A 57,671-nucleotide genomic window follows, 5' to 3' on the forward strand; every position below is an offset into this window, starting at 1 on the left:
CGAGGATATGGAACTGCTGGCGCCGCCCGCGCCCGTCGAGGCTGCGATCTTGTTGCGCGTGGCCGATCTGTACGAGAACCGCGAAGCCGTCACGGATCGCAGTCTGCACGACAACCCGACGTTTGCCCGCCTGCTGGCACCTACCGGAGTCTGTCGGTATGAGGGCCGGCACGCTCGATCAATGGGTGACGCTGGAACAGCTTTCCGAGGGGCAGGACGAGGCTGGCCAGCCCTTCACCGACTGGATGCCGGTGTTTGATGCCTGGGCCGCAGTGGAGCCGCTGCAAGGCCGGGAATACATGGCCGCCATGGCCGTGGTGGCTGAAGTGACGGTGCGCATCCGCCTGCGCTACGTGCCCGGCGTCGATTCCACCATGCGCGTGAAGCACGGCGCCGACACCTACGGCATTCAGTCGGTGATTCACGTCAAGAGCGCCCAACGGGAATTGCAGTTGATGTGCAGGCGGGTGCAGTAGGGGCACCCACGCGCGCGCGGGAGGGTGCCAGACCGCACGCCGCAATGGGATGTAATTGGGGGTGTGGAATGAAAAACGGCCCGAAAGCCGCATGAAATAAGGCTTGCTGGCGGAGAGGGCGGGATTCGAACCCGCGGTGGGCTATTAACCCACACACGCTTTCCAGGCGTGCGACTTAAACCACTCATCCACCTCTCCGTGGAACCCGGCATTGTAGCAGCGCTCAGCGAAAGCCAGGCGGTGCGATGGATGCGTGGCCGTGGCTGCGCTGGGGCGGTGGCGGCCTTGGTGCAGGCCCGTGCCTGGCGTGCACTTGGGGTGCTGGCGTGGCGGGCAGAGGCGCCTCAATGGCAGGCGTTCGGCAAGCGTATTTTGGGAGTATATGCCTTTTGCGCCCGCCAGTCGGGCGCTGGCGGATAGGGTTATGGGGAGTATATGTAGCGCTCCCGCCCTCGCGCGTCAGCGCACGGGCGGCGTGTCGGTGCCGTTCTGGCCGGCCTGCACCATCTTCATGGCCGAAGTGATGAGGGCCGAGACTTCGGTCATGTTGCTGGGCACGACCAGGGTGGTGCGGGCTTGGGCGGCCAGCTGGCTGTAGGCGTCGACGGCGCGTTCGGCCACCTTGAGCTGCACCGCCTGTTCGCCGCCGGGCTGGCGGATGGCGGTGCCGATGCGGGCCAGGGCGACGGCGGTGGCGGTGGCCACTTCGGTGATGGCGGCGGCTTCGCCCTGGGCGTTGTTGATGGCGGCCTGCTTCTCGCCCTCGGACTTGGCGATGGCGGCCTGCTTTTCGCCGTCGGCCAGGTTGATCTGTTCCTGCCGCTTGCCTTCGGAAGTGGCGATGACGGCGCGCTTTTCGCGCTCGGCGGTGATTTGCGCCTGCATGGCGCGCAGGATTTCGGCCGGCGGCGTCAGGTCCTTGATTTCGTAGCGCAGCACCTTCACGCCCCAGTTCAGCGCGGCTTCGTCGATGGCCTCGACCACCTTGGCGTTGATCATGTCGCGCTCTTCGAAGGTCTTGTCCAGCTCCAGCCGGCCGATGACGCTGCGCAGCGTGGTCTGCGCCAGCTGTGAGATGGCCATGACGTAGTTGCTGGAGCCGTAGCTGGCGCGCATCGGGTCGGTGACCTGGTAGTACAGGATGCCGTCGACCTGCAGCTGCGTGTTGTCGCGCGTGATGCAGATCTGGCTGGGCACGTCGAGCGGGATTTCCTTCAGGCTGTGGCGGTAGGCCACGCGGTCGATGAAGGGCACGAGGAAGTTCAGGCCCGGTGCCAGCGTGGCGTGGTACTTGCCCAGGCGCTCGATGACCCAGGCGTTCTGCTGCGGCACCACCTTGACCGAGCGGGTGATGAAGATGACGGCGATGACGAGGAGGATGAGGGCGAGTTCCAAGGCGATGCTTTCTGAAGTTCGTGGGCTTGCGGGATGATGCCTGCGCGGGGTGGCACCGGTGTGTCAAAGGGTGCGCGGGGCGCTACAGCGGGTCGACCAGCAGGCGGCTGCCGACCAGTTCGGCCACGCGGTGGGGGCCGGGGCGCGGCTCGGTGCCGGGGCGGGCCAGCACGGTCCACTGCGTGCCACGGTAGCGGATTTGCGCCGTGCCGTCGGCGTTCCAGCCGTCGATCTGCACGGTTTCGCCCACGTCCAGGTTCACGCTGCGCTCGGAGCGCGGCGAAGGATCGCCCGGCCGGCGGCGGCGCACCAGGTAGCAGGCCACCACGGCCGCGCCGCCCACCACGGCGGCGATCACGATCTGGCTGCTGGGCGATGCGCCGGCATGCGCCGCCAGCGCGCCCGCCACGCCGCCGATGGCCAGCATCAAGAGATAAAAGGTGCCGCTGACCAGCTCCAGCGCCACCAGCACGCCGGTGGCGATCCACCACCAGGTTGAAAGGGCCATGTTCACCTCCTGCCGTTGTGATGTTGTAGGACGATTGACTTGCATTTTGGTTCAATCGCTCGCATGTAGCGGTGCTGACGCACCAATTCCGTACACTTCGCCGCTGCGTTGCCGCATCCCGGCTGGAGCCCGCCCCCATGAAATTCCGCTTTCCCATCGTCATCATCGACGAAGACTACCGCGCCGAGAACACCTCGGGCTTCGGCATCCGTGCGCTGGCCGAGGCCATCGAGGCCGAGGGCTTCGAGGTGCTGGGCGCCACCAGCTATGGTGACTTGAGCCAGTTCGCGCAGCAGCAAAGCCGCGCCAGCGCCTTCATCCTGTCGATCGACGACGAGGAACTGGGCAGCGACCCCGAGGCCGACCCCGCCGTGCAGGATTTGCGCAACTTCATCCAGGAGGTGCGGCGCAAGAACAGCGACGTGCCGATCTACCTGCACGGCGAGACCAAGACCAGCCAGCACCTGCCCAACGACGTGCTGCGCGAGCTGCACGGCTTCATCCACATGTTCGAGGACACGCCCGATTTCGTGGCCAAGCACATCGTGCGCGAGGCCAAGAGCTACCTGGAGGGCATCCAGCCACCGTTCTTCAAGGCGCTGCTCGACTACGCCGAGGACGGGTCGTACTCGTGGCACTGCCCGGGCCATTCGGGCGGCGTGGCGTTCTTGAAGTCGCCCATCGGCCAGATGTACCACCAGTTCTATGGCGAGAACATGCTGCGCGCCGACGTGTGCAACGCGGTGGAAGAACTCGGCCAGCTGCTGGACCACAACGGCGCCATCGGCGAATCCGAGCGCAACGCGGCGCGCATCTTCAATGCCGACCACTGCTTCTTCGTCACCAACGGCACCAGCACGTCGAACAAGATCGTGTGGCACCACACCGTGGCGCCGGGCGACGTGGTGGTGGTCGACCGCAACTGCCACAAGAGCAACCTGCACGCCATCATCATGACGGGGGCGATTCCGGTCTTCCTGAAGCCCACGCGCAACCACTTCGGCATCATCGGGCCGATCCCGAAGAGCGAGTTCGAGCCCGAGGCGATCAAGGCCAAGATCCGCGCCAACCCGCTCTTGAAGCACGTGGACGCCGACAAGGTGAAGCCGCGCATCATGTCGCTGACGCAGTCCACCTACGACGGCGTGCTGTACGACACCGAGGCCATCAAGAGCATGCTGGACGGCTACGTCGACAACCTGCACTTCGACGAGGCCTGGCTGCCGCACGCGGCCTTCCACCCGTTCTATGGGTCATACCACGCCATGGGCAAGAAGCGCGCGCGGCCCAAGCAATCGGTGGTGTATTCCACGCAGTCGATCCACAAGCTGCTGGCCGGCATCAGCCAGGCCAGCCACGTGCTGGTGCAGGATTCGCAGAACGTGCAGCTGGACCGCTACCTGTTCAACGAGGCGTACCTGATGCACACCTCGACCAGCCCGCAGTACAGCATCATCGCCAGCTGCGACGTGGCCGCCGCCATGATGGAGCCGCCCGGCGGCACCGCGATGGTGGAGGAGAGCATCGCCGAGGCGCTGGACTTCCGCCGCGCCATGCGCAAGGTCGAGGCCGACTTCGGCAAGGGCGACTGGTGGTTCAAGGTGTGGGGCCCGGACGAGATCGCCGAACAGGGCGTCGGCCGCGCCAGCGACTGGATCATCCGCAACGGCCGCAGCAAGGCCAACAGCTGGCACGGCTTCGGCAAGCTGGCGCCGGGCTTCAACATGCTGGACCCGATCAAGGCCACCATCGTCACGCCAGGGCTGAACCTGGACGGCAAGTTCGACAAGACCGGCATTCCGGCCAGCATCGTCACCAAGTTCCTGGCCGAGCACGGCGTGGTGGTGGAGAAGACGGGCCTGTACAGCTTCTTCATCATGTTCACCATCGGCATCACCAAGGGCCGCTGGAACACGCTGCTGACGGCGCTGCAGCAGTTCAAGGACGACTACGACCGCAACCAGCCGCTGTGGCGCATCATGCCGGAGTTCTGCCAGCAGCACCGCCGCTACGAGCGCATGGGCCTGCGCGATCTGTGCCAGCACGTGCACCAGCTGTACGCCAAGCACGACATCGCGCGGCTGACCACCGAGATGTACCTGAGCGAGCTGACACCCGCCATGAACCCGGCCGAGGCCTATGCCTGCATCGCCCGCCGCAAGGTGGAGCGCGTGGAGATCGACGACCTGGAAGGGCGGATCACCACCGCGCTGGTCACGCCGTATCCGCCGGGCATTCCGCTGCTGATTCCGGGCGAGGTGTTCAACAAGAAGATCGTGGATTACCTCAAGTTCTCGCGCGAGTTCTCGCTGCTGTGCCCCGGCTTCGAGACCGACATCCACGGCCTGGTGGAAGTGGAGGACGACAACGGCGACGTGCGCTACTTCGCCGACTGCGTGGCCGAGGACGGCGGCAAGCGCAAGGTCAGCCCCAAGACCGACATCCAGGACATGATCGAAACCCGCAAGAAGACGCCTTATGCACGCTCTCAATGAGATGGGGCAGGCTATGATTTGCTCCATTGAAAGGAGAAACGATGTTCCCTGAGTACCGCGACCTGATCACCCGCCTGAAAGGCGAAGGCACCAACAACCGCTTTCTGAGCCTGTTCGAGAAACACAACGATCTGGACCACCAGATCAAGGCGCTGGAAAGCCACGATGCCGGTGGCACGCACCTGGAGATCGAGACGCTGAAGAAGGAAAAGCTGCACATCAAGGACGAGCTGTACACCATCCTGAAGGCAGAGGCCGACGCCGGCGCGAAGTAAGTTGCCTGGCGTCTGATGAAGAAGCCCGCTGATGCGGGCTTTTTTCGCCTTTTTCGGGCTGCAGCCCTGGTGGGTCGGGCGCGAGAAGCGGTCAGGGAAATACTGGCACCGCTGTTGTGCCGGCGTGGGCCGTAGGCAATGCGCTATTGAATAAATAGTGGCATGCGCTGGACAGATCACGATTTCAGGAGAAATACCTCTGAAATCAAGGAAAGGCGAGCGCAAGCAGCTATGCTTTTTGATGTTATGTCTTGCTGTGGGAGCGGGCTTGCCCGCGATGGGCGCTTCATCCCCACATCCGCCGAATCGCGGGCCAGCCCGCTCCCACACAGGCTGCCGACGATCAACGCCCCGGCCTGAACCGCGCCTCGTCCGCCCGCACCCGCATGAAGCTGGCAAAGCGCGGCAGGCCGCTTTTCTGGTGCAGGCCGCGGTAGCGGTAGGTCACCCAGCTGCCCACGGGTGGCGGATCGGCGCGCTGCGCGTCGGTGAAGCCGGTGCCCAGCGCAAAGCGCTGGCCTTCGGGCGTTTCCACCAGCAGCGCGCCCAGGCGGCCGGCGTGCTTGCCCTTGCCGGGCAGGTGCGCCACCACGCGCGCCTCGGCGTCGTCGTGGGATTTGAACTTCAGCAGGTCATCGCCGCGGCCGGCCCGGTGCAGCGATGCACCGCGGCGCAGCATCAGCCCTTCGCCGCCGCCACGTTCCACGTCGCGCAGCAGGGCCTGCAGTTCGGCGTGGCTGGCCACCTTGCGCTGCGGTACGGCCAGCACCCAGGGCTGGTCGATGCGCGCCACCAGCCCGGCCAGCGCGCGCAGGCGTTCGTCGAAGGTGCCGGGGTGCGCCGGCACGTCGAACACCATGTAGCGCAGCGCACGCCAGGCGGCATCGTCCGGCTGCTGGCGCGCCGCGGCCGACTGCGCCTGCTCGAAGCGGCCGCGCCCGGCCCACAACTCGCCATCCATCGGCTCGGCCGGCCAGCCGGCGGTGAACCAGGCGGGCGCGTTGATGCGTTCGCCACCGCGCGTGCGCAGCTGCTGGCCATCCCAGTGCGCACGCACGCCGTCGTACTTCTCGCTGACCCACCAGCCGCGCAGGTCCATGCCGGGGCGGTAATGGCCGGCCAGCTGCAGCGCGGGGGCGTCGCTGCGCTGCGCCCAGGCCAGTGGCGCGCGCAGGGTAGCGCAGGCCAGCAGGGGCGTGAGCAGCAGGAGGCGGCGGCGGTTCATGCTATGAATAGAGAAGCTGTCGGCGCTTGCTGGGTAAGCGCTGGAGGTCGATTTGGCTTGTGGTGGGTGACGCGGAATCTTGTGGGAGCGGCCTTGGCCGCGATGAGGCGCTTGACCTTCGCACGGCGCTGTATCGCGGCCAAGGCCGCTCCCACAATCAGAGTAAAAGCGGCGCCGCGGGTCAGCCCACCATGTCCGCGCTCAAGCCCGCCGTCTGGCTGAAGCCGCCATCGACGTAGGTGATCTCGGCCGTCACGCCGCTGGCCAGATCGCTCAGCAGGAAGGCGGCCACATTGCCCACGTCGTCGATCGTCACGTTGCGCCGCAGCGGCGCGGCGCTGGCCACGTAGCCCAGCAGCTTGCCGAAATCCTTGATGCCGCTGGCCGCCAGCGTCTTGATCGGCCCGGCGCTGATGCCGTTGACGCGGATGCCCTTGCCGCCCAGCGCCTCGGCCATGTAGCGCACGCTGGCCTCTAGGCTGGCCTTGGCCAGGCCCATGGTGTTGTAGTTGGGGATGCTGCGCAACGCGCCCAGGTAGCTCAGCGTCAGCAGCGCCGCCTTGTCGTTCAGGTAGGGCAGGGCGGCCTTGGCCATGCCGGGAAAGCTGTAGGCGCTGATGTCGTGCGCGATGCGATAGTTCTCGCGGCTCAGGCCGTCGAAAAAGTTGCCCGCGATCGCCTCGCGCGGCGCAAAGCCGATGGCGTGCACGAAGCCGTCGAACTTGGGCCAAGTGGCGCTCAGGTTTTTGAACATCGCCTCGATCTGCTCGTCGCTGCCCACGTCGCAGTCGAACACCAGCTGGCTGTCGAACTCGGCCGCGAACTCGGTGATGCGGTCCTTGAAGCGCTCGCCCACGTAGCTGAAGGCCAGCTCGGCGCCCTGCGCGTGGCAGGCCTTGGCGATGCCGTAGGCGATGGATCGGTTGGACAGCACGCCGGTGATCAGCAGCTTCTTGCCCGCCAGAAAGCCGGTGGGTTTGGTCATGGGTCTAGCTCCTCGAAAAATAGCGGCAGAATTGTCGCATGCGTGCATTGCTTGTGGCCTTCGGCCTGCTGTTCAGCCCCCGGCGTGGGCTGCCCACGGCTATGCGCTGTGGGGCGACATGAAATACCCGCCGGGCTTCGCCCACTTCGACTACGTGAACCCCGCCGCGCCCAAGGGCGGCGAGCTGCGCCTGGTCAGCAACCTGCGCCTGTCCACCTTCGACAAGTACAACCCCTTCACCATCCGCGGCGGCGCGCCGGCTTATCTGAGCCAGCTGATGTTTGACACCCTGCTCACCGGCTCGCTGGACGAGGAGGGCGCCGGCTACGGCCTGCTGGCCGAGGACGTGACGGTGGCGCCCGATGGCCTGTCGGCCACCTTCCGCCTGCGCAGGGAAGCGCGCTTTCACAATGGCGACGCTGTGCTGGCCGCGGACGTGAAGCACAGCTACGACACCCTGGTCGGCCCGCACACCTCGCCCGCGTACAAGACCATGCTGATCGACGTGGACGGCGTCGACGTGGTGGACGAACGCACCGTGCGCTACCGCTTCAAGCGCGCCAACCGCGAGCTGCCGCTCACCGTGGGCGGCCTGCCCGTGTTCAGCCGCCAATGGGGCGAGGGCAAGCCCTTCAACGAGGTGGTGATGGAGCCGCCCATTGGCAGCGGGCCGTACAAGATCGGGCCCGTCAAGTTCGGCAAGGACATCACCTACGTGCGCGACCCCGACTACTGGGCGCGCGAGCTGAACGTGCGCCGCGGCACGGCCAACTTCGACCGCATCCTGGTCAAGATCTATCGCGACAACACCGCCCGGCTGGAGGCGCTGAAGGCGGGCGAGTTCGACCTCATGGCCTTTTATTCGGCCGGCGACTGGGCGCGGCGCGTGAACGGCAAGCGCTTTGACGCCGGCGAACTGGTCAAGGGCGAGTTTCAGCACAAGCTGCCCACCGGCTTTCAGAGCTACGTGCTCAACACGCGCCGCCCGCTGCTGCAGGACGTGCGCGTGCGCGAGGCGCTGGGCCTGGCGGTGGACTACGAGTGGATGAACCGCCAGATGTTCTACAACTCGTACACGCGCGTCAGCGGCCTGTTCGGCAACACCAGCTGCGCGGCCAGCGGCCTGCCGTCAGCGGAAGAACTGGCACTGATGGATCCCTTGCGCGGCCAGATCCCCGCCGCCGCTTTCGGCATTGCCTACACGCCCCCGCGCACCGATCAGCCCCAGGACCCGGCCGTCGGCGGCCTGCGCGAGAACCTGCGCCGCGCGCAGCAGCTGCTGGCCGAGGCGGGCTGGACCGTGCAAAGCGGCACCCTGCGCAACGCCCAAGGCCAGGCCTTCGTGCTCGAATACCTCGACAGCAACGAAGGCGGCGCCCGCGTCGTCACGCCGTGGATGCGCAACCTGGAAAAACTCGGCATCACGCTGCGCTTTCGCCCGGTCGATTTCGCGCTGTACCAGCAGCGCCTGCAGAAATTCGACTTCGACATCACCACCATCGCCTACGCCGGCACCGCCAACCCCGGCCAGGAATACGCCGACCTGTTCGGCAGCCAGGCGGCGGATACCGAGGATTCGGGCAATCTGGCGGGCGTGAAGAGCGCGGCGGTGGACAGCATCATCAGCTTGATGGTCAGCGCGAAGACTGAAGCACAGTACCGCGCCGCCTGCCGCACGCTGGACCGCGTCATCAGCCACAGCCACGTCCTGCTGCCGCAGTGGTTTGCCGGCACCCACCGCATGGCCTACAACGCCTGGCGGCTGGAGCGACCGAAGGTGACCCCGCCGTATTTCAGGGGGAGACGTGGGCGATTGATACGTGGTGGGCAAGGAATCCACCGGGCACGCGCTAAAGGCAGGCGTCGCATTGATGACAAAAGGCACACGATTGCCTAAACTTGCGCCATGAAGCCGTTTCGGTGGTCTGTCGAGAAGAACGCGCTGCTCCAGCAGGAGCGGGGTTTGTCGTTCGAACAGATCACCGTCGCAGTCGAATCCGGGGGCTGCTGGATATCGTCGCGCACCCGAACGCCGAGCGTTACCCGCGTCAGCGCATCATGGTGGTGGTGATCGACGACTACGCGTATTTGGTGCCCTACGTCGAGGAAGAGGATCACCTGTTCCTCAAGACCATCATCCCCAGCCGAAAGGCCACGCGCGACTTCATTGCCGCGAAAGGAGAATGACATGCCACGTCTCGATCCCGACGAACTGCAACTGCTGGAAGACTACGAGTCCGGCCAGCTGATCTCCGTTGCCACCAAGGCCGAACTGCAACGCCTGCGCGATGCTGCGCGCGCCACGGCGGTCAAGGACAAGCGCGTCAACATCCGCCTGTCGTCCGCCGACCTGATGGACATCCAGGCGCGCGCTCTGGCCGAGGGCATGCCCTACCAGACACTGATCGCCAGCGTGCTGCACAAGTATGTGTCGGGGCAACTGACGGAGAAGAAACCCGCTTGAGTCCGCAGCGGTGCGCCCCGCGGGCGACGATAGCCTGTGCTCCAGGCGAGCGAACGCGGTTTTGCGACCGCAGCCTGATGCACATACCATGCGCATATGAGTACGCCACACACCGTCTCGCCCCGCAAGCGCCCCGTCAACCTGACCCTGAGCGAAGACTTGGTGCAGGAGGCCGAGGCGCACAGTGGCAACCTGTCGGCCACGGTCGAAGCCATGTTGACCGAGTACGTAGCGCGGGAGCGCGATGCGCGCGCCGCCCGTCTGCGCGAGGCAGAGCAGTGTTGCGACGACTGGAACGCCGTGCTCGATGCGTGGGGCGGCTCTTTTGCTGACGACCATTCGCCCCTGTAGCCACGCGGGCGCGCTTGATGCCTCGATTCGATGTTCACATCAACCCCGGCCCGAGGCGTGACCAGGTGCCTTATCTGGTTTCAGTCCAATCCGCCTCGTCCGACCGCTATCGGCGCCGTCTGGTGGTGCCCTTGGCGCGCATCAGCGCGCTACCTCCCGGCAATCAGCGTCTTGGCATGTGCTGGATTTATTCGATTGGCCCACGTCCCAACGGAGAACTTGAAATGCAAGCGGTATTCAAGGATCGCAGGCGCACCATGGTTCCGAGCGATTGGTCGCAATGGACGCTGGTGGAAGCCTGAATCAGAAGAGCCATGTTCGCCTACATCCTCAAACGCCTCCTGTTGATGCTGCCCACGCTGCTGGGCGTGCTGCTGCTGACCTTCGCCGTCATACAGTTCGTGCCCGGCGGCCCGGTGGAGCAGTACCTGGCCGAGGCCCGCGCCGGGGCAGGCGGGGCGTCGGCCGAGGGCGGGGGCATGGCCTATCGCGGCGCGCAGGGCGTGGATGGGCAGCGGCTGGAGGAAATCAAGAGGCTCTACGGCTTCGACAAGCCGGCGCACCAGCGCTTCTTCCAGATGCTGGGGCAGTTCGCGCGCTTCGATCTGGGGCGCAGCTTCTTCCAGAACAAGGACGTGTGGCAGCTCATCAAGGAGAAGCTGCCGGTGTCGATCAGCCTGGGGCTGTGGACGTTTTTCATCAGCTACGGCATCAGCGTGCCGCTGGGTGTGGCCAAGGCGGTGCGGGCGGGCAGCCGGTTCGACCTGGTGACGACGCTGATCGTGCTGGTGGGCTACGCCATTCCGGGCTTCGTGCTGGGCGTGGCGCTGCTGGTGATCTTTGGCGGGCAGTTGCAGTGGTTTCCGCTGCGCGGGCTGACCTCGGCCAACTGGGACGAACTGAGCTGGGGCGCGAAGATCGTCGATTACCTGTGGCACATCACGCTGCCGGTGACGGCGATGGTGCTGGGCAGCTTTGCGGTGACGGCGATGCTGACCAAGAACTCGTTCCTGGAGGAAATCCGCAAGCAGTACGTGCTGACGGCGCGCGCCAAGGGCCTGACGGAGCGGCAGGTGCTGTGGAAGCACGTGTTCCGCAACGCGCTGATCCCCATCGTGACGGGCTTTCCGGCGGCCTTCATCGGCGCCTTCTTCACCGGCGCGCTGCTGATCGAGACGCTGTTCTCGCTCGACGGGCTGGGTCTGCTGAGCTACGAAAGCGTGATCCGCCGCGACTATCCGGTGGTGTTGGGCACGCTGTTCCTGTTCACGCTGATCGGGCTCATCACCAAGCTGATCAGCGATCTGACCTACGTGTGGGTCGATCCGCGGGTGAAGTTCGACTGAGCCTGTTGATCATTGCGTCATGCATGACACGCTGGCGGCCCTCACCCCAGTCCCTCTCCCAGAGGGAGAGGGGGTTTTCCTTGGCGCGGCACGCGCTGTCATGCTTTTGGAATACGTCAATAGAAACGGCAGTTGACCGTTCGTCATCTTCGGTCAACCCCATGTACGTTGACTTTCACGGCTTCGATCACGCTCACCTGTCAGGTGAGCGCGTTGTGCACCGGATTTCACCGCTTTCGGTCCGCGCCATGCGGCGTTGCTCGTCCTTGCAGGCAAAACCTGGCACGCCTCATGGCACGCTCGGGCGCATCCAACTGCCGTTTCCAGGTTGAACGCAGAGGTCGCGAAGGTTTCGCAAAAGACGCAGAAAGCATCATGGGCTTGTCGCCAACGAGTGAGGCATCTATCACTGGCGAAGCCTGCAAATGCACCAGGCTCCAAACATCGTTTTTTTGCGACTTTTGCGAAACCTCCGCGACCTCTGCGTTCAAAGGGCGGCGTATCCTCCAGTGCATGGACTTCCCATAAAAACTGAAAGCCGGCGCCGCGTCTGCGCTGACTGCTATAAATTACACAGCGTCCGGTCGCTTCAATCGTCCCGTGCGGACCGCAGCTCCCGCACCAGCGCCGCGCGTTCGGCGGCCCGGCGCGCGCTGGCCTGCGGGCCATGGCGCCCGGCCGCGCCCGATGTGCGTCGCGCGGCCAGTGCGGCCGCCACCGGGTTGCGCGGCGCAGGCGCGGCCACGCGCACGGCACGGTTGGCAGTGCGCGGCGGGCGGGTGGCGGTGGGGCGCTTCATGGTGGTCAATGCGGTGCGTCGGCGGGTGGTCCGGCGTCGACGCGGTTGGAGCCGCCTGGCGCGCCGTGGTTCCGTGCCCACTTTGGCCAACGCCATGTCACCCGCGTTACGCGCGGCGCGGCGCCGTTTTGCACAATGGCGGCTTCACCCGCAACCCCATTCGACACGGAGAGAAGCTTCATGCGCACCCGCATCACCGACATGCTCGGCATCCAATACCCCATCGTGCAGGGCGGCATGCACTTCGTCGGCCTGGCCGAGTTGGCCTCGGCCGTGTCCAACGCGGGCGGCCTGGGCATTCTGACGGCGCTCACGCAGCCGTCGCCCGCCGCGCTGGCCGAGGAGATCGCGCGCTGCCGCGGCATGACCGACAAGCCCTTCGGCGTGAACCTGACCTTTCTGCCCGCGCGCACGCCGCCCGACTACCCCGGCTACGTGCGCAGCATCGTCGACGGTGGCATCAAGGTGGTCGAGACGGCGGGCAACAACCCGCAGAAGTGGATGCCCATGCTGAAGGAAGCGGGTATCACCGTGATCCACAAATGCACCTCGGTGCGCCACGCGCTGAAGGCCGAGGCGATTGGCTGCGACGCGGTGAGCGTGGACGGCTTCGAATGCGGCGGCCACCCGGGCGAGGACGACGTGCCCAACTTCATCCTGCTGCCGCGCGCGGCCGAGACGCTGAAGATTCCCTTCATCGCCTCGGGCGGCATGGCCGACGGCCGCAGCCTCGTGGCGGCGATGGCCATGGGCGCCGAGGGCATGAATATGGGCACGCGCTTCATCGCCACGAAGGAGGCGCCGGTGCACGAGAAGGTCAAACAGGCCATCGTGGCCGCCAGCGAACTGGACACGCGCCTGGTGATGCGCCCGCTGCGCAACACCGAGCGTGTGCTGAACAACGCCGGCGTCGAGCGCCTGCTGGCCAAGGAGCGCGAACTGGGCGACAGGATCACCTTCGACGACATCGTGGCTGAGGTGGGCGGCGTGTACCCCAAGGTGATGCGCGATGGTGACCTGGACGCCGGCGCCTGGTCGTGCGGCATGGTGGCCGGGCTGATCCACGACATCCCGACGGTGAAGGAACTGATCGACCGCATCGTGGCCGAGGCGCAGCAGATCGTGCGGCAGCGGCTGGCGGGGATGGTGTGATCAGCGTGGCACAGCAGGTTTTCAAGCCATTTTGGCCTTCAGCGCCCGTCCTGCAAGCGCAAGCAGCTATTATTTAAATAGCGAATCACCGGGTTGAGCTGCGGCGGATCGCCCTCATGTAGGGCAGGTCCCGCCACCCGCTGCACCGCAGGGCCGGCGGGGATAATGCCGCACCCCATGACCGACCCGAGCCGCCGTTCCGCCCCCGCACCGCCCCGCCAGCCGCTGCCTGAGCGCGCGGGCCGTTCTGAAGTTGCAGCGGCCAACCAGCCCAAGCTGATCGACTTCCCCGAGTCGCTGCCCGTGAGCAGCCGGCGCGCCGAGATCGAGGCCGCGCTGCGCGCGCACCAGGTCGTCATCGTCTGCGGCGAAACGGGTTCGGGCAAGACCACGCAGTTGCCCAAGATCGCGCTGGCCATGGGCCGCGGGCGCTGCAACGCACCGGCCGGCCAGCGCGGCAAGCTGATCGGCCACACGCAGCCGCGCCGCATCGCCGCCACCAGCGTGGCCAAGCGCATTGCCGACGAGCTGCAGACGCCGCTGGGCGAGGTGGTGGGCTACAAGGTGCGCTTCAACGACCGGCTGTCGCCCGGCGCCAGCGTGAAGCTGATGACCGACGGCATCCTGTTGGCCGAAACGCAGACCGACCCGCTGCTGCGCGCCTACGACACGCTCATCATCGACGAGGCGCACGAGCGCAGCCTGAACATCGACTTCCTGCTCGGGTATCTGAAGCAGATCTTGCCGAAGCGGCCCGATCTGAAGCTGATCGTCACCTCGGCCACCATCGACGCGGATCGTTTTGCCAAGCACTTTGCCGATGCCAAGGACCAGCCCGCGCCGGTGCTGCTGGTGTCGGGGCGCACCTATCCGGTGGAGCAGCGCTATCGGCCCTTCGAGGAAAGCCGCGACCACGATTTGAACGATGCGATTGCCGAAGCGGTCGATGAAGTCTGGACGGGCAGTCCAGCGGGGACATATTGGTCTTCATGCCCGGCGAACGCGAAATCCGCGACGCTGCCGAGCATCTGCGCAAGCACCTGTCGCACAGCCCGCTGACGCGCAACGCCGAGGTGCTGCCGCTGTTCGCGCGCCTCAGCCAGGCCGAGCAGGACCGCGTGTTCGACACGCACGGCGCGCCGCGCATCGTCATTGCCACCAACGTGGCCGAGACCTCGCTCACGGTGCCGGGCATCAAGTACGTCATCGACCCCGGCACGGCCCGCGTCAAGCGCTACAGCTACCGTAGCAAGGTGGAGCAGTTGCTGATCGAGCCGGTGAGCCAGGCCGCCGCCAACCAGCGCGCCGGCCGCTGCGGGCGCGTGAGCGACGGGGTGTGCATCCGGCTGTACGACGAGAAGGACTTTGCCAGCCGCCCGCGCTTTACCGACCCGGAAATCCTGCGCTCGTCGCTGGCGGCCGTGATCCTGCGCATGAAGAGCCTGCACCTGGGCGGCGAGGGTGGGCGGGTGGAGGATTTTTCGTTTCTCGATGCGCCCTCGGGCCGCGCGATTGCCGATGGCATCCAGCTCTTGCAGGAACTGGGCGCGATGGATGAGGCGCAGGAACTGACCGAACTGGGCCTGGAGCTGTCGCGCCTGCCGTTGGACCCGCGCGTGGGCCGCATGATTCTGGAAGGGCGCGAGCGCGGGGCGCTGCGCGAGGTGCTCATCATCGCCGCCGCCCTGAGCGTGCAGGACGTGCGCGACCGGCCGCTGGAGCAACAGGCGCAGGCGGACCAGGCGCATGCGAAGTTCGACGACGAGAAAAGCGAGTTCAGCGGCTATCTGAGGCTGTGGAAGTGGTTGCACGATGCGCGGGGCGGCCACGTGGTGAAGACGCGCGGCGAGATGGCCGCCGCCGAAGGGCGGGGCGCGGCAAAGCGGCCCGCCAACCTGGCGGCGCTGCCGGCGGCGCAGCGCGCGGCGTTGGCGATGGAGGCGGCGCGCAGGGCGTTGGGGGAATCGCCCTCACCCCGCCCTCTCCCGCCAGCGGGAGAGGGGCAGCAGCCGTCACGCTGTCACCGATGCAACCAGCACCAAGAAACTCCCTCTCCCGCGCGCGGGAGAGGGCGGGGTGAGGGCCAGCATCCCACCCACAAACTCAGCAACCGCCAGTGGGAAAACCTGCTGCGCCAGAACTTCATCAACATCCGCCGCGTGCGCGAGTGGCGCGACATCCACACGCAGCTGCACACCGTCGTTGCCGAGCACAAGTGGCGCGAGAACACGCAGCCCGCGGGCTACGAGGCGCTGCACAAGTCGCTGCTCGCCGGGCTGCTGGGCAACGTCGGGCAGAAGATCGAAAGCGACGATGCGGGCGGGCAGGGCAGCGCGGGCGAATACCTGGGCGCGCGCGGCATCAAGTTCCACCGCCATCCCGGCGCGCACCTCAGCAAGAAGCCGGGCAGGTGGATCGTTGCCGCCGAACTGGTGGAGACCACGCGCCTGTTCGGCCGCGGCATCGCCACCATCGAGCCGCAATGGCTGGAAGAGGTCGGCGGCCATCTGCTCAAGAAACAGCTGCTGGAGCCGCACTGGGAGAAGAAGGCGCAGGACGTGATCGCCTTCGAGCGTGCCACGTTGTACGGGCTGGTCGTGTACTCCGGCCGGCGCAAGAGCTATGGCCAGGTCGATCCGCACGCCGCGCGCGAGATCTTCATCCGCGAGGCGCTGGTGAACGGCGAATGGCCCGACGACTGGGCGCGCCGCCTGCCGTTCCTGAATGCCAACGCCAGGACCATCGCCAAGGTGGAAGAGCTGGAGCACAAGAGCCGCCGCCAGGACGTGCTGGTCGATGACGAGCTGATCGTCGCCTTCTACGACAGCCAGATTCCGCAAGGCATCAGCAACGGGCGCGACTTCGAGCGCTGGTGGCGCGAAGCCAGCCAGGCCAACCCGAAGCTGCTGCACCTGACGCGCGACGAGCTGATGCGCCACGAGGCGGCGGGCATCACCACCGCCGCCTTCCCCAAGATGATTCGCTTAGGGGAGTGGACTGCGCCGCCACCTATCTGCACCAGCCGGGCGACGCCAAGGACGGCCTCACCGTCACCGTGCCGCTGTTCGTGCTGAACCAGGTGAGCGAGGCGCGCTGCGAATGGCTGGTGCCCGGCATGTTGAAGGACAAGATCCAGGCGCTGCTGAAAAGCCTGCCGCAGAAGCCGCGCAGCCGCTTCGTGCCGCTGCCCGAGCGCGGCGCGGCTGAACGATATCCTGGGCGCACCGGAGGCGTTCGGCATCGGCAGCCTGACCGACGCGCTGCTCAAGCTGGTGCGCGAGGCGACCAGCCTGGATGTGAAGCGCACCGACTTCAAGCTCGACATGCTGCCCGCGCACCTGTTCATGAACTTCCGCGTGGTCGACGAGCATGGCCGTCAGCGCGGGCAGGGGCGCAACCTGGCGGCGCTGAAGGCCGAACTGGGCGGCGAGGCGCGCGGTGCGTTCCAGGCGCTGGCCGGGCTGAAGTCGTCTTTGCCCTCTCCCTCCGGTAGAAGGCCGGGTGAGGGCCACGCCGCCGAATCCAAGCCAAATCGGCCTTCAGACCAGACGGGACAAGCGCGAGCAGCTACAAAATCAGAAGCAATCACGCCCACTCGCCGACTCCCGCCACACCGCGTGGGACTTCGGCGAGCTGCCCGAGTTGATGGAAATCCGCCGCAAGGGCCAGGTGCTGGTGGGCTTTCCAGCGCTGATCGACGCCGGCGATGCCGTGACCATCGAGGTGTTCGACGAACCCGAAGTGGCAGCGGCCAAGCACCGCGCCGGCCTGCGCCGCCTGTTCGCCTTGCAGCTCAGGGACGCGCTGAAGTACCTCGAAAAGAACGTGCCCGATCTGCAAAAAATGGCCGTGGCCTACATGCCGCTCGGCACGGCGGAGGAACTGCGCCAGCAGATCATCGACGTGGCGCTGGAGCGCGCCTTCCTCGTCGATCCGCTGCCCGCGACCGAAGCCGACTTCAAGCGCCGCGTGGACGAAGGGCGCGCGCGCCTGACCCTAATCGCCAACGAGATCGCGCGGCTGGCGGGTGTAATCCTGACCGAATACGCCGCCGCCGCGCGCAAGATCAAGGACGCGAAAAACGCGCCCGAGGCCACGAAAGACGCCGCCGAGCAGCTGCAACGCCTGGTGCCCAAGCACTTCCTGGCCACCACACCCTGGGCGGCGCTGCAGCACTTTCCGCGTTACCTGAAAGCCATCACCCTGCGGCTCGACAAGCTGCGCGCCGACCCCGCGCGCGACACCCAGCGCATGGCCGAGGTGCGCGCCCAGGACCAGCGCTTCTGGCGCCTGGTGGCCGAGCGAAAGGGCGCCATCGACACGCGCCTGCAGGAGCTGCGCTGGCTTCTGGAGGAGCTGCGCGTGAGCTTCTTCGCGCAGGAGCTGCGCACGCCGCAGCCGGTGAGCGTCAAGCGGCTGGAAAAGGTCTGGGCGCAGGTGCAGGCCTGATTCCGTTTCCAGTTCAATGCGTCCATCGCCGTCATCCCGGCGAGGGCCGGGATCCATGTTTCTCGCACACGCCGTCTGGATTCCGGCTTGCGCCGGAATGACGAGATATGGCAGCCTTGATCTGGAATGGGAATGACGCGTCGCCATAATCGACTGGCGCCCGGTGGCGGCCCATCAACGACGAGGAGATGCCCATGAGCACCAACACCAAGCTGAGCGACCAGGCTCCCAAGGTCGAGAACCTGAAAACGCTGCTCAGCTACCAGGAGCAGGCCATCGTGAGCCGCATGCTGGTGAAGAACACCGGCGGCAACGTGACCCTGTTCGCCTTCGACGGCGGCGAAGGCCTGAGCGAGCACGCCGCGCCCTATGACGCGCTGATCGTCGGCGTGGACGGCGAGGCCGACATCATGCTGGGCGGCCAGCACCACGACGTGGGCGAAGGCCAGACGCTGCTGATGCCCGCCAATGTGCCGCACGCCGTGCACCCCAAGGGCCAGTTCAAGATGCTGCTGGTGATGATCAAGGAGATCAAGGCCTGAGGCCTTGATCCGCCGCTGCTTCGGGCGCATCACTGCGCCTCCAGCACCTCCAGCAGTTCGTGCTCGATGGCCAGCTGCGTCTTGGCGTGCTGCAGCGGCGCGCCTTGCAGCAGGAACATGTCTTCCACCCGCTCGCCCAGCGTGGTGATCTTGGCCAGTTCCAGGTCGATGCCGTGCGCGGCCAGCACGCGGGCGATGCTGTAGAGCAGGCCGACGCGGTCGCTGGCGGTGACGGTGAGCAGCCAGTGCTGCGCCTTCTCGTCCGGTCGCAGGTCGATGCGCGGGGCGATCGGAAAGCTCTTGACCCGGCGCGACACGCGGCCCAGGCGCGGCGTGGGCAGCGGGGCCTCGGTGTCGATGGCGGCGGGCAACTCGGCCTCGACCATGCCCTGGTATTCGGCGTAATCGTCCGGGGCGATGGGGTTGACGATCTGGAAGGTGTCGAGCGCGTAGCCGTCGCGCGTGGTGTGGATCTTGGCGTCGAGGATCGAGAAGCCGGCGCGTTCGAAGTAGCCGCAGATGCGGGCGAACAGATCGGCCCGGTCGCTGGCGTACACCATCACCTGCAGCCCTTCGCCCACGGGCGACAGGCGCGCGCGCACCAGCGGGCGCTGTGTCGGGGTCATGCCGTCCGTCACGCGCGCGGCCAGCTCGCGCGTGTGCCAGGCGATCTCGCCCGCGTCGTGGCGCATGAAGTAGCTGACGTTGAGCGTGTCCCACAGCCGCTGGTGCGCGTCGGGCGGCAGGGTCGCCTGCTGCAGCTGCGCCAGCGCCTCGCGCTTGCGCGACTCGATCACCGCGTCGGCATCGGGCGCCCGCCCGCCCAGGGCGCGCACGGTGAGCTTGTACAGATCTTCCAGCAGCTTGCCCTTCCAGGCGTTCCACACCTTGGGGCTGGTGCCGCGCACGTCGGCCACGGTGAGCAGGTACAGCGCGGTCAGGTTGCGCTCGTTGCCGACCCGCCGCGCGAACGCCTGGATCACCTCGGGGTCGCTCAGGTCCTCCTTCTGCGCGATGCTGGTCATGATCAAGTGCTCGCGCACCAGAAACTCGATCAGCCGCGCATCTGCCGGTTCGATGCCGTGCTGCTGACAGAAGCGGCGCGCCTCCAGGGCACCCAGTTCGGAATGATCGCCGCCGCGGCCTTTCGCGATGTCGTGGAACAGCGCCGCGATGTAGAGCAGCCAGGGCTTGTCCCAGCCGGCGGCCAGTTGCGAGCAGAACGGGTATTCGTGCGCGTGCTCGGCCATGAAAAAGCGTCGCATGTTGCGCAGCACCATCAGGATGTGCTGGTCCACCGTGTAGACGTGGAACAGGTCGTGCTGCATCTGGCCCACGATGCGGCGGAACACCCACAGGTAGCGCCCCAGCACGCTGGTCTGGTTCATCAGCCGGAAGGCGTGGGTGATGCCCTGCGGCTGCTGCAGGATGGCCAGGAAAGTCTGTCTGTTGACCGGGTCGTTGCGGAAGTGGCGGTCCATCACCGCCCGCGCGTTGTACAGCGCGCGCAGCGTGCGGGCCGACAGGCCCTTCAGGCCCGGCGTCTGCGCATACAGCAGAAAGGCTTCGAGAATGGCCCGCGGCTGCTGCTCGAACAGCTCGTCGTGCACCACTTCCAGCAGGCCGTCGCGGTCGACGAAGCGCTCGTTGATCGGGCGCTGCTTGGGCGCCGGCTCGCCCTGCGCGGCGCGCAGGTGCTCCTCGATGTTCTGCAGCAGGATCTGGTTGAGCTGCGTGACGGCCTTGGCCGCCCAGTAGTAGCGGCGCATCAGCACTTCGCTGGCGCGCAGCATCACGCGGCCGTCGTCGGCACGCTGGTGCTGAAAGCCGAAGGATTCGGCCACAGCGTTCTGCAGGTCGAACACCAGCCGGTCCTCGCGCCGGCCGGCGATCAGGTGCAGGCGCGCGCGCACCACCGACAGCAGCGCCTCGTTGTGGCGCAGCTGGCGCAGCTCGCGCGCCGTCACCAGGCCGGCACGGTGCAGATCCTTCCAGTGGCGGCCGATGCCGGCCGCGCGCGCCGTCCACAGAATGACCTGCAGGTCGCGCAGCCCGCCGGGCGATTCCTTGCAGTTGGGCTCGAGCGCGTAGGGCGTGTCCTCGTACTTCAGGTGGCGCTGGCGTTGCTCCAGCCGCTTGGCGACGAAGAAATCCAGCGGATCGAGCGCGGCCATGAAGCGCTGCTGGAACTCCTTGAACAGCTTGCGGTTGCCCACCACCAGGCGCGCCTCAAGCAGCGCGGTCTGCACCGTCAGGTCGGCCGCGGCCATGGTCAGGCATTCATCCACCGTGCGCACGCTGGAGCCGATCTCCAGCCCCGTGTCCCAGCACTGGCTGATGAAGGATTCGATGCGCCGGCGCAGCGCGGGTCGTGCGCCGCCTGGCTGTCGGCGGGCAGCAGCAGCAACACGTCGACGTCGGAATGCGGAAACAGCTCGCCGCGGCCGTAGCCGCCCACGGCGACCAGGGCCGAGCGCGGATCGAACCCGTTGTCCTTCCACAGCGTGCGCAGCGCCTCGTCGGTCAGCTCGGCCAGGTGCGCCAGCGCGCGGCGGATGCCGCGCGTGCCGGCGCTGCCGCTGCGCAACTCGTCCAGCAGGGCCTGCTTGGCCTGGCGGTGCGCCACGCACACGGCGGGCACCTGCAGGGGGCTGCGGCCGCTTCGGCACTCATGACAGCGGCCTCAGGCGGCGGCGCGCGCCATGCCCTTGACGAACTCAGGGATCGCCGGGCTGCCGGCAGACAGCGTCAGCACCTCGTAGCCGGTGGGCGTGACCAGCACCGTGTGCTCCCACTGCGCCGACAGGCTGCGGTCCTTGGTCACGATGGTCCAGCCGTCGGGCATTTCCTTGATGTCGCGCCGGCCGATGTTGATCATCGGCTCGATGGTGAAGGTCATGCCCGGCACCAGCTCTTCGCCCGTGCCGGGCTTGCCGTAGTGCAGCACCTGCGGGTCTTCGTGGAACTTCTGCCCGATGCCGTGGCCGCAGAACTCGCGCACCACCGACAGCCCATGGCCTTCGATGAACTTCTGGATCGCATGGCCGATGTCGCCCAGCCGCGCGCCGGGGCGCACCTGCTCGATGCCCAGCCACATCGATTCGTAGGTCAGCGCGCACAGGCGCCGGGCGGCGATGGAGCATTCGCCGATCTCGAACATGCGGCTGTTGTCGCCGTACCAGCCATCGGCGGTGACCACCGTCACGTCGACGTTGACGATGTCGCCCTTCTTCAGCGGCTTGTCGGCCGGGATGCCGTGGCACACCACCTGGTTGACCGAGGTACACACATGGCCGGGGTAGGGCGGGTAGCCTGGCGGCTGGTAGCCCACGGTGGCCGAGCGCGTGCCGTATTTGGCCATCGATTCGGCGCTGAGCCGGTCGATTTCCAGCGTGGTGATGCCGGGCTGGATGTGCGGCGTGATGTCGTCCAGCACTTGCGAGGCGATGCGGCAGGCCTCGCGCATGCCCGCGATGCCGGCTTCGTCCTTGATGGTGATGCTCATGGGCGCAAATTATCCCATCGGGTCTTTGGGCGTGCGGTCTGCAGGCCTTCCGGGGGCCGCGGCGGGCCGGCTGGCGCCGGTGCGCCGGATAGAATTGAGGGCTTCGCAGCCTGCCCCAGTCAGCGGTGGGCTGCACGACCCCGATCCGCCTTTTCCCGCGCCTTTTTCAGGCCCTTCGACGTGACCCAGCACATCCACTTCTTCGACGGCGGCAACGCCCTCAGCGACTTCCGCATCCGCCAGCTTCTGCCGCGCCTGCAGGCCGTGAACCCGGCGGTGGACAGCGTCAGTGCGCGCTACGTGCATCTGGCCGGTTTCGACACCGCGCCGCCGGCGGCTGATCTGGAGCGGCTGGCCGCATTGCTGACCTATGGCGACCCGGCCGCCGAAGGCGCGGAAGGCGAAGTCATCATCGTCGCCCCGCGCCTGGGCACGGTGTCGCCCTGGGCGTCGAAGGCCACCGACATTGCGCGCAACTGCGGCATCGCGCTGCACCGGGTGGAACGCATCGTTGAATACCAAATCGGCCTCAAACGAAAGCTGGTCGGGCGCCACCAGCTATCAAAAGATGACTTGACCGCCATCGCCGCATTGCTGCACGACCGCATGACGGAGAGCGTGCTGTCCAGCCGCGAGGAGGCGAGGGCGCTGTTCACCGAGCTGACACCGGAGCCGCTCGCGCACGTCGACGTGCTGGGGGCGGCCGTGCGGCGCTGGAAAAAGCCAACACCGAATGGGGCCTGGCGCTGGCTACCGACGAAATCGACTACCTGCTGGATGCCTTCACCAAACTGGGCCGCAACCCCACCGATGTCGAACTGATGATGTTCGCGCAGGCCAATAGCGAGCACTGCCGGCACAAGATCTTCAACGCCCAGTTCACCATCGACGGCGTGGCGCAGGACAAGAGCCTGTTCGGCATGATCCGCCACACGCATGCCACCAGCCCGCAACACACCGTGATCGCCTACAGCGACAACGCGGCGGTGATGGAGGGGCACGATGTCGAGGTGTTTGAAGCAAAATCGGCCTCCAGCGCAGGCGGGACAAGCGCTGGCAGCTATGAAAAGAAAGCGCCACGCGCCACGTGCTGATGAAGGTGGAGACGCACAACCACCCCACCGCGATCAGTCCTTCCCCGGCGCCAGCACCGGCGCGGGCGGAGAGATCCGTGACGAGGGCGCCACCGGGCGCGGCGCGCGGCCCAAGGCGGGGCTGACGGGCTTCACGGTGAGCAAGCTGTGGGATTCGCCCATCGGCAAGCCCGAGCACATGGCCAGCCCGCTGCAGATCATGACCGAGGGGCCGCTGGGCGGCGCGGCGTTCAACAACGAGTTTGGCCGCCCCAACCTGGCCGGTTATTTCCGCGAATACGAGCTGGAAGCCGGCGGTGTGCAGCGCGGCTATCACAAGCCCATCATGATCGCCGGCGGTGTGGGCAGCATCGACGCGCGGCTGACGAGCAAGATCGAATTCCCGGCCGGCAGCCTGCTGATCCAGCTCGGCGGGCCGGGCATGCGCATCGGCATGGGCGGCGGCGCGGCGTCATCGCTGGCCAGCGGCACCAACGCGGCGCACCTGGACTTCGATTCGGTGCAGCGCGGCAACCCCGAGATCCAGCGCCGCGCGCAGGAGGTCATCACGCAGTGCCAGGCGATGGGCGAGGCCAACCCCATCCTGGCGATCCACGACGTGGGCGCGGGCGGGCTGTCGAACGCCTTCCCTGAACTGACCCACGACGCCGGCCGCGGCGCGCGCTTCGACTTGCGCGCCGTCCCGCTCGAAGAAAGTGGCCTGGCGCCCAAGGAAATCTGGAGCAACGAGAGCCAGGAACGCTACGTGATGGCGATCGCGCCCGCATCGCTGCAGCTGTTCGAGGCGCTGTGCGCGCGCGAGCGCTGCCCGTTCGCGGTGGTGGGTGTCGCCACCGAGGAGCGGCAACTGGTGGTCGATAATGCGCCGCTGCCCCTCACCCCAGCCCTCTCCCCAGAGGGGCGAGGGAGCAACAGTCAGGGATCGAGCGCCGCGCTGGAATCACCCCTCTCCCGCTGGCGGGAGAGGGCCGGGGTGAGGGTGATGCGGCCGTGGACATGCCCATGGACGTGCTGCTGGGCAAGCCGCCCAAGATGCACCGCGACGTGACGACCGTGCAGCGCCAGTTCACACCGCTGAATCTGGACGGCCTGACCCTGCAGGACGCCGTGATCCAGGTGCTGAGCCACCCCACCGTCGCCAGCAAGCGCTTCCTCATCACCATCGGCGACCGCACCGTGGGCGGCCTGACGCACCGCGACCAGATGGTCGGCCCCTGGCAGGTGCCGGTGGCCGATTGCGCGGTGACGCTGGCCGATTTCAAGGGCTTTGCCGGCGAGGCCATGAGCATGGGCGAGCGCACGCCGCTGGCCGCGCTGGATGCGCCCGCATCCGGCCGCATGGCGGTGGCCGAGGCCATCACCAACCTGCTGGCGGCGCCCATCGAGCTGCCGCGCGTGAAACTTTCCGCCAACTGGATGGCCGCCTGCGGCGAACCGGGTGAGGACGCGGCGCTGTACGCCACCGTCAAGGCCGTGGGCATGGAACTGTGCCCGGCGCTCGATGTGGCGATCCCGGTCGGCAAGGACAGCCTGTCGATGCGCACGCAGTGGCAGGACGCCGGCGCCACGAAGAAGGTGACTTCGCCCGTCAGCCTGATCGTCAGCGCCTTCGCATCGCTGGCCGACGTGCGCGGCACGCTGACGCCGCAACTCGACCGCGAGCAGGACACGACGCTGGTGCTGGTCGATCTGGGCAAGGGTCGGCACCGCCTGGCCGGCAGCGTGTTGGCTCAGGCGCTGGGCCAGTCGGGCTGCCCGGTGAAAGACGGCGTGCCCGATCTGGACAGCGCGGAAGACCTGAAGGCGCTGGTGGCGGCCGTCAACCAGCTGCGCGCCGAAGGCAAGATCCTTGCCTACCACGACCGCAGCGACGGCGGCCTGCTGGCCGCAGCCGCCGAGATGGCCTTTGCCGGCCGCGTCGGCGTGGCGCTGAACGTGGACATGCTGGTGACCGAAGGCGACGGCATCAGCGACAGCCGCGCCGAGTACGGCGACGCCAAGAACTGGGCTAGCCAGGTCAGCGCGCGACGCGAGGAGCTGACGCTGAAATCGCTGTTCAGTGAAGAGCTGGGCGTGGTGCTGCAGGTGCGCACCGCCGAGCGCGACGCGGTGATGCAGGTGCTGCGCGCGCACGGCCTGAGCCAATGGAGCCACACCATCGGCAAGACGCGCCCTGCCGGTTCCTCTATCGACAAAGGGAAGGGCGAACTGAGCATCTGGCGCGACACCAAGGAAATCTTCAGCGCCAGCCTGCACGACCTGCAGCAGGTGTGGGACAGCGTGAGCTGGAAGATCGCCCGCGAGCGCGACAACCCGGCCTGCGCCGACGCCGAGCACGCGGCGGCGGGTGATCCGGCCGATCAGGGCTTGCACGTGCACCTGACTTTCGATCCCGCCGCGGACGAACGCCTTCGCCCGCTGGGGAAGGCAGGGATGGGGCCGCGCCGCCACCTCTGGGCCAGCCGCGCCCTCACCCCCACCCTCTCCCCAGAGGGGCGAGGGAGCAAGACCGAACTCCCTCTCCCGCCTGCGGGAGAGGGCAGGGGTGAGGGCGCGCCGCAAGGCGCGGGCATCCTTCTCGCCCGCCCCAAGGTCGCCATCCTGCGCGAGCAGGGCGTCAACTCGCACGTCGAAATGGCCTACGCCTTCCACGAAGCGGGCTTCGAGCCCTTCGACGTGCACATGACCGACCTGCAGACCGGCCGTGCCAATCTGGCCGACTTCCAGGGCGCCGTGGCCTGCGGCGGCTTCAGCTACGGCGACACGCTGGGCGCGGGCATCGGCTGGGCGCGCTCGATCATGTTCAACACGCAGATCGCCGACCAGTTCAAGGCCTTCTTTGCACGCGGCGACACCTTCGCCCTGGGCACCTGCAACGGCTGCCAGATGTTCGCCGAGCTGGCCGACATCATCCCCGGCGCTCAAGACTGGCCGCGCTTCACCACCAACCAGAGCGAGCGCTTCGAGGCGCGCTTCTCGCTGGTCGAGGTGCTGGATTCGCCCAGCATCTTCTTCACCGGCATGGCCGGCAGCCGCCTGCCGATCGCGGTGGCGCATGGCGAGGGCTATGCCAACTTCACCTACCGCGGTGATGCAGCCAGGGTGATCCCGGCCATGCGCTACGTCGACAACACGGGCACCGCCACCGAGGCGTACCCGTACAACCCCAACGGCAGCCCCGGCGGCCTGACCGCGGTGACCACGGCCGATGGCCGCTTCACCGCCCTGATGCCGCACCCCGAGCGCGTGTTCCGCAACATCCAGATGAGCTGGACGCCACTCGACAAGAGCGCCTTCAGCCCGTGGATGCAGATCTGGCGCAACGCGCGGCGTTGGGTGGGGTAGGCCAGGGTGAGTCACGTGCTATGGTTAACAGCACTTGTAACAAACTTGATTCAAGGGAGAAGCAAAGCCATGCTGAAAGTGTCAAGCCGGTTGCGCCTCGTATTCCTGGCCGCCTTGCTGGCGGGTGCAGTCACCTCACAGGCGCAGTCGTCCGCCAGCATCGACTTCACGACCATCGGGGCCAGCCCAACAGGGGCACGCTGGCCAACGGCGTGACATGGAGCGTCAGCGGCCCAGGCTTCTGGGAGAGCATCGTTGACGGCGTACACCGGTACCACCACTACACCTTTAACCAGAACCAAACCCAGACGTGAACCTTCGGGGAGGCGGTGGATGTGCGTTTCTCGCTGGCGGGGCTGAATTGCCCCAGCGAGGGCGTTCGCTTCGGCGGCGGCCAAACGGTTGTCGTGGAGTCGCTGGACCCGGTTCATATCTGGGACGAGACGGCGCAGACCGTCAGGCACGGCACGAGCAACACGCCCGCCAATGGCCCCAAAAGCTCCAGCTTCACGGTAAGCGGCGCCACGAGCTTGACGTTGACCGGTGTCAACGCTAACTGCCGACGCGGCCTGATCGCCTTGAGCGTCACGCGGCCTGCTGTGGGCGCTGCCGCGGTACAACCTGTGCCGGTTGACAACCCATGGGCCTTGCTGACGCTTTCCGTGGCGCTGGCCGGCGCGGCCGCTGTCGTGAGGCGGAGAAACCGCAGCAAAGCTGATGAGTGACTCTAATCCTGCCGGAAGCGTGGACCAACGGCGGATACCACAGCCGTTGAGACTCAAACACGCGTCAGCAGCAGCAGCGCCATGTAGCTGAAGTACGCCGCCACGAAGCCCAGGCCCTCGGTGCGCGTGATCATGTGGCCGCTGCGGAACACCGGCAGGCACACCATGGCCACAGCGGCGGCCACCGGCAGGTCGATGAACAGCAGCTCGCGGCTCACGTCGATGGCGCGCGGCGACACCAGCATCACCGTGCCCAGGATGGCCAGGATGTTGTAGACGGCGCTGCCCAGCAGGTTGCCGATGGCCACGTCGCGTTCGCCGCGCAGCGTGGCCACCACGGTGGTGACCAGCTCGGGCGACGAGGTGCCGAGCGCGACGATGGTCAGGCCGATCACCGCGTCCGACACGCCGAAGCGCGCCGCCAGCGCCGAGGCACCGTCCACCAGCAGTTCGGCACCGTAGATGGTGAGCGTGATCGACACCGCCAGCAGCAGGCCCTGCCGGATGAACTGCTGCCGGCGCTCGGCCAGCGGCGGCAGCGGCTCGGCGTATTCCTCCAGAAACTCGTCGGCCACCAGGCGCCGGTCGCGCCGGCTCGACTGCACGATGAGCGCGGTGTAGAACACGGCGGCCAGCACCAGCAACGCGCCCTCGGTGCGCGTCAGCACGCCGTCGATCGACATGATGATCAGCGCCAGTGCGGCGCCGATCATGGCCGGCACCTCCAGCCGCAGGCTGTAGGGCTGGATCGGCAGCGGCTGGATGGCCGCCGACAGGCCCAACACTAGCAGCAGCACCATGATGTTGGCGCCGGCCACGTTGCCCACCGCCAGCGCGCCCTTGCCCTCGGCGGCGGCGGTGATGCCCACCGCCAGCTCGGGCAGGCTGGTGCCGATGGCCACCACCGTGAGCCCGATGACGATGGGGCTGATGCGCAGCATATGGGCAATGCGCGTGGCGCTTTTCAGCAGCAGCTCGGCGCCCAGCACCACCACCGCCAGACCGCCCAGTAACACCAGCGCCGGGTGCAGCGCCGTCATGCAGCGCTTGCCTTCGGCGCGCTGGGCGCCGCGGCGCTCGCGCGGTGGCGCCGCCAGGCCTTTTCCAGCTCGACGGCGACGAACACCAGCGCAGCCAGCGCGATGCACAGGCCCAGCTCCCAGGCCGGCAGCGGCTGGGTCTTGAAGATCGGGTTGAGCCAGGGCACGTAGATGGTGGACATCTGCAGCGCGAACGTCAGCAGCACGGCGCCCAGCAGCGGCTTGTTGCTGAACAGGCCGATGGTGAAGAGCGAATCGTTCTCCGACCGGATGGCCAGCACCAGCGCCATCTGGGCCAGCGTCAGCACGGTGAACACCATGGTCTGCCAGTGCGTGTCGCCACTCTGGATGGCCCAGTGCTGCACGCCCAGGCACAGCGCCGCCAGCAGCAGCCCGATCCGCACGATGCTCCAGCCCAGGCCCTGCGCGAACAGGCTTTCCTGCGGCGGGCGCGGCGGGCGCCGCATGATGCCGCGCTCGGCTGGTTCGGCGGCCAGCGCCAGGCCGGGCAGGCCGTCGGTCACCAGGTTGACCCACAGGATGTGGATCGGCAGCAGCGGCATCGGCAGGCCGAACAGCGGCGCCGCCGACAGCGTCAGCACCTCGGCCGAGTTGCCCGTCATGGCGTAGCGCACGAACTTGCGAATGTTGTCGTAGATGCGCCGGCCCTCGCGCACCGCGCCGACGATGGTGGCGAAGTTGTCGTCCAGCAGCACCAGCGCCGAGGCCTCGCGCGCCACGTCGGTGCCGCCCTTGCCCATGGCCACGCCGATGTCGGCCGCCTTCAGCGCCGGGGCGTCGTTCACGCCGTCGCCCGTCATGGCGACGAACTGGCCGTGCGACTGCAGCGCCTGCACGATGCGGATCTTCTGCGCCGGATCGACCCGGGCATAGACGCGCACATCGAGCACGCGGGCCTTCAGCGCCGCGTCGTCCAGCTCGGTCAGTTCGGCGCCGGTGATGACATTGGCGGCGTCATTGGCCACGATGCCCAGCCGCTGGGCGATGGCCAGCGCCGTGGCCGGGTGGTCGCCGGTGATCATCACCGGGCGGATGCCGGCGCTGATGCAATCGCGCACCGCGGCGGCGGCTTCCTCGCGCGGCGGGTCGATCAGGCCGATCAGGCCGATCAGCGCCAGTTCGCTTTCGATGGCCTCCACGTCCGGCTCGGCCGGCAGCTGCGGCCAGGCGCGGCTGGCGAAGGCCATCACGCGCAGGCCCTGCGCGGCCAGGCGCTCGGCCTCGGCCAGCACGGCGGCCTGGTCGAGCGGCCGCCGCCCCTCGGGCGACCAGTGTGCGCTGCAGCGCGGCAGCACGCTTTCGGGGGCGCCCTTGGTGAAGGCCTCGAACACCGCACCGTCGCGGTGAAAGGTGGTCATGCGCTTGCGGTCCGAGTCGAACGGGAGCTCGCGCACGCGGGGCGTTTCTTCTTCCAGCTCGGGCTTCAGCAGGTCGGCCTGCGCGGCCACGGCCGTCAGCGCGGTCTCGGTCGGGTCGCCTTGCCAGACGATGTGGCCCTTGTCGTCGCAATCGCCGCTGGGGCAGGCGTCGTTGCACAGCGCGGCGGCGCGCAGCAGCTGCAGGTGGTGCGGGCTGGGCGCGGTCTGCTCGGCCTCGACCTTGGCCGGGTGCCAGGGCTGGCCGGCGGCCAACACCAGCTCGGCGTGCATGCGGTTCTGCGTCAACGTGCCGGTCTTGTCGGAGCAGATCACGCTGACGGAGCCGAGCGTCTCCACCGCCGGCAGGCGGCGGATCAGCGCGTTGAAATCCGCCATGCGCTTGGCGCCCACGGCCAGCAGCACGGTGACGACGGCCGGCAACGCCTCGGGAATCGCCGCCACGGCCAGGCTGATGGCGGTGAGCAGCATCAGCAGCCACGGCTCGCCGCGCAGCAGGCCGAAGGCGAACAGGCCGACGCAGATCAGCAGCACGATCAGCGACAGCTGCTTCGAGAAGCGCGCCAGCCGCAGCTGCAGCGGCGTGCTGCGGTCCATGGCGTCGTTCAGCAGGCCGGCCACCTTGCCCAGCTCGGTGCCCATGCCGGTGGCCACCACCACGCCGCGCGCGCGGCCGTTGGTCACCGTGGTGCCCTTGAAGCCGAGGTTGACGCGATCACCCAGCGCCAGGTTGTCGCCAACCAAGGCCTCGGTGCGCTTCTCGATGGTGACCGATTCGCCCGTCAGCGTAGATTCATCGACCTTGAGCTGCGCCGCCTCCAGCAGGCGCAGGTCGGCCGGTATCTGGTTGCCCGCCTCCAGCAGCACGATGTCGCCGGGCACCAGCTTGCTGGCCGGCACAGGTTGCGGCTGGCCGCCCCGCAGCACCTGCGCCTGGGCCGCCGCCAGCTGGCGCAGCGCGGCAATCGCCTGGTCGGCGCGGCGCGCCTGGGTGAAGCCGATCACCGCGTTGAGCACCAGGATGACGACGATGACCAGCGTGTCGACCCATTCGCCCAGCACGCCCGACACCACGGCTGCCGCCAGCAGCACGCCGATCATGAAATCCTTGAACTGATCGAGCAGCAGCGCCGGCCAGGGGCGCGCCTGCTGCGTGGCCAGTTCGTTGGCGCCGTGCGCGGTCAGCCGGCGCGCGGCTTCTTCGGGGGTCAGCCCGCTGGCGGGGTCGGTGCGCTGCGCCTGCAGCACCTGGGTGCCGGTGCGCAGGTGCCAATCGGATGGGGGAGGGGGCGGATGGTTCAGTCGCTTCAGCCATCGGTGTTCATGCGGGTGAAGGCCCATTGTGCAGAGCGCCCATGACAGGCTGTCTGACCTAGCCCAAGGTGCCGCCGGCCCTGTGCGGGCCAGCGCCGCGCGTCAGCGGTCCTGCGGCGGCTTCACCAGCAGCACCGGCACGGGCGACTCGTCGATCAGCTTGCGCGAGGTCGACGCGCCCTCGATCAGCCGGCGCCAGGGACCCAGCGCGCGCGAGCCCATCAGCACCATGTCGCAGTGGTGCAGCTCGATCAGTTCCAGCAGCGAATTCACCGGCTCGCCGCTGGCCACGGCGGTCTCGAAGGGGACGCCGGCCTCGGTCAGCAGGCGGGCCGAGGGCGCGATCAGGTCTTCACCGGCCTCGTAGGCGGCGTTCTCGATCAGCGCCGGATCCTGCGCGGTGACGATCTCGTAGAACGTGGCCTGCTCCTGCACGTTCACCAGCACGAAGCTGGCCTTCAGGCCTTCGCGCACCAGTTGCAACGCAAAGCGGGTTTCGTGCAGGGACAGGTCGGTACCGTCGACGGGGAGCAGGATTTTCATCAAATCGATCCGTTTACTATGGAAACAATAGCTGGTTGCGCAGTATATACGGCGCCAAAGCCCGTTTTCAGTCGGAAAATGCCGCGGGCGCCGGCCTGGTGCGGTAGAAGCGCAGCGCATGCTCGGCCGCCTCGCGTGCGCCTTGCTGCATCACGCCGCGCTTGATCTTGCCGACCACGTGCATCTCGCACGGCTTGCAGTCGAAGCGCAGGGTGAGTTTTCCTTGCCGTTCACCAGCTGCAGCGGCTCGGCCTTCACCGTGCCCTTCACGCCGATCACGCCCTTGGCCTGCTTGGGGCACAGGCTTAAAGAGAAACGCACGCAGTGCTTGGTGATCATCAGGCTGACTTCGCCTTCTTCCTCGTGGCTTTCGTAGGCGGCGTCGATCACCTTCACGCCGTGCTGCGCATAGAAGTCGCGCGCGGCGTGGTTGAAGACGTTGGCGAGGTACGTGAGCGAATCCTCGGGGTAGGGCGCGGGCGGCTGCACCGGCTCGGCACGCGGCAGGCGCTGCCAGGCGGCCGCGCGGGCGGCTTCGAGCGCGGCGATGGCATCGCGCCGCAGCGCGTTGGCCACGCTGGCGGGCACGAACCAGGGGCGGGGCACATCGAGCACGATGTCGATGGGCGTGAAGATGGTTTCGCCCAGCTTGGCGAGCGATTCGCGCAGCTTGGCGTCGTTGTTTGCTTCATCTTTGGGAGCGGCGTGCGCAAGCTGGGTCTGCGCCGAGGCCGCATTTCCATCTTCATCGGTGACGCACAGCTGCAGGCCATCGGCGGTTTCCGACAGCTTCAGCCACACGCCGATGCGCCGGTCGGCGGACTTCTTTTCCAGCGTGCGCGCCCAGTCCATGCTGCGGTTGCGGTTGATCACCGTGCCCTGGCGCAGGTCGTGCAGTTGCGCCATCGGGTCTTTGGGGAACACGCGCCAAGCGCCATCACCCAGGTCTTCCACGCGGTTGCTCTGCGCGCCGACCAGTTCCTTCTGCGCGTCCCAGTAGCACAGGCCGTCGCCGTTCGACAGCTGCAGCGCTGCATCGTCGGCCATCAGCTCGAAGAGGTCGCTGCCCACGCGGGTGACGAAGCCGATGGGCTGGCCCGGGTTCTTGGGCGTGTCGAAGGCGCCGATGTCGTCCTTCCTGCCATTGACGAAGTAGTCGGTGAACTCGCGGTTGAAGTTCTGGTTCGGGTCGGGTGTGAAGGTGAAGGTGCAGCGGCCCGAAGATGCGCGCGTCAGTTCCGGTCGCTCGTCCAGGATCTCGTCGAACAGCCGGCGGTAATGGGCGGTGATGTTCTTCACGTAGCCCATGTCCTTGTAGCGGCCCTCGATCTTGAAGCTGCGCACGCCGGCGTCGATCAACGGCCTTAAGTTGAAGGACTGGTTGTTGTCCTTCATGCTCAGCACGTGCGCGTCGTGCGCCACGAAGCGGCCTTGCGCGTCCAGCACCTGATACGGCAGGCGGCAGGCCTGCGAGCAGTCGCCGCGGTTGGCGCTGCGGCCGGTGTGCGCATGGCTGATGTAGCACTGGCCGCTGTAGGCCACGCACAGCGCGCCGTGGATGAAGAATTCGAGCGTGCAGCGCGCCGGGTCGGTGGCGGCGCCCAATGCGTCACGGATGGCGGCGATCTCTTGCAGATCCAGTTCGCGCGCCAGCACGATCTGCGACAGGCCCGCGTCCTGCAGAAAACGCGCCTTCTCGGGCGTGCGGATGTCGGTCTGCGTGCTGGCGTGCAACTGGATGGGGGCAGGTCGAGTTGCAGCAGCCCCATGTCCTGGATGATCAGCGCGTCGGCGCCGGCTTCGTACAGCTGCCAGGCCAGTTGGCGCGCGGGCTCCAGCTCGTCGTCGCGCAGGATGGTGTTGAGCGTGACGAAGATGCGCGCGTCGAAGCGGTGCGCGTGGCGGCACAGGCGCTCGATGTCGGCCAGCGCGTTGCCCGCGCTGGCGCGCGCGCCGAAGCCGGGGCCGCCGATGTAGACGGCATCGGCACCGTGGTTGACGGCCTCGATGCCGATGTCGGCGTCGCGCGCGGGGCTGAGCAGTTCAAGCTGGTGGGGCAGGGGCATGGTGCCGATTATCGGTCAAATCGGGCTTGGGCGCTTGTATGGCAAGCGCGGGCTGCTATTTAATAAATAGCAATCTGGCCCGGTGCTCTGTGGGAGCGGGCTTGCCCGCGATGGCGGCCTCGGGTGTGGCGCAGCGCCCCATCGCGGGCAAGCCCGCTCCCACAGGATGGGGCCAGATTCAGCGCTGCGGGTTGCCGCCCGAGAATTCACCAGCGGCGGGCATCTGCGTGGGTGCCGCGCGCGGCGCCTCGGCCGCCGGGCTGGCGGAGGCGGGTACGTCGGGCCGGCCAGCCTGCGGCTCGCGCGTGGCCTTGGCCAGCAGCGGCGCGCAGTTTTCATCATCCTCGGCACCGGGCACGGTGATGGGCACCAGCACCAGCGCCCCCGGCGCGGCGGCCAGCGCGGCCACGGCGGCGGCGGCGCGCACGATCAGCGGGCCGGGCTTGACGCCCACGTGCGGCTTGGCGAACGGCCCGCGCACTTCCAGCGGCGTGCGCAGCGAGAAGAACTTCAGCTCGTACGCCTTCGGATCGATGTCGATGTCGAACTGCTCGCGCCGCATGTCGGCGCTGCCGGTGACCTCGATCAGCGCCTCTTCGGTGTTGACCTTCACGTTCTGCATGTAGGCCACGCCGTCGCGGATGGGCACGTCGGCGATGGCGCAGCGCAGGCGAACTTCCTTGTCCTGGCCGAACAGCTTGGTGACGATGACGCTGCCCAGGTTCAGGCCCGCCATGTCGAGCAGCAGCGAACTCATCACGCCTTCGCGCACGTACAGCCTGGCCTCGCCATTGGCGGTGGCCAGGATCTGCGCCACCGACTGGCCGCGCCCGTCGAGCGCGATGCCGCCATCCACGCTGCCCAGGCTTTTCTTCATCAGCTCGATCTTGGGGAACAGCGCCGACAGGTGCAGGCCCTGCACGTCGCCGCGCAGCGACACCTGCATGGGCTTGGCGCGCGAATTCAGCAGCACCTGCGTGGTGAAGCGGCCCTTGGCGACGCCGAAGTCGAGCGGCGCCAGCTTGAGCTGGCCATTGTCCAGCACGGCATGCACCTTCAGACTGTCCAGCGGCACGGCCTCGGGGCGCTCGATGCGCTGGCCGGCGTATTCGAGGTCCAGGTCCATCCTGGCCCAGCGCGAAGTGTCGAAGGGGTCGTCGGGCAGCACCTTGCCGGGGCGCGGCTTCTTGTCGGGTTTGTTCGATTGGGCGCCGACCACCGGGCCCAGATCAGCCAGGCGAAGTAGTTTCGACTGCATCTTGCCCTTGAGCTGCGGGCGCGGCTGGCCCGAGGTGTAGGTCACGCTGCCGGCCAAGTCGCTCTTGCCGACCGTGCCGCTGAAGTCGTTGTAGGCCCACACGGCGCGCTCGGGCTCCAGCGTGCCGATCAGGTGCCCCTGGGTCTGGAACGGCGGCGTATCGGGCAGCACGATGCCGGTGAGGTCGAACAGGTCCGCCAGGCTGCCGCCCTTGAGCGTGACCTGGAAGTCCACGCCCGACAGATCGCGCGGGTTGGCGATGCTGCCCTCGGCCGTGGCGCCCAGGCGGCCGGCGCGGGCGTCGAGCTTGAGCGGGTAGTCGAGCTGTTCCTCGCGCAGCGACAGCAGCCCGCCCGCCTTGCCGCTGCCGCGCACTTCGGCCTTGTCGTGCCAGCCCGAGAACTCGAAGCCGATGCGGTAGCGGCCGTCCTCGGTCTGGTCGGCGGGCAGGGTGTCGACGGTGCTGGCGATGCTGAGCTTGCGCACCGTGTCGTCGTAGCCGAGCTGGCCCTTGGCCAGGAACAGGCGGCCCAGGCTGACGCGCCAGCGCTTGGCCGGGTCGGCGTTGGGGTCGCGGTGGAAGTCGATGGTCCAGTTGTTGTCGCCCTGGGCTTCGGAGGCGCGCTCCATCCGCACGTCGGGCTCGGTCAGGGCCACGCTGCGGATGTCGATGCGGCGCGCCAGCAGCGGCAGCAGGGCGATGTCGGCCGAGGCGCGGGCGATCTGCGCGAAGTGCGGGCCCTTGGCGGCAAAGCCGGGCGGGTTGCCGATGAGCACATCGTCGGCGTGCACGATCGGCGTGGGGATCCAGCGGCGCCAGCCGCTCTCCATCTGCTGCGGCCATTGCCAGTCGATGTCGAGCGGGCCGCGGATGGCGAACTCGCGGCCGATGGCCTGGCTGACCTTTTCCGACACCCAGTCGCGCGAGCGGTTCCAGTCGTTCCAGGTCAGCCACGCCAGCCCGGCGGCCAGCACCAGCAGCAGCGCGGCCAGCCCGCCCAGCACCCAGCGCAGGGCCGAAGGGCGGGCGGTGGCGGCTTGCGTGGGCGAGGAGGTCATCGGATGTCTGCGAAGTCGGCCGGGCCGACGGGTGGGCGGCCCCGCTTTCGGGCCGCGTTCGCATTCATGCTAGCCACGCCGGCGGCGCCTGTGTGGCTAAGATCGCCGCTTTCGCCATCCTCCTACACCGCCTTGCGCCGGCGCCCGGCGCGGCGCGAATGCTTGTCCGACATGGCCGCCACCCAGCCCCGCTTCGACGCCATCGACGCCCTGCGCGGCGCGGCCATGCTGTGGATGACGGCCTACCACTTCGCGTTCGACCTCAACCACTTCGGTCACATCCGGCAGAACTTCTACGAAGACCCGGTGTGGACCTGGCAGCGCACCGGCATCGTCAGCCTGTTTCTGCTGTGTGCCGGCATGGGGCAGGTGGTGGCGGTGCAGCGGGGCCAGAGCTGGCCGCGCTTTGCGCGTCGCTGGGTGCAGGTGGCGGGGTGCGCGGCGCTGGTGTCGCTGGGGTCGCTGTGGATGTTTCCGCGCAGCTGGATCAGCTTTGGCGTGCTGCACGGCATGGCGGTGATGCTGGTCGTCACGCGCTGGGCGCTGGTGCGCGGCTGGCTGCGCGGCGCCGTGCCCTGGCTGGCGGGCGCGGCGCTGATCGCGGCGGCGCCGCTGCTGGGAGCAGCGCTGCGCACGCAGGCGCCAGCGGCAATGGCGGCGGCCTTCGACAGCCGCTGGCTCAACTGGCTGGGCGTGGTCACCCTGAAGCCGCCCACCGAGGACTGGGTGCCGCTGCTGCCCTGGCTGGGCGTGATGTGGCTGGGCGTGGGCCTGATGCAATGGCCCACGGGACGCGGCTGGCTGGCGCGCCCGCCCGGCGCCGTAGGCCGCGCGCTGGCGCCGCTGGGGCGCTGGAGCCTGAGCTACTACATGCTGCACCAGCCGGTGCTGATCGGCGCGCTGATGGCCTGGGCGGCGCTGCGTTGAGTTTGGCAAGCCCCAAATCAGGCGATAGCCATTTGGTGCGGGATAGCGGTTAAGAAAAAGGAGCTGCTGGCGCCCAGTGGATGGGCGCTGAATCCTTGTTTGATAGACCAAAAAATTTGAAAGGTCCCTCCCCCGGTTGGCCTGCGGACTGATGCGGTGGGCTTTCAAGGCCATGACAAATGACCGCGGCTGGCGCCGCATGACAAATGACAAAGGCGCCATCTGTCATTGAAGCGCAGCGAAGTCATTGGTCATTTGTCATTCTTGAACCCGACCGCGCGCCCATGAAAAAGCGGGCAGCCCCGTGAGAGGGACTGCCCGCCGAGGCGGTGGCGCCGGCCTGGCTTATTCGACCTTGGCCTTGGCGCGCAGGTCTTCCTGGAACTTCACCAGCTTCTGCTGCTGCAGCTGCTGCACGATCTGCGGCTTGACCTGCTCGAAGCTGGGCAGCTCGGGCGCCTTGGCGTCGCGCACGTCGTCGACGCGGATGATGTGGTAGCCGAACTGCGACTTCACCGGCGCGTCGCTCAGCTGGCCCTTGTTCAGCTTCTTCAGTGCGTCAGCGAACTCGGGCACGTAGCCGGAGGGGTTGGCCCAGCCCAGGTCGCCGCCCTGGGCGCCGGAGCCGGGATCCTTCGACTGCTTCTTGGCGATGTCCTCGAACTTGCCGCCCTTCTTGAGCTGGGCAATGATGGCCTTGGCCTCGTCTTCCTTCTCGACCAGGATGTGGCGGGCCTTGTACTCCTTGGCGCCGGCGGCCGGCGCCTGGCTGCCGACCACGCGGTCGTACTCGGCCTTGGCTTCCTCGTCGGTGACCTTGTTCTTGGCCTGGTAGTCGGCGAACAGCTCGTTGATCAGCACGCTCTGGCGCGCCAGTTCCATCTTGGCGCGGAAGTCGGGCGAGGCCTCCAGGCCGCGGCGCTGTGCCTCCTGCATGAAGATTTCGCGCGCGATCACTTCCTCGCGCAGCTGCTTGTCCACCTCGGGCGGCACGGGCTGGCCGGTGCGGGCGGCCTGGGCCTTGATCTGCTCGGCCAGCGCGTCCAGGCGCGCCTTGGGCACCGGTTTGCCGTTGACGATGGCGATGTTCTGCGCCATGGCGGGCAGCGCCAGGGTGCCGGCCAACATTGCCGCGGCGGTGGCGGCCAGAAGCTGTTTTTTCATGATGTCTGACAAAGGAAAAGCCCGTGAAAGGGCCGGGATGAAAAGCGCGTGAAGGCGGTTTGGAGCCGGGCAGGGCCGGCCAGGTTCATCAGCGGGTTTCGATGGCGAGGGCGTGCACGCCGTCATCGTCGATGAATTTTGCAGCGCATCATATACGAGGCGGTGCCGCGCCACGCGGGGTTGGCCTTCGAACAATGGTGACGAAATGCGCACCCGGAAATGGGTGCCGAAGCCGGTGCCGTTGGCACCGGCGTGGCCGGCGTGCTGCCAGCTTTCGTCCAGCACTTCGAGCTCGGTGGGTTGCAGCTGCTGGCGCAGGTGTTCGGCCATGCGGTCGGCCAGGGCGGTGCTCATGTGGAACCTCCGGGGGCAGTTCGGCGCCGGGTTCGTCCTTCAGGTGGCGCGCCACGTACAGGCCCTGGCCGATGATGAAGGCGACCGGGAACACGTAGCCCCACAGCTTGAAGTTGGCCCAGGCGTCGGTGCTGAAGTAGGCCGCCACGTAACCGTTGATGGCGGCCATGAACAGGCAGTAACCGATCCAGGCGATGGTGAGCCGGTGCCACACGCCGTCGGGCAGGCTGAGCTGGCTGCCCAGCATCATCTTCAGGAAGTTCCTGTGGAACACCCACAGCGCCACGGCCAGCGCGACAGCCATGGCCACGTAGAGCACGGTGGGCTTCCACTTGATGAAGCGCTCGTCCTGCAGGAACAGGGTGAGTGCGCCAAACACCAGGATCAGGGCCAGCGTGGCCTTGTGCATGGTGGTCAGCTTCTTGTCGATGACATAGATGATGCCCATCTGCACCACGGTGGCGGCCATCAGCACGGCGGTGCCGACGTAGATGCCGTACAGCTTGTAGGCACCGAAGAACAGCAGGATGGGCAGGAAGTCGAGCAATAGCTTCATGGCGGGGAGTGTATGCGGGGTCGAATGGCCGCGAAGCAGGCCACGCGGGAACGCCGTCGCTGGGGTTTCCCGGCCACCAGCGTTGTCCCCTCAGGGGGAAGGCGCCGAAGGCGACTCAGGGGAGCCTGGAACTCCAGCGAAGCGGAGTTCATGCAGTAGCGCAGGCCGGTGGGCGCGGGGCCGTCGGGGAACACGTGGCCCAGGTGTGCGCCGCAGTTGGCGCACACGGTCTCGACGCGCACCATGCCGTGGCTCAAGTCGCGCCGCTCCTCGATGGCACCAGGAATCGCCAGCGAGAAGCTCGGCCAGCCGCAGCCGGCGTCGAACTTGGTGCCGGATTCGAACAGCTTGCTGCCGCAGCAGATGCAGTGGTAGCTGCCGTCGGCCCAGTGCTGTTCGTACTTGCCGGTGTAGGGGCGCTCGGTGGCGGCCTGGCGGGTGACCTGGTAGGCCACCGGCTCGGCCCCTTTTTCAGCCAGCAGGGCGCGCCATTCGTCGTCGGTTTTCTGGATCGGGTGGGTCATGAGGAGCAACTGATCTGGATGTGGGATGCCCAGTCGGGCGGGAAGCCGGCCCATTCGGGGTGGGCGGCGGGTTCGTCGAAGGGCGCTTCAAGTGCCGCGAGCAGACCTTCGACCATGGAAAAGTCTTTTGTTTCGCCAGCGCGATGGCCTGCTCGGCCAGGTGGTTGCGCAGCACGATGGCGGGGTTGGATTTCAGCATCAAATCGGCATCTGGCGCCCGTCCATCCAGCGCTGATAGCTCTTTATATTGTAGCAAAATGTGATCGATGGCGGCGCGGTCGTGGAACAGGTCGCGCACCGTGTCGGCCGGCGCGCCGGCGGCGTGCTCGGCCAGGCGGCGCCAGAAGATGGTCCAGTCGGTGCGCTCGCGCGTCATCAGCTTGAGCAGTTCGCCCACCAGTGCGCGCGTGCCGTCGCTGGCTTGCGCAAAGCCCAGCTTGGCGGCCATGCGCCGGTCCAGCTCGGCCGGGAAGAGCTGCTTGTACGGCTCCAGCGCGGCCATGGCATCGTCGGGCTCGCCGATCAGCGGCAGCAGGGCCTGGCCCAGGGCGAACAGGTTCCAGTGCGCGATCTGCGGCTGGCGCTGGTAGCTGTAGCGACCGGCGTGGTCGCTGTGGTTGCAGATGTGGGCCGGGTCGAACCCGTCCATGAACTGGAACGGGCCGTAGTCGATGGTCAGGCCCAGGATGCTCATGTTGTCGGTGTTCATCACGCCGTGCATGAAGCCCACGGCCTGCCACTGCGCGACCAGCGCGGCCGTGCGCTGCGTGACGGCGGCCAGCAGTGCCGCATACGGGTTGGCGGCCTCGAGGCAATCGGGATAGAAGTGCTCGATCACGAAGTCGGCCAGGGTCTTCAGCGCCTCGGGCTGCCCATGGTGGCTGAAGTGCTCGAAATGCCCGAAGCGGATGAAGCTGGGCGATGCGCGGGTGACGACGGCGGCGGTTTCGGTCTCCTCGCGCCGCACCGGCTGGTCGGAGCCGGTGATGCACAGCGCCCGCGTGGTGGGAATGCCCAGGCCGTGCATGGCCTCGCTGCACAGGAATTCGCGGATCGACGAACGCAGCACGGCGCGGCCGTCGCCCATGCGGGAATAGGGCGTCAGGCCGCTGCCCTTGAGCTGCAGTTCCCACCACTGGCCATCGGGCGCCTGCACCTCGCCCAGCAGGTGCGCGCGGCCGTCGCCCAGCTGCCCGGCCCAGACGCCGAACTGGTGACCGCTGTACACGCTGGCCAGCGGATCGCTGCCGGCCAGCGGCCGGTTGCCCGAGAACGCCTCCAGCACCGCCTGCGCGCGCCACCAGCCCTCGTCCAGGCCCAGCGCGCGCGCCATCGACTGGCTGCGCGCCACCCAGTACGGCTTGCGCAGCGCCATCGGCGCCAGCCGGGTGTGGAAGGCCGGCCCCAGGCCGGCAAAGCGGTGGCGCCATGGAACGCCCAGTTCGGCCGGGGCGGCGGTCGGCTTCAAATCCTGCATGGCGCCATTGTGTAAGCCCCGCGCGCGACGCGCTGGCGCGGGGGTGGATGGGCCTGCCTGCGAAAGGGTGTGGCGGTCGCGCCCGCGGCAGGCCGGGGTGGGGCGATGAATTAGTATTTCGCCGAGCATCCATCAACCAAGAGGAGAACCTATGCTGGGCCTGATGCAGAACCACCCGCTGCTGATTTCGTCGCTGATCGACTTTGCCGCCAGGCACCACCAGGACGGGCAGGTGGTCTCGCGCCGCGTGGAGGGCGACATCCACCGCTACACCTGGGCCGATGTGCAGAAGCGCGCCAAGCAGGTGGCCAACGGGCTGGACGCGCTGGGCCTGAAGGCGGGCGAGCGCGTCGGCACGCTGGCCTGGAACGGCTATCGGCACCTGGAGCTGTACTTCGGCGTCAGCGGCTCGCAGCGCGTGCTGCACACCATCAACCCGCGCCTGCTGCCCGAGCAGATCGCCTGGATCGTCAACCACGCGGAAGACCAGATCCTGTGCTTCGAGACCAGCTTCCTGCCCATCGTGCAGGGCATCCACGCGCACTGCAAGACCGTCAAGCACTGGATCGCGCTGTGCGACGAGGACAAGCTGCCGAAGGACACCGGCATCCCCAACCTGATGAGCTACGAGGCCTGGATCGGCAAGCAATCCACCGACTACACCTGGCCGGTGTTCGACGAGAACACGGCCTCCAGCATGTGCTACACCAGCGGCACCACGGGCCACCCCAAGGCGGCGCTGTACAGCCACCGCTCGACGGTGCTGCACGCCTACGCCGCCGCGCTGCCCGACGTGATGGGCCTGTCGGCGCGCGATTCGGCGCTGCCGGTGGTGCCGATGTTCCACGTCAACGCCTGGGGCCTGCCGTATTCGGCGGCCATGGTGGGCTGCAAGCTGGTGTTCCCGGCCCGGCGCTCGACGGCAAATCGGTCTACGAACTGATGGAAGGCGAGAAGGTCACCTTCGCCGCCGGCGTGCCGACGGTGTGGCAGATGCTGCTGGGCCACGTGGCGCAGAACAAGCTGAAGTTCTCCACCCTCAAGCGCACCGTCATCGGCGGCTCGGCCTGCCCGCCGGCGATGATCGACACCTTCCGCAACGACTACGGCGTGGACGTGCTGCACGCCTGGGGCATGACCGAGATGAGCCCGCTGGGCACGCTGTGCACGCTGAAGGAAAAGCACCGCGAGCTGCCGGAAGACCAGCAGATGGCGCTGCGCCTCAAGCAGGGCCGCGCGATCTTCGGCGTCGACATGAAGATCGTCGGCGCCAACGGCGAGGAGCTGCCGTGGGACGGCAGGACCTATGGCGACCTGTACGTGAAGGGCTCGTGGATTCTCGACAAGTACTTCAAGGGCGAGGGCGGCGACCCGCTGCGCGACGGCTGGTTCCCCACCGGCGACGTGGCCACCATCGATGCCGATGGCTTCATGCAGATCACCGACCGCAGCAAGGACGTGATCAAGTCGGGCGGCGAATGGATCAGCTCGATCGACATCGAGAACACCGCCATGGCGCACCCGGCCGTGGCCATGGCCGCCTGCGTCGGCATGCCGCACCCCAAGTGGGACGAGCGCCCCATCGTGGTGGTCACGCTCAAGCCCGGCGCCGAGGTGACGCGCGACGAACTGCTGGCCTTCTACGAAGGCAAGGTGGCGAAATGGCAGGTGCCGGACGACGTGGTCTTCGTCGACTCGATCCCCATCGGCGCCACCGGCAAGATGCTCAAGACCAAGCTGCGCGAGCAGCTCAAGGACTACAAGCTGCCGACGGCTTGACCTTCGTCAAGCGGCTGTCGCGCGGCCGGAGGCACCTGCGCGACAGCCCATCCGGAGAAACCCGGCTGCAAGAAATGGAGCGGGCGGATACGCTGCGGCACGTCGCTTTAGCCACATCCAACCAGGAGACCAGACGATGAAGTTCGCAGTCAAGATGCTCGCCGGTGCCGCCATGGCCACCCTGCTGTTCAGTGCCCACGCGCAGAAAGGCGAGACCGTCAAGATCGCCCTGATCGACCCGCAGACCGGCCTGATGGGCCCGCTGGGCACCAACCAGATGCGCAGCTGGCAGTACATGGCCGAGGAGTTCAGCAAGAACAACCCGGCCGGCGTCAAGTTCGAGATCGTCGCCTTCGACAACAAGCTCAGCCCGGCCGAAAGCGCTACCGCGCTCAAGGCCGCCATCGACCAGGGCATCCGCTACGTGGCACAGGGCAATGGCTCGGCGGTGCTGGCGGCGTTGGTGGACGGCATCTCCAAGCACAACGACCGCAACCCGGGCAAGGAGGTCATGCTGCTGAACTACGCCGCGGTCGACCCCGACTTCACCAACAGCAAGTGCAACTACTGGCACTTCCGCTTCGACGCCGACACGACAATGAAGATGGAAGCGCTGACGACTTTCATGAAGGACCAGAAGGACGTTCACAAGGTCTTTCTGCTGAACCAGAACTATTCGCACGGCCACCAGGTCGCCAAGTTCGCCAAGGAAGGCCTGGCGCGCAAGCGTCCCGACGTGCAGATCGTGGGCGAAGACCTGCACCCGCTGGGCCAGGTGCGCGACTTCGCGCCCTACGTGGCCAAGATCAAGGCGTCGGGTGCCGACACGGTGATCACCGGCAACTGGGGGTCCGACCTGGCGCTGCTGATCAAGGCTGCCAAGGAAGGTGGCTATGACGGCAAGTTCTTCACCTATTACACCGGCGTCACCGGCACGCCCACCGCACTGGGCAACACCGGCGAGGGCAAGGTCTATCAGGTGGCCTACTCGCACTACCACATGCCCGGTGAGATGGCCAAGTGGATGCAGGGCTTCAAGGCCAAGTTCAAGGACGACTTCTTCACCGGCGCCGTGGCGCACGCGTTCAGCGGCCTGAGCCAGGCCATGGCCAACGCCAAGTCGACCGACCCGGTCAAGGTGGCCAAGGCCTTCGAGGGCCTGAAGTACAAGAGCTTCAGTGGCGAGGTCGAGATGCGCAAGGCCGACCACCAGCTGCAGCAGCCGCTGTACATCACCCGCTGGCAGAAGGCCGATGCCAAGCACGCCTACAGCCCGGAGAACACCGGCATGACCCTGGTGCCGGTGGCCGAGTATCCGAACTACGTCTCCAGCACGCCCACCTCGTGCGCCATGAAGCGCCCGTCCTGAGCGGGGACGGTCCCGGCGCATGAGGCGCTTCGCGCGGGGGCTGCGTGCCCTGCCCACCGGCCGGCGCCATGCCGGCCGTGCGCGAGCCCGCGCGCACCGTGCCCGCCGCCGGGCTCGAAGCGTCAGCAGGGACAGCCTTTACGGGCTTATAGGGGTATCTGCCTCCAGCGCTTGATTGACGGGCGCTGGCGGGCAGGCACAAGGGGAGTATGCAATCACGCCGCACCCGCAACGGGTTTCGGCGCTGACGGCCTGTCCAGCAGGCTGGTTTCGGGATCATCAACCAAGGGTTCGATCGATGGAGTTCTTCATCATCTCCATGCTCAACGGCCTGAGCTATGGGTTGTTGCTGTTCATGCTCAGCTCGGGTCTGACGCTGATCTTCAGCATGATGGGCGTGCTGAATTTCGCGCACGCCAGCTTCTACATGGTGGGCGCCTACATCGGCTACACGCTGGCGGGCGTCATCGGCTTCTGGCCGGCGCTGGTGCTGTCGCCCATCCTGGTCGCCATCCTGGGCGCGCTGTTCGAGAAGTACAGCCTGCGCAAGGTGCACAAGTTCGGGCATGTGCCGGAGCTGCTGGTCACCTTCGGCCTGTCGTACATCCTTCTCGAGGTGGTGCAGCTCATCTGGGGCCGCCCGGCGGTCGACTTCCGGCCGCCCGAGGTGCTGCGCGGCCCGGCCTTCACGCTGATCAACCATTCGGTCGAAGGCATGCGCTTCGTCTGGGGCGCGGCGCCCGACGGCGCCTGCCGCGCGGCCGACGCCGCGGTGCGCGTGGTGTGCTCGCCGTTCCCGGCCACGCGGGCGCTGATGATGGTGGTGGCCGTGCTCATGCTGGTCGGCATCTGGCTGCTGCTCACGCGCACGCGCATCGGCTACATCATCCAGGCCGCGCTGACGCACCCCGAGATGGTGGAAGCACTGGGGCACAACGTGCCACGGGTGTTCATGCTGGTGTTCGGCGCCGGCACCGGGCTGGCGGCGCTGGCCGGCGTCATCGGCGGCAGCACCTTCGTCACCGAGCCGGCCATGGCGGCCACCGTAGGCGCCATCATCTTCGTGGTGGTGGTGGTCGGCGGCATGGGCTCGCTGGCCGGCGCCTTCGTGGCCTCGATCCTGATCGGCGTGATCCAGACCTTCGCCGTGGCCTTCGACTATTCGCTCATCACCCTGGCGGGGCAACTGGGCATCCAGCTCAGCGATGCGGCGCGCGAGAACTCGCTCGTCAAGCTCACGGTGTCGCAGGTGGCGCCGATCCTGCCGTACCTGTTCCTGGTGCTGATCCTGATCTTCCGCCCGCGCGGACTGCTGGGCGCACGGGAGACCTGAACCATGAACACCTCCACATTGCCTGCCGTGCCCGCGCGGCTCAGCACCGCCCGCCTGCTGATCTGGGGCGGCTTCGCGCTCGTGCTGATCGTGGCGCCGCTGCTGTTCACCAGCAACCTGTCCATCACCATGCTGGCGCAGATGGGCATCGCCATCATCGCCTGCCTGTCCTACAACATCCTGCTGGGGCAGGGCGGCATGCTCAGCTTCGGGCACGCCGTGTACACCGGCCTGGGCTCGTTCGTGGTCATCCACGTGCTCAATGCCGTTGCCGCCGGGCGCTGGCACATCCCGGTCAGCCTGCTGCCGCTGGTGGGGGCTGGCCGGCCTGTTCTTCGCCATCCTGCTGGGTTACGTGACGACCAAGAAGTCCGGCACCACCTTCGCCATGATCACGCTCGGCATCGGCGAACTGGTGTTCGCCATGTCGCTGATGATCCCGGAGTTCTTCGGCGGCGAGGCCGGCGTGTCGGGCGACCGCGTGGTGGGCGAGCCTGTCATGGGCATCACCTACGGCCCGGCGCGGCAGCTGTACTACCTGATCGCCATCTACACCTTCGTGTGCGTGCTGCTCATGTACGCGTTCACGCAGACGCCGCTGGGCCGCATGCTGAACGCGGTGCGCGACAACCCCGAGCGGGTGGAGTTCATCGGCTACAGCAGCCAGAACGTGCGCTACCTGGCGTTCATCATCGCCGGCTTCTTCGCCGGCATCTCGGGCGGCCTGGCGGCGCTGCACTTCGAGCTGGTCACGGCCGAGGTGGTGGGCGCCAACCGCTCGGGCGCCTACCTTCTGTTCACCTTCCTGGGGGCGCCACCGTCTTTTTCGGCCCCATCATCGGCGCCGTGCTGATGGTGATCGCCTTCGTGCTGCTGTCGGAGCTGACCAAGGCCTGGCTGCTGTACCTGGGCCTGATCTTCGTGTTCATGGTGATGTATGCCCCCGGCGGCATTGCCAGCCTGATCATGATGAACGTGCAGGTGGCGGCGCGCGGCAAGTTCGGCCGCATTGCGCCCAGCCTGGCGCTGATGCTGTTCGCCGGCGTGGTGACGCTGGCCGGCGCCGGCGCGCTGATCGAGATGATCTACAACCTGCAGCTGGGCTCGATGAGCGACGAAGTGCACTTCTTCGGCATGACGCTGCACGCCAAGGACATGGCGCACTGGCTGATCTCCGGCATCCTGTTCGTGGCCGGCGCCCTGGCGCTGGAATGGGCGCGCCGCCGCTACGCCCGCGAGTGGAGCGTGGTGCAGACCGAGATCGAGGAAGAAAACAAGCGCGCGCAGGAGGCGGCCGCATGAACGCCGTGACATCTGCATCCGACTACGCGATCGAACTGCGCGACCTGCGCAAGAGCTTCGGCAAGACCGAGATCATCCGCGGCGCCAACCTGGCGGTGCGCCCGGGCGAGCGCGTGGCCATCATCGGCCCCAACGGCGCCGGCAAGTCCACGCTGTTCAACCTGATCAGCGGGCGCCTCACGCCCTCCAGCGGCGAGGTGCTGCTGAACGGCCAGCGCATCGACGGCAAGAAGCCGTACGAGATCAACCGCATGGGCCTGGCGCGCAGCTTCCAGATCACCAACGTGTTCCCCAAGCTCAGCGTGTTCGAGAACCTGCGCTGCGCGCTGCTGTGGACGATGGGCTACCGCTACACGTTCATGCGCTTCCTGTCGCGGCTGCACGATGCCAACGCGCGCGCCGAGGAACTGCTGCGCATGATCCAGCTGCAGGGCAAGCGCGACGTGCTGGCCGTGAACCTGCCGTATGCCGAGCAGCGCGCACTGGAGATCGGCGTGACCATTGCCGGCGGTGCCGACGTGATCCTGCTGGACGAGCCCACGGCCGGCATGAGCCGTGCCGAAACCAAGCACTTCATCGAGATGATCCGCCAGGTGACCGAAGGCAAGACGCTGCTGACCGTGGAGCACGACATGGGCGTGGTGTTCGGCCTGGCCGACAAGATCGCCGTGGTGGTGTATGGCGAGGTGATCGCCTTCGACACGCCCGAGGCCGTGCGCGCCAACCAGCGCGTGCAGGAGGCGTATCTGGGTTCGTCCGTGGCGGACGCGCAGGCGGCGGGACACTGAGATGAGCGACAACATGCTTCACGTGCACAACCTGCACGCCTACTACGGCAAGAGCCATGTGCTGCACGGCGTCAACTTCGACGTCCGGCCGGGCGAGATCGTGGCCCTGCTGGGGCGCAACGGCTCGGGCCGTTCCACCACCGCCAAGGCCATCATGGGCATGGTGCACTGCGAGGGTTCGATCGAATGGAAGGGCCGCAGCATCCGCGGCCGCAAGACCTACGAGATCGCGCACATGGGCCTGGGCTACGTGCCCGAGGCGCGCGAGGTGTTTCCCAAGCTCACGGTGCACCAGAACCTGCTGCTGGGGCAGAAGGGCGCGGGCAAGAACAGCCGCTGGAGCTTCGACGACATGTACGCCATGTTCCCGCGCCTGAAGGAGCGCGAGCACACCGAGGCGGGCGTGATGTCGGGCGGCGAGCAGCAGATGCTGACGCTGTGCCGCACGCTGATGGGCGACCCCGACCTCATCATCATCGACGAGCCGACCGAGGGCCTGGCGCCCAAGATCGTCGAGCTGGTGGGCGAATACCTCCAGAAACTGAAGGCGCGCGGCATCTCGGTGCTGCTGATCGAGCAGAAGCTGACCATCGCCATGCAGATCTCCGACCGCGCGCTGGTGATGGGCCACGGCAGCATCGTGTTCGACGGCACGCCCGATCAGCTGCGCGCCGACGCGGCCACGCGCAAGGAGTGGCTGGAGGTGTGAGGCGGTTGGCCTGGCACCTGCTTGCTTGATTATTGATAGCTGCCGGCGCTTGCCACATAAGCGCTGCGGCCTGTTTTTGCTTGAAATGCACTGCCTCGGCTTCGGCCCGCATCGGTCGCGCCGTCACGCCCGGTCGCAGCGCCGGGCGCGCCAGCGCAGCGGTCGTTGCGGCCCGCCGCGTTACCCTTTGTCCCTGCGGCGACAAGACTGTTTGCAGCAACGCCCCGTCATCTTCCAAAATGCACGGGTTATCCCCGCGCGCGGATCAGGCCTGATCCGCGCCTCACAACAAGCAGGAGCCATTGCCCATGACCGCCGAATACAAGGTCCAAGGTGACGTCGCCGTCATCTCCATGAACAACCCTCCCGTCAACGGCCTCGGCTACGAGACGCGCGTGGGCATCACCAACGGGCTGGAAAAGGCCAACGCCGATCCGGCGGTGAAGGCCATCGTGCTCACCGGCGCGGGCAAGGCCTTCTCGGGCGGTGCCGACATCAAGGAATTCAACTCGCCCAGGGCCATGCAGGAGCCGATCCTGCTGTCGGTCATCACCGCGGTCGAGAATTCACAGAAGCCCGTGGTCGCCGCCGTGCATTCCGTCGCCATGGGCGGCGGGCTGGAGTTGGCGCTGGGCGCGCACTACCGCATCGCCGCACCGGGCGCCAAGATCGCGCTGCCCGAGGTCAAGCTGGGCCTGATTCCCGGCGCCGGCGGCACCGTGCGCCTGCCGCGCGTGCTGGGCGCCGAGACGGCGCTGAACATGATCGTCAAGGGCGACCCGGTGAACAGCGAAGTGCTGGCCGGTCTGCCGGGCCAGAAGCTGTTCGACAAGATGGCGGCGTCGCCCGAGTCGCTGCTCGACGAGGCCATTGCCTTCGCCAGGAAGTGGCCGCCAAGGGTGGCGAGCTGCCGCTGGTGCGCCATCTGCCGTGCAAACACCCGCAGGGGCCGGCGTACTTCCAGTTCGCGCGCAACATGGTGCGAGGCATGGCCAAGAACTTCCCCGCGCCCGAGAAGTGCGTGGACGCGGTCGAAAACGCCACCAAGCTGAAGTTCGACGACGCGCTGGCGAAAGAGCGCGAGATCTTCATCAACCTGATGCAGACGCCCGAGTGCAAGGCGCTGCGCCACATCTTCGCCGCCGAGCGCGCTGCCAGCAAGATCCCGGACGTAGGCAGCGACGTGAAGCCGCGCGCCGTGAACAAGGTGGCCGTCATCGGCGCCGGCACCATGGGCGGCGGCATCTCGATGAACTTCCTCAACGCCGGCATTCCGGTGACGATCCTCGAGACCAAGCAGGAAGCGCTGGACCGCGGCCTGGCCACCATCCGCAAGAACTACGAGTCGCAGGTCAAGCGCGGCAAGCTGAAGCAGGACAAGTACGAGCAGCGCGTGGCCCTGCTCACGCCCACGCTGAAGTACGAGGACATCGCCGATGCCGATCTGGTGATCGAGGCCGTGTTCGAGGAAATGGGCGTGAAGGAGCAGGTGTTCAAGAAGCTCGACGAGGTGATGAAGCCCGGTGCCATCCTGGCCAGCAACACCTCCACGCTCGACGTCGACAAGATCGCCGCCTTCACCAAGCGCCCGCAGGACGTGGTCGGCATGCACTTCTTCAGTCCGGCCAACGTGATGAAGCTGCTGGAGGTGGTGCGCGGCGCCAAGACCGCCAAGGACGTGCTGGCCACCGTGATGGCCATTGCCAAGAAGATCAGGAAGACCGCCGTGGTTTCGGGCGTGTGCGACGGCTTCATCGGCAACCGCATGATCGAGCAGTACAGCCGTCAGGCCGGCTTTTTGCTGGAGGAGGGCGCCACGCCGCAACAGGTCGACAAGGCGATCGAGAAGTTCGGCTTCGCCATGGGCCCGTTCCGCATGGGCGACCTGGCCGGCAACGACATCGGCTGGGCCATCCGCAAGCGCCGCTATGTCGAGAAGCCCGACATGAAGTACAGCAAGACCGCCGACCTGCTGTGCGAGATGGGCCGCTACGGCCAGAAGACCGGCGCCGGCTGGTACGACTACCAGCCCGGCAAGCGCGACGCCATCCCGTCCAAGCTGGTCGAGGAGATGGTCGAGAAGCACCGCAAGGATCAGGGCATCACGCCGCGCAAGATCAGCGATCAGGAGATCGTCGAGCGCCTGGTGTATTCACTCGTCAACGAAGGCGCGCGCATCGTCGAGGACGGCATCGCCAGCAAGGCCAGCGACCTCGACATGGTGTACCTGACGGGGTACGGCTTCCCGATCTGGCGCGGCGGCCCCATGAAGTACGCCGACCAGATGGGCCTGTTCAACGTGGCCGAAAGCATGAAGCGCTTTGCCCGCAACCCCAACGACGACGCCAAGTTCTGGCAACCCGCGCCGTTGCTGGCCAAGCTGGTCGCCGAAGGCAAGACTTTCAACTAAATACGGCTTCAGCCATTGATACACAAGCGCAAGCAGCTATAAATACAGGAGTATTGCAATGACCTCGGCCGTTATCGTTTCCACCGCCCGCACGCCCCTTGCCAAGAGCTGGAAGGGTTCCTTCAACATGACCCATGGCGCCACGCTGGGCGGCCATGCCGTCAAGCACGCCATCCAGCGCGCCGGCATCGACGCCGCCGAGGTGGACGACGTCATCATGGGCTGCGCCAACCCGGAAGGCGCCACCGGCATGAACATCGCGCGCCAGATCGCGCTGATGGCCGACTGCCCCATCACCACCTCGGGCATGACGGTGAACCGCTTCTGCTCGTCGGGCCTGCAGACCATCGCGCTGGCCGCGCAGCGCATCATCGCCGGCGAGGCCGATGTGTTCGTGGCCGGCGGTGTCGAAAGCATCTCGTGCGTGCAGCAGGAGATGAACCTGCACATGATCCAGGACCCGAACCTGGTGGCCAAGAAGCCCGAGATCTACTGGAGCATGCTGCAGACCGCCGAGCAGGTGGCCAAGCGCTACAACATCGGCCGCGACGCCATGGACGAATACGGCGCCGCCAGCCAGCAGAAGGCCTGCGCCGCGCAGGCCGCCGGCAAGTTCGACGACGAGATCGCCCCCATCACCGTCACCGCCGGCGTGGCCGACCCGGTGATGGGCCTGCGCACCAAGGAAGTGACGGTGAGCAAGGACGAGGGCACGCGCGAAGGCACCACCAAGGAAGGCATCGCCGGCATCCGTTCGGCGCTGCCCGGTGGCGTCATCAGCGCCGGCAACGCCAGCCAGTTCAGCGACGGCGCGGGCGCCTGCGTGCTGGTGAGCGAGGAGTACGCCAGCAAGAAGGGCCTGATGCCGCTGGGCCGCTTCCTCGGCTTCGCTGTCGCCGGCTGCGAGCCCGACGAGATGGGCATCGGCCCGGTGTTCGCCGTGCCCAAGGTGCTCAAGAAGCTGGGCCTCACGGTCAACGACATCGACCTGTGGGAGCTGAACGAAGCCTTCGCCGTGCAGGTGCTGTACTGCCGCGACAAGCTGGGCATCCCGGCCGACAAGCTGAACGTGAACGGCGGCGCCATCGCCCTGGGCCACCCCTACGGCGTGAGCGGTCAGCGCCTGACGGGCCACGCGCTCATCGAAGGCAAGCGCCGCGGCGCCAAGAAGGTTGCCGTGACGATGTGCATCGGCGGCGGCATGGGCGCTGCGGGCATCTTCGAAGTGCTGTGATCTAACCACCCAACAGCCGGACGCAGAGGGCGCAAAACTCGCAGAGGACGCAGAGAAAACCGAAGAGTCCTACGAACGCCTTTGGTTTCCCACACCCCATCTGGAAGTGGTTTTTCTGCGTTCTCTGCGAAACCTTGGCGTCCTCTGCGTCCGGCTGTTTGGCTGTTCGGCTGTTGTTCTCAAAACCGGTAGACGATGAACCTGCGCCAGACCCTCGACTTTCTGCTTTACGACTGGCTCGACGCGCCGACGCTCACGCAGCGCCCGCGCTTTGCCGAACATTCGCGCGAGACCTTCGACGCGGTGATGGAAACCTGCGAGCGCATCGCGCGCGAGAAGTACGCGCCGTTCAACCGCCTGGTCGATACCGAAGAGCCGCGCACGGTGACCGAGCCCGATGGCAGCCTGCGCGTGGTGCTGCCGCAGGCCACGCACGACGCTCGCGCCGCCTATGCCGAATCCGGCATGCTGGCCGCCGCGCAGGATTACGAGCACGGCGGCATGCAATTGCCGTACGTCATCGAAGCGGCCGCCAACGCCTTCTTCGGCAAGGCGTCGATCAGCATCGGCTCCAACCTGCTCACGGTGGGCAACGCCAACCTGCTGATGGTGCACGGCACCGAGTTGCAGAAGCAGGTGTTCGCCGCCAACGAATTCAACGGCCGCTGGGCCGGCACCATGTGTTTGAGCGAGCCGCAGGCCGGCTCGTCCTTGAGCGACATCACCACGCGCGCCACGCTGGAAGATCAGGACGATCCGCTCGGCCCGCGCTACCGCCTGCGCGGCAACAAGATGTGGATCTCCTCGGGCGAGCACGAGCTGACCGAGAACATCGTGCACCTCGTGCTGGCCAAGATCCCGGGGCCGGACGGCAAGCTGATTCCGGGCGTGAAGGGCATCTCGCTGTTCATCGTGCCGAAGAAGCTGGTCGACACCGAGGGCAACTTGACCGGCGTGCGCAACGATGTGGCGCTGGCCGGCCTGAACCACAAGCTGGGCTGGCGTGGCACCACCAACACGCTGCTGAACTTCGGCGAAGGCCAGTTCAAGGTCGATGGCGAAGCGGGAGCCGTGGGCTACCTCGTCGGCCAGCCGCACCAGGGCCTGCGCTGCATGTTCCACATGATGAACGAGGCGCGCATCGCCATCGGCATGGCGGCGACCATGCTGGGCCTGGCGGGCTACGAGGCCTCGCTGGACTACGCCAAGACGCGCACCCAGGGCCGCCCCGTGGGCCTGCCGGCAAGGACCCGAGCCAGCCACCGGTGCGCCTGATCGAGCATGCCGACATCAAGCGCATGCTGCTGATCCAGAAGAGCTATTGCGAAGGCGCGCTGGCGCTGCTGCTGTACTGCGCCAAGCTGGTCGACGAGCAGCACACCGGCGATGCCGCCCAGGCCGACGAGGCCCGCCTGCTGCTGGAAGTGTTGACCCCCATCGCCAAGAGCTGGCCGAGCGAGAACTGTCTGGAGGCCAACTCGCTCGCCATTCAGATCCACGGCGGCTACGGCTACACGCGCGACTTCTCCGTCGAGCAGTACTGGCGCGACAACCGCCTGAACATGATCCACGAAGGCACGCACGGCATCCAGGGCATGGACCTGCTGGGCCGCAAGGTGCTGATGGAGGAGGGCAAGGGCCTGCAACTGCTGGCCGCGCGCATCCAGGCCACCATCGCCAGGGCCAGGCCGCAGCCCGCGCTGTCGGCGCACGCCGACGCCCTGGCGCAGGCCCTGGCGCGCGTGGGCGCGGCGACGAAAGCCGCCTGGGCTACCGGCGAACCCACCGAGGCGCTGGCCAACGCCGTGCCCTACATGCAGGCCTTCGGTCACGTCGTGCTGGCGTGGATCTGGCTGGAGCTGTCGCTGGCCGCAGGCGCTTCAAAGACGAAGCGCACCGCGCAGGCGTGGCGGGCGCAACGACCTATTTCTATCATTACGAATTGCCCAAGATTGACGCCTGGCTGCGCGTGGTGGAAAGCCGCGACATGACCTGTGCCAGCATGCCCGAGGCAGCGTTCTGAACACCGATACCCGAGGAAGCCCATGACCCGCACCATCCAGCAACTCTTCGATCTCAAGGGCAAGACCGCCCTCGTCACCGGCGGCTCGCGCGGCCTGGGCCTGCAGATGGCGCATGCGCTGGGCGAGGCGGGCGCGCGCATCATGCTCAGCTCGCGCAAGGCGAGTGATCTGGAAGAAGCCGTGGCCGATCTGCAAGCCGCCGGCATCGACGCGCGCTGGATCGCCGCCGACTGCGCCATCGAGGCCGACATCCACCGCCTGGCCGACGAGACGCTGGAGCGCATGGGCGACATCGACATTCTGGTGAACAACGCGGGCGCCGCCTGGGGCGCGCCGGCCGAAGACCACCCGCTGGAAGCCTGGGACAAGGTGATGAACCTCAACGTGCGCGGCTACTTCATCCTGAGCCAGCGCATCGCGAAGAAATCGATGATCGGCCGCAAGTCCGGTCGCATCATCAACCTGGCCAGCATCGCCGGCCTGGGCGGCAACCCGCCCGAGATGCAGACCATCGCCTACAACACCTCGAAGGGCGCGGTCGTCAACTTCACGCGCGCGCTGGCCTGCGAGTGGGGCAAGTACGGCATCACCGTCAATGCCATCTGCCCCGGCTTCTTCCCCAGCAAGATGACGCGCGGCACGCTGGAGAACCTGGGCGTCGACAAGCTGATTGCCAACGCGCCACTGCGCCGCCTGGGCGACGACGAGGACCTGAAGGGCATCACGCTGCTGTACGCCAGCGACGCCGGCAAGCACATCACCGGCCAGTGGCTGGCGGTAGATGGCGGGGTGAGCGTGGTGACCGGGGGATGAGGTTGATGTGGGTGCGCCGGTATATCTCCCTCTCCCTCGGGGAGAGGGCAGGGGTGAGGGGCAGCAGTCCCTTCCCGATCAATGGCCTGTGTGCCATGGACCTGTCTGACCCTCACCCCAACCCTCTCCCGCCAGCGGGAGAGGGGCAACGACCTCACCGCCAAACACCATGAGCCTCGACTTCGGCGCCGTCATCCCCTTCGTCATCGAACTCGGCTTCACGCTGGAGAAGTTCGAGGGCGGTGAATCCGTCATGCACTACGCCCCCGGCCCGAGCATTGCAACTCGTTCGGCGTCACGCATGGCGGGGCGGTGATGACCTTTCTCGACGTCATCATGGCCACGGCGGCGCGCAGCGTGCAGCCGGGCATGGGCGTGGTCACCATCGAGATGAAAACCAGCTTCATGCGGCCGGCGCCGGCGTCGAAGAACGGCGAACCGCTGGTCGGCCAGGGCCGGCTGATGCACCGCACGCGCAGCATGGCCTTTGTCGAAGGCTCGGTGTTCGACGCCAGCGGCCAGCTGTGCGCGCACGCCACCGGCACCTTCAAATACGTGCCGCCGGCCGAGCGGCCCGACCACACCAAGGGGCCGTTGCCCACCGACTGATTTTTCAAGCCAAATCGGCCTGCAGCGCTTATGCAGCAAGCGCTGGCAGCTATCAAACTGAAAGCAAAGGAGATTCCATGCCCAGCAACCGCCAGATCCTGCTCGACAACCGCCCCGAGGGCGAAGCCGTCGCCGGCAACTTCAAGCTCGTCACCACCGACACGCCCGCGCTGAAAGAGGGCGAAGTGCTGGTGCGCCACCACTACCTGAGCCTTGACCCCTACATGCGCGGCCGCATGAACGAGAGCAAGAGCTACGCCCAGCCGCAGCCGTTGGGCGAAGTGATGATCGGCGGCACGGTGGGCGAGGTCGTCGAATCGAAGCACCCGAAGTTCAAGACCGGCGATCAGGTCGTCGGCATGGGCGGCTGGCAAGAATACAGCGTGGTCGACGGCAACGCGCCGGGCATGCTGCGCAAGGTCGATACCACGCACGTGCCGCTGTCGTACTACCTGGGCGCCGTGGGCATGCCAGGCGTGACCGCCTGGTACGGCCTGACGCAGATCATCGCGCCCAAGGAAGGCGAGACCGTGGTGGTCAGCGCCGCCTCAGGTGCCGTGGGCAGTGCCTACGCCGCGCTGGCCAAGGCGCGCGGCTGCCGCGTGGTCGGCATCGCGGGCGGGCCGGAGAAGTGCGCCTACGCGGTCGATGAACTCGGCTTCGACGCCTGCATCGACTACCGCCAGCACCCCGACGTCAAAACCATGGCCAAGGCACTGAAGGAAGCCTGCCCGAACGGCATCGACGGCTACTTCGAGAACGTGGGCGGCTACATCCTCGACGCCGTGCTGCTGCGCACCAACGCCTTCGCGCGCGTGGCCGTGTGCGGCATGATCGCCGGCTACGATGGCGCACCGCTGCCGCTGCAGAACCCGGCGCTGATCCTGGTCAACCGCCTGAAGATCGAGGGCTTCATCGTCAGCGAGCACATGGAGCTGTGGCCGCAGGCGCTGCAGGAACTCGGCACGCTGGTCGCGCAGGGCAAGCTGAAGCCGCGCGAAACCGTGGCGCAGGGCATCGAGAGCGCGCCCGAGGCTTTCCTTGGCCTGCTCAAGGGCAAGAACTTCGGCAAGCAACTGGTCAAGCTGATCTGACCTCATGGGCGCTGGGCGTGCCGGCCGGCGCGCCCTGTGGTATCGCCACACGCTCCCGGGCACACGTGCACACCGCTCCCGCAGCACCTCGCGGCCACAATCCGCGCGTCTGTACCGAGGAGATGGCATGCACGCCCTGATTCACCAACTGGCCCGGCGCTTCGCGCTGGATGACGGCCGCACGCAGCGGCTGTGGGCGCTTTCCGGCCTGCACCGGCGACCCGATGCGCTGGCAACGCACCTACACCGCGGCCTGGCCGTGCTGGCAGCGATGCTGCTGGGGGCGGGCCTGATCTTCTGGGTGGCGGCCAACTGGCAGGAACAGACGCGCGCCTTCAAGCTGCACCTGCTGGAAGGCGCCGTGCTGGCCAGCGCGGGGCTGCGCTGCTGTGGCCGCGCGGGCGCACGGCGCTGTTGCTGCTGGCCACGCTGGCGCTGGGTGGCTTGCTGGCCTTCGTGGGCCAGACCTACCAGACAGGCGCCGATGCCTGGCAGCTGTTCGCCACCTGGGCCGCGCTGGCGCTGGTGTGGGCGCTGGCCGTGCGGCGCGATGCGTTCTGGGCTGTGTGGCTGCTGATCACCGGCCTGGCGCTGGCGCTGTGGTCGGGCGATGCGCTGTTCAGCCCCTTGCAGACGCTGCTGGGCGGCCGTTCGTCGCGCAGTCTGCTCACGCCCGTGCTGTGGGTGGCGGTGTTCCTGCTGCCGCTGGCCTTGCCGCGCTTGCGTCTGCTGCGCGAAGGCGCTGCCACGGCGCCACTCAGCTGGCGGCTGGCGGCGTTGATGGCGCTGGGCGCCTGGTGTGCCTATGCCGTCTTCGGCCTGCTCATGCGCGACCAGCTCTGGCAGTACTTCTTCAACGGTCTGCTGGTGCTGGGTGCAGCGGCGCTGGCGTGGGCGCTGCGGCCGCGCGACTTCGTGGTGCTGGGTCTGTCGGTTCTGGCGCTGAACGTGGTGGTGGTGGGCGGCTTCGCGCGCCTGCTGCTGGACGGCGCGCGCGGCGACAGCGCTGGCGTGACGCTGCTGCTGACGCTGATCGCCGCCGTGTGCGTGGGCACCAGCGGCACCTGGCTGTACCGCCTGCAGCGCGAGGAGGGCCAGGCATGAGCGCCGCCGCAATGACCGAGCGCCGTCTTATCGAACGCGCGCAGGCTGAGGGTCTGCTGCCACCTGAAGCCCGTGCGGCCTGGCAGGACGAGGCCGGGCCTTCATGGATCATCACCGTGCTCAGCTTCATCGGTGCGCAACTGGTGGTGCTGCCGTTCATGGGCTTCCTGGGTCTGCTGGCCAGCCGCTTCTTCTTTCAGCCGCCGGGCGCGTTCGTCATGGCAGCGGTGCTGATCGGCGGCGCCGCGCTGCTGCTGCGCGCGCGGCCTGCGATGTTCGTCACGCAACTGGCG

At 67.3% G+C, this 57,671-nt stretch carries 35 protein-coding genes, 1 tRNA gene and 18 pseudogenes (2 of these 54 only partly in view); 36 read left to right on the plus strand and 18 right to left on the minus strand.

All coding sequences use genetic code 11. The features are described from left to right. Positions 1–259 carry the 3' portion of a head-tail connector protein gene (locus tag H0I39_RS18520; RefSeq protein ID WP_180551464.1) on the plus strand. 122 nt of this gene lie to the left of the window's left edge, so the window shows 259 of its 381 coding nt (coding positions 123–381); its start codon lies off the left edge, out of view; its stop codon occupies positions 257–259. Beyond that, positions 159–476 carry a phage head closure protein gene (locus tag H0I39_RS18525; protein ID WP_180551465.1) on the plus strand — a complete coding sequence of 106 codons (318 nt, stop codon included), beginning with the start codon at positions 159–161 and terminating at the stop codon, positions 474–476. The genes H0I39_RS18520 and H0I39_RS18525 overlap by 101 nt, the downstream gene beginning before the upstream one ends. A gap of 107 nt (positions 477–583) precedes the next feature. Here H0I39_RS18525 and H0I39_RS18530 read toward each other — a convergent pair. From H0I39_RS18530 to H0I39_RS18540, 3 genes are all read right to left on the minus strand, one after another. Continuing rightward, positions 584–674 (minus strand) — tRNA-Ser (locus tag H0I39_RS18530). 261 nt (positions 675–935) lie between these two features. Next, positions 936–1,871 (minus strand): SPFH domain-containing protein, encoded by a 936-nt coding sequence (locus tag H0I39_RS18535; protein ID WP_180551466.1) that lies wholly within the window; start codon positions 1,869–1,871, stop codon positions 936–938. A gap of 82 nt (positions 1,872–1,953) precedes the next feature. Continuing rightward, positions 1,954–2,379 carry an NfeD family protein gene (locus H0I39_RS18540; protein WP_180551467.1) on the minus strand — a complete coding sequence of 142 codons (426 nt, stop codon included), beginning with the start codon at positions 2,377–2,379 and terminating at the stop codon, positions 1,954–1,956. 137 nt (positions 2,380–2,516) lie between these two features. Between H0I39_RS18540 and H0I39_RS18545 the strand changes: the two genes are divergently transcribed. Then, a complete protein-coding gene (locus H0I39_RS18545) occupies positions 2,517–4,874 on the plus strand; it encodes an arginine/lysine/ornithine decarboxylase (RefSeq protein ID WP_180551468.1) in 2,358 nt (785 codons plus the stop codon). Positions 4,875–4,915: 41 nt separating this feature from the next. Further along, a complete protein-coding gene (locus H0I39_RS18550; RefSeq protein ID WP_180551469.1) occupies positions 4,916–5,149 on the plus strand; it encodes a DUF465 domain-containing protein in 234 nt (77 codons plus the stop codon). A gap of 343 nt (positions 5,150–5,492) precedes the next feature. On the opposite strand, the gene H0I39_RS18555 is transcribed toward H0I39_RS18550, so the two are convergent. Further along, positions 5,493–6,374, minus strand: a complete 882-nt coding sequence (locus H0I39_RS18555) for a DNA ligase (protein WP_180551470.1) — start codon at positions 6,372–6,374, stop codon at positions 5,493–5,495. Positions 6,375–6,555: 181 nt separating this feature from the next. Then, positions 6,556–7,359, minus strand: coding sequence for an enoyl-ACP reductase FabI (fabI, locus tag H0I39_RS18560; protein WP_180551471.1), 804 nt, complete (start codon positions 7,357–7,359; stop codon positions 6,556–6,558). Between the two features lie 38 nt (positions 7,360–7,397). Between fabI and H0I39_RS18565 the strand changes: the two are divergent. From H0I39_RS18565 to H0I39_RS18590, 6 genes and pseudogenes are all read left to right on the plus strand, one after another. After that, positions 7,398–9,213 (plus strand): annotated as a pseudogene (locus tag H0I39_RS18565) (extracellular solute-binding protein). A gap of 45 nt (positions 9,214–9,258) precedes the next feature. After that, on the plus strand, positions 9,259–9,546 hold the full coding sequence (locus H0I39_RS18570; protein ID WP_257645885.1) for a hypothetical protein: 288 nt from the start codon (positions 9,259–9,261) through the stop codon (positions 9,544–9,546). 1 nt (position 9,547) lies between these two features. After that, positions 9,548–9,823: a hypothetical protein gene (locus H0I39_RS18575; protein ID WP_180551472.1), complete on the plus strand. Its 276-nt coding sequence runs from the start codon at positions 9,548–9,550 to the stop codon at positions 9,821–9,823. A gap of 96 nt (positions 9,824–9,919) precedes the next feature. After that, positions 9,920–10,174, plus strand: coding sequence for a type II toxin-antitoxin system CcdA family antitoxin (locus tag H0I39_RS18580; RefSeq protein ID WP_180551473.1), 255 nt, complete (start codon positions 9,920–9,922; stop codon positions 10,172–10,174). Positions 10,175–10,191: 17 nt separating this feature from the next. Beyond that, complete coding sequence (locus H0I39_RS18585; RefSeq protein ID WP_180551474.1) at positions 10,192–10,476, plus strand: CcdB family protein; 285 nt, start codon at positions 10,192–10,194, stop codon at positions 10,474–10,476. A 12-nt stretch (positions 10,477–10,488) separates the two neighbouring features. Next, the gene (locus H0I39_RS18590; protein ID WP_180551475.1) at positions 10,489–11,520 is read left to right on the plus strand and encodes a microcin C ABC transporter permease YejB; all 1,032 of its coding nucleotides are present in this window, start codon (positions 10,489–10,491) and stop codon (positions 11,518–11,520) included. A gap of 589 nt (positions 11,521–12,109) precedes the next feature. Here the strand turns inward: H0I39_RS18590 and H0I39_RS18595 are convergent. Next, a complete protein-coding gene (locus H0I39_RS18595) occupies positions 12,110–12,319 on the minus strand; it encodes a hypothetical protein (RefSeq protein ID WP_180551476.1) in 210 nt (69 codons plus the stop codon). 180 nt (positions 12,320–12,499) lie between these two features. Here H0I39_RS18595 and H0I39_RS18600 point away from each other — a divergent pair, with 180 nt between their 5' ends. The 5 genes and pseudogenes from H0I39_RS18600 to H0I39_RS18610 all read left to right on the plus strand — a co-directional run bounded on the left by H0I39_RS18600 (position 12,500) and on the right by H0I39_RS18610 (position 18,462). Beyond that, entirely contained in the window at positions 12,500–13,471 is a 972-nt protein-coding gene (locus H0I39_RS18600; protein ID WP_180551477.1) for an NAD(P)H-dependent flavin oxidoreductase, read from the plus strand. A 165-nt stretch (positions 13,472–13,636) separates the two neighbouring features. Further along, a pseudogene (gene hrpA, locus H0I39_RS24320) lies at positions 13,637–15,918 on the plus strand (ATP-dependent RNA helicase HrpA); the annotation flags it as partial. Between the two features lie 159 nt (positions 15,919–16,077). Then, a pseudogene (locus H0I39_RS24325) lies at positions 16,078–16,613 on the plus strand (DUF3418 domain-containing protein); the annotation flags it as partial. A 118-nt stretch (positions 16,614–16,731) separates the two neighbouring features. After that, positions 16,732–17,920: pseudogene (locus H0I39_RS24330) on the plus strand (DUF3418 domain-containing protein). Positions 17,921–18,114: 194 nt separating this feature from the next. Continuing rightward, entirely contained in the window at positions 18,115–18,462 is a 348-nt protein-coding gene (locus H0I39_RS18610; protein ID WP_180551478.1) for a cupin domain-containing protein, read from the plus strand. Between the two features lie 29 nt (positions 18,463–18,491). Here H0I39_RS18610 and H0I39_RS18615 read toward each other — a convergent pair. Together H0I39_RS18615 and map are read right to left on the minus strand one after the other, a co-directional pair. Beyond that, a pseudogene (locus H0I39_RS18615) lies at positions 18,492–21,109 on the minus strand ([protein-PII] uridylyltransferase). A 36-nt stretch (positions 21,110–21,145) separates the two neighbouring features. Next, positions 21,146–21,967 carry a type I methionyl aminopeptidase gene (gene map / locus H0I39_RS18620; RefSeq protein WP_180551479.1) on the minus strand — a complete coding sequence of 274 codons (822 nt, stop codon included), beginning with the start codon at positions 21,965–21,967 and terminating at the stop codon, positions 21,146–21,148. 180 nt (positions 21,968–22,147) lie between these two features. Here map and purL (H0I39_RS23530) point away from each other — a divergent pair. The 4 genes and pseudogenes from purL (H0I39_RS23530) to H0I39_RS23765 form a co-directional block, all read left to right on the plus strand. Further along, positions 22,148–23,921, plus strand: a pseudogene (gene purL, locus H0I39_RS23530) (phosphoribosylformylglycinamidine synthase); the annotation flags it as partial. Between the two features lie 130 nt (positions 23,922–24,051). After that, positions 24,052–26,406: pseudogene (gene purL / locus H0I39_RS23535) on the plus strand (phosphoribosylformylglycinamidine synthase); the annotation flags it as partial. Between the two features lie 69 nt (positions 26,407–26,475). Next, positions 26,476–26,622, plus strand: coding sequence for a hypothetical protein (locus H0I39_RS18635; protein ID WP_180551481.1), 147 nt, complete (start codon positions 26,476–26,478; stop codon positions 26,620–26,622). Between the two features lie 119 nt (positions 26,623–26,741). After that, positions 26,742–27,131, plus strand: coding sequence for an IPTL-CTERM sorting domain-containing protein (locus tag H0I39_RS23765; protein ID WP_180551482.1), 390 nt, complete (start codon positions 26,742–26,744; stop codon positions 27,129–27,131). Between the two features lie 53 nt (positions 27,132–27,184). Here H0I39_RS23765 and H0I39_RS18645 read toward each other — a convergent pair whose 3' ends face one another. The 5 genes and pseudogenes from H0I39_RS18645 to H0I39_RS18665 form a co-directional block, all read right to left on the minus strand. Next, positions 27,185–28,171, minus strand: a complete 987-nt coding sequence (locus H0I39_RS18645) for a calcium/sodium antiporter (RefSeq protein ID WP_180551483.1) — start codon at positions 28,169–28,171, stop codon at positions 27,185–27,187. Then, on the minus strand, positions 28,168–30,909 hold the full coding sequence (locus H0I39_RS18650) for a cation-translocating P-type ATPase (protein ID WP_180551484.1): 2,742 nt from the start codon (positions 30,907–30,909) through the stop codon (positions 28,168–28,170). Before H0I39_RS18650 ends, H0I39_RS18645 begins: the two co-directional genes overlap by 4 nt. Before the next feature lie 75 nt (positions 30,910–30,984). After that, entirely contained in the window at positions 30,985–31,425 is a 441-nt protein-coding gene (locus tag H0I39_RS18655; RefSeq protein WP_257645886.1) for a universal stress protein, read from the minus strand. A 67-nt stretch (positions 31,426–31,492) separates the two neighbouring features. Further along, positions 31,493–33,491: pseudogene (locus H0I39_RS18660) on the minus strand (peptidase U32 family protein). Positions 33,492–33,669: 178 nt separating this feature from the next. Continuing rightward, a complete protein-coding gene (locus H0I39_RS18665) occupies positions 33,670–35,808 on the minus strand; it encodes an AsmA family protein (protein ID WP_180551486.1) in 2,139 nt (712 codons plus the stop codon). A gap of 171 nt (positions 35,809–35,979) precedes the next feature. On the opposite strand from H0I39_RS18665, the gene H0I39_RS18670 reads away from it, so the two are divergent. Continuing rightward, the gene (locus H0I39_RS18670; RefSeq protein WP_180551487.1) at positions 35,980–36,735 is read left to right on the plus strand and encodes an acetyltransferase domain-containing protein; all 756 of its coding nucleotides are present in this window, start codon (positions 35,980–35,982) and stop codon (positions 36,733–36,735) included. 345 nt (positions 36,736–37,080) lie between these two features. Here H0I39_RS18670 and H0I39_RS18675 read toward each other — a convergent pair whose 3' ends face one another. The 5 genes and pseudogenes from H0I39_RS18675 to H0I39_RS18690 form a co-directional block, all read right to left on the minus strand. After that, positions 37,081–37,899, minus strand: coding sequence for a peptidylprolyl isomerase (locus H0I39_RS18675; RefSeq protein ID WP_257645887.1), 819 nt, complete (start codon positions 37,897–37,899; stop codon positions 37,081–37,083). A gap of 195 nt (positions 37,900–38,094) precedes the next feature. Further along, positions 38,095–38,253, minus strand: a pseudogene (locus H0I39_RS24335) (BolA/IbaG family iron-sulfur metabolism protein); the annotation flags it as partial. 22 nt (positions 38,254–38,275) lie between these two features. Further along, positions 38,276–38,809, minus strand: a pseudogene (locus H0I39_RS18680) (septation protein A); the annotation flags it as partial. Between the two features lie 122 nt (positions 38,810–38,931). Then, positions 38,932–39,333, minus strand: a pseudogene (gene msrB / locus H0I39_RS18685) (peptide-methionine (R)-S-oxide reductase MsrB); the annotation flags it as partial. After that, positions 39,330–40,810: pseudogene (locus tag H0I39_RS18690) on the minus strand (protein adenylyltransferase SelO). The pseudogenes msrB and H0I39_RS18690, both read right to left, overlap by 4 nt. A gap of 151 nt (positions 40,811–40,961) precedes the next feature. Between H0I39_RS18690 and H0I39_RS18695 the strand changes: the two are divergent. From H0I39_RS18695 to H0I39_RS18765, 16 genes and pseudogenes are all read left to right on the plus strand, one after another. Further along, positions 40,962–42,589 (plus strand): annotated as a pseudogene (locus tag H0I39_RS18695) (3-(methylthio)propionyl-CoA ligase). After that, the gene (locus H0I39_RS18700; RefSeq protein ID WP_180551490.1) at positions 42,586–42,729 is read left to right on the plus strand and encodes a hypothetical protein; all 144 of its coding nucleotides are present in this window, start codon (positions 42,586–42,588) and stop codon (positions 42,727–42,729) included. Before H0I39_RS18695 ends, H0I39_RS18700 begins: the two are co-directional and overlap by 4 nt. Beyond that, the gene (locus H0I39_RS18705; protein ID WP_180551491.1) at positions 42,726–43,958 is read left to right on the plus strand and encodes a branched-chain amino acid ABC transporter substrate-binding protein; all 1,233 of its coding nucleotides are present in this window, start codon (positions 42,726–42,728) and stop codon (positions 43,956–43,958) included. Before H0I39_RS18700 ends, H0I39_RS18705 begins: the two co-directional genes overlap by 4 nt. 298 nt (positions 43,959–44,256) lie before the next feature. Further along, positions 44,257–45,291 (plus strand): branched-chain amino acid ABC transporter permease, encoded by a 1,035-nt coding sequence (locus tag H0I39_RS18710; protein ID WP_180551492.1) that lies wholly within the window; start codon positions 44,257–44,259, stop codon positions 45,289–45,291. A 3-nt stretch (positions 45,292–45,294) separates the two neighbouring features. Further along, positions 45,295–46,593, plus strand: a pseudogene (locus H0I39_RS18715) (branched-chain amino acid ABC transporter permease). Next, positions 46,590–47,381: an ABC transporter ATP-binding protein gene (locus H0I39_RS18720; RefSeq protein ID WP_180551493.1), complete on the plus strand. Its 792-nt coding sequence runs from the start codon at positions 46,590–46,592 to the stop codon at positions 47,379–47,381. Before H0I39_RS18715 ends, H0I39_RS18720 begins: the two are co-directional and overlap by 4 nt. A 13-nt stretch (positions 47,382–47,394) precedes the next feature. Further along, positions 47,395–48,090, plus strand: coding sequence for an ABC transporter ATP-binding protein (locus H0I39_RS18725; RefSeq protein WP_180551884.1), 696 nt, complete (start codon positions 47,395–47,397; stop codon positions 48,088–48,090). Between the two features lie 308 nt (positions 48,091–48,398). Then, positions 48,399–50,500, plus strand: a pseudogene (locus H0I39_RS18730) (3-hydroxyacyl-CoA dehydrogenase NAD-binding domain-containing protein). Between the two features lie 58 nt (positions 50,501–50,558). Continuing rightward, positions 50,559–51,734: an acetyl-CoA C-acyltransferase gene (locus H0I39_RS18735; RefSeq protein ID WP_180551494.1), complete on the plus strand. Its 1,176-nt coding sequence runs from the start codon at positions 50,559–50,561 to the stop codon at positions 51,732–51,734. 195 nt (positions 51,735–51,929) lie between these two features. Continuing rightward, a pseudogene (locus H0I39_RS18740) lies at positions 51,930–53,757 on the plus strand (acyl-CoA dehydrogenase). Positions 53,758–53,779: 22 nt separating this feature from the next. After that, a complete protein-coding gene (locus tag H0I39_RS18745; RefSeq protein WP_180551495.1) occupies positions 53,780–54,571 on the plus strand; it encodes an SDR family oxidoreductase in 792 nt (263 codons plus the stop codon). Positions 54,572–54,740: 169 nt separating this feature from the next. After that, positions 54,741–55,180: pseudogene (locus H0I39_RS18750) on the plus strand (PaaI family thioesterase). A gap of 77 nt (positions 55,181–55,257) precedes the next feature. Then, entirely contained in the window at positions 55,258–56,274 is a 1,017-nt protein-coding gene (locus tag H0I39_RS18755; protein ID WP_180551496.1) for an NADP-dependent oxidoreductase, read from the plus strand. A 127-nt stretch (positions 56,275–56,401) separates the two neighbouring features. Continuing rightward, positions 56,402–56,650 (plus strand): annotated as a pseudogene (locus H0I39_RS22765) (DUF2157 domain-containing protein); the annotation flags it as partial. Between the two features lie 68 nt (positions 56,651–56,718). Further along, complete coding sequence (locus H0I39_RS22770; RefSeq protein ID WP_257645888.1) at positions 56,719–57,378, plus strand: DUF2157 domain-containing protein; 660 nt, start codon at positions 56,719–56,721, stop codon at positions 57,376–57,378. Next, positions 57,375–57,671 carry the start of a DUF4401 domain-containing protein gene (locus tag H0I39_RS18765; protein WP_180551498.1) on the plus strand. It continues 906 nt past the right edge of the window, so the window shows 297 of its 1,203 coding nt (coding positions 1–297); it begins with the start codon at positions 57,375–57,377; its stop codon lies off the right edge, out of view. The genes H0I39_RS22770 and H0I39_RS18765 overlap by 4 nt, the downstream gene beginning before the upstream one ends.

It is taken from the genome of Ottowia beijingensis, assembly GCF_013423955.1.
GTDB lineage: Bacteria > Pseudomonadota > Gammaproteobacteria > Burkholderiales > Burkholderiaceae_C > Ottowia > Ottowia beijingensis.

Coding starts and splice junctions, on each gene's coding strand:
- H0I39_RS18580 (WP_180551473.1), top strand. CDS start 9,920: ATGAGTACGCCACACACCGTCTCGCCCCGCAAGCGCCCCGTCAACCTG.
- H0I39_RS18590 (WP_180551475.1), top strand. CDS start 10,489: ATGTTCGCCTACATCCTCAAACGCCTCCTGTTGATGCTGCCCACGCTG.
- H0I39_RS18655 (WP_257645886.1), bottom strand. CDS start 31,425: ATGAAAATCCTGCTCCCCGTCGACGGTACCGACCTGTCCCTGCACGAA.
- H0I39_RS18720 (WP_180551493.1), top strand. CDS start 46,590: ATGAACGCCGTGACATCTGCATCCGACTACGCGATCGAACTGCGCGAC.
- H0I39_RS18575 (WP_180551472.1), top strand. CDS start 9,548: ATGCCACGTCTCGATCCCGACGAACTGCAACTGCTGGAAGACTACGAG.
- map (WP_180551479.1), bottom strand. CDS start 21,967: ATGAGCATCACCATCAAGGACGAAGCCGGCATCGCGGGCATGCGCGAG.
- H0I39_RS18635 (WP_180551481.1), top strand. CDS start 26,476: ATGCTGAAAGTGTCAAGCCGGTTGCGCCTCGTATTCCTGGCCGCCTTG.
- H0I39_RS18585 (WP_180551474.1), top strand. CDS start 10,192: ATGCCTCGATTCGATGTTCACATCAACCCCGGCCCGAGGCGTGACCAG.
- H0I39_RS18665 (WP_180551486.1), bottom strand. CDS start 35,808: ATGACCTCCTCGCCCACGCAAGCCGCCACCGCCCGCCCTTCGGCCCTG.
- H0I39_RS18675 (WP_257645887.1), bottom strand. CDS start 37,899: ATGAAAAAACAGCTTCTGGCCGCCACCGCCGCGGCAATGTTGGCCGGC.
- H0I39_RS18550 (WP_180551469.1), top strand. CDS start 4,916: ATGTTCCCTGAGTACCGCGACCTGATCACCCGCCTGAAAGGCGAAGGC.
- H0I39_RS18600 (WP_180551477.1), top strand. CDS start 12,500: ATGCGCACCCGCATCACCGACATGCTCGGCATCCAATACCCCATCGTG.
- fabI (WP_180551471.1), bottom strand. CDS start 7,359: ATGACCAAACCCACCGGCTTTCTGGCGGGCAAGAAGCTGCTGATCACC.
- H0I39_RS18525 (WP_180551465.1), top strand. CDS start 159: ATGAGGGCCGGCACGCTCGATCAATGGGTGACGCTGGAACAGCTTTCC.
- H0I39_RS18735 (WP_180551494.1), top strand. CDS start 50,559: ATGACCTCGGCCGTTATCGTTTCCACCGCCCGCACGCCCCTTGCCAAG.
- H0I39_RS18650 (WP_180551484.1), bottom strand. CDS start 30,909: ATGGGCCTTCACCCGCATGAACACCGATGGCTGAAGCGACTGAACCAT.
- H0I39_RS18670 (WP_180551487.1), top strand. CDS start 35,980: ATGGCCGCCACCCAGCCCCGCTTCGACGCCATCGACGCCCTGCGCGGC.
- H0I39_RS18540 (WP_180551467.1), bottom strand. CDS start 2,379: ATGGCCCTTTCAACCTGGTGGTGGATCGCCACCGGCGTGCTGGTGGCG.
- H0I39_RS18705 (WP_180551491.1), top strand. CDS start 42,726: ATGAAGTTCGCAGTCAAGATGCTCGCCGGTGCCGCCATGGCCACCCTG.
- H0I39_RS18555 (WP_180551470.1), bottom strand. CDS start 6,374: ATGAACCGCCGCCGCCTCCTGCTGCTCACGCCCCTGCTGGCCTGCGCT.
- H0I39_RS18545 (WP_180551468.1), top strand. CDS start 2,517: ATGAAATTCCGCTTTCCCATCGTCATCATCGACGAAGACTACCGCGCC.
- H0I39_RS18725 (WP_180551884.1), top strand. CDS start 47,395: ATGCTTCACGTGCACAACCTGCACGCCTACTACGGCAAGAGCCATGTG.
- H0I39_RS18710 (WP_180551492.1), top strand. CDS start 44,257: ATGGAGTTCTTCATCATCTCCATGCTCAACGGCCTGAGCTATGGGTTG.
- H0I39_RS18745 (WP_180551495.1), top strand. CDS start 53,780: ATGACCCGCACCATCCAGCAACTCTTCGATCTCAAGGGCAAGACCGCC.
- H0I39_RS18595 (WP_180551476.1), bottom strand. CDS start 12,319: ATGAAGCGCCCCACCGCCACCCGCCCGCCGCGCACTGCCAACCGTGCC.
- H0I39_RS18645 (WP_180551483.1), bottom strand. CDS start 28,171: ATGACGGCGCTGCACCCGGCGCTGGTGTTACTGGGCGGTCTGGCGGTG.
- H0I39_RS18755 (WP_180551496.1), top strand. CDS start 55,258: ATGCCCAGCAACCGCCAGATCCTGCTCGACAACCGCCCCGAGGGCGAA.
- H0I39_RS18610 (WP_180551478.1), top strand. CDS start 18,115: ATGAGCACCAACACCAAGCTGAGCGACCAGGCTCCCAAGGTCGAGAAC.